Origin of the sequence: Arthrobacter sp. AG258, assembly GCF_004364695.1 — a bacterium.
GTDB lineage: Bacteria > Actinomycetota > Actinomycetes > Actinomycetales > Micrococcaceae > Arthrobacter.
The window spans coordinates 1-56,519 of sequence record NZ_SOBI01000004.1 but is presented as its reverse complement, the minus strand read 5'-3'; the positions used below and the strand labels follow the sequence as shown (position 1 = coordinate 56,519).

The window sequence follows — 56,519 nt, the reverse complement described above, 5'->3', positions numbered from 1 at the left end:
CCCCGCCGTCGGATCCGCCAACACCCACCTGCAACGTGCCGGGATGGCCAACCTCGACTGGCTCGTGGTCCGCGATTTCTCCCTGATCGAAAGCGCCACCTGGTGGAAGGACGGCCCGGAAATCGCCACCGGCCAGATGCGCACGGAGGACATCGGCACGGAAGTCTTCTTCTTTCCGGCCGCAGCCCACACGGAAAAGGCCGGCAGCTTCACCAACACCAACCGCCTTGTCCAGTGGCGCGAGCAGGCCGTGGAGCCTGGCGCCGAGCGCCGCAGCGACCTCTGGTTCATCTGGCACCTTGGCAACCGCATCCGGAAGCTGCTCGCGGACTCGCGCGACGACGTCGACCGTCCCATCCTGGACCTGACGTGGGACTACCCCACCGTCGGCACCCAGGATGAACCGGACGCGGACGCCGTTTTCGCCGAGATCAACGGCCGCGGCCCCGACGGCAACCCGCTCTCCGCCTACACCCAGCTCAAGGACGACGGCTCCACCTCATGCGGCTGCTGGATCTACTGCGGCTGCCGCGCCGACGGCGTCAACCAGGCGGCCCGGCGGAAACCCCACACCGAGCAGGATATTTCCAGCCGCGAGTGGGGCTGGGCATGGCCGGCCAACCGGAGGGAACTGTACAACCGGGCCTCCGCCGATCCGGAGGGACGGCCGTGGAGCGAGCGGAAAAAGCTCATCTGGTGGGACGCGGACGCCGGGACATGGACCGGCGACGACGTCCCCGACTGCGAGCCCGCCAAACCACCGTCCTACCGTCCCGCCGAGGACGCCACGGGCACCGACGCCCTCTCCGGCATCGACCCGTTCATCATGCAGTCCGACGGAAAAGGTTGGCTCTTCACCCCCGCCGGCCTGACCGACGGGCCGCTCCCCACACACTATGAGCCGCAGGAATCCCCCTTCGACAATGCCCTCTACGGGCAGAACCGGAACCCGGTCCGGAAGCTCCTCAAACGTGACGGCAACCGGTACCAACCCAGTGGCCGCGAACCGGGGGCGGAGGTGTACCCGTTCGTGCTGACCACCTACCGGCTCACGGAGCACTTCACCGCCGGGGCCATGACCCGTTGGCTGCCCTACCTTGCCGAGCTGCAGCCGGAGTCGTTCTGCGAAGTGTCACCGGAACTGGCGGCCGAGCGGGGGCTCACCAACAACGGCTGGGCCACCCTGGTCTCGGCCCGCGGAGCCATCGAGGCCAGGGTCCTGGTGACCGGCCGGATGAAACCGCTCACCGTGCAGGGCCGCACCGTGCACCAGATCGGGATGCCCTACCACTGGGGCCCCAACGGGCTCAGCCACGGTGATGCGATGAACGAGCTCTCCTCCATCGCCATGGACCCGAACGTCCACATCCAGGAGGTCAAGGCATTGACAGTGGACATCCGTCCCGGGCGGAGGCCGCAAGGGCCGGCCTTGCCATCCCTGGTGGCGGAATACCGTCAGCGGGCAGGCATTGATGAGCACACCGGCCAGGAAGGAATCAAGGCATGAGCGTCACCCAGTTGGGAATGCCCGCCATCGGAGCACCCGGTGAAGCACGCAAGGGCTTCTTCACGGACACCAGCCTCTGTATCGGCTGCAAGGCTTGTGAGGTGGCCTGCAAGGAGTGGAACTCGCTGCCTGCGGAGAGGCCGTTACAACTCACCGGTGAGTCCTTTGACAACACTTCCCGGCTCAGCGCGGACACCTGGCGGCACGTGGCCTTCATCGAGAAGAAGGTTCCGGCTCCGGCGGCTGGCGGAACCGAGGGCATCAAGTGGCTGATGTCCTCGGATGTCTGCAAGCATTGCACCAACGCCGCCTGCCTGGATGTGTGCCCCACCGGGGCGTTGTTCCGTACCGAGCATGGCACGGTGGTGGTCCAGCAGGACATCTGCAATGGCTGCGGGTACTGCGTTTCGGCGTGTCCGTACGGCGTGATCGACCAGCGGCCCGACGACGGCCGCGCCTTCAAGTGCACCATGTGCTACGACCGCCTGGGTGTCGGCGAAGAGCCGGCCTGCGCCAAGGCATGCCCCACCCAGTCCATCCAGTACGGTGAGCTTGATGAGCTCCGGGAACGGGCCGACGCCCGGGTCGCGGAGCTCCACGAGCGGGGCGTGGACGAGGCCAGGCTCTACGGCAGGGATCCCGACGGCGGGGTGGGCGGTGACGGGGCCTTCTTCCTGCTGCTGGATGAACCCGAAACCTACGGGCTGCCGCCGGACCCGGTAGTGACCACCAGGGACCTGCCTGCCATGTGGCGGCGGGCCGCGGGTGCTGCTGCCGGGCTCCTGGCGGGGGCCGCCGTCGTCTTCTGGGGAGCCAGGAAGTGAGCCGCCGCCGGGAGCGTGAGGAATTCACCTCATACTATGGCCGGCCCATTCTCAAGGAACCCACCTGGGAGGCGGCGGACATCGCGGGGTACATTTTTGCCGGCGGCGTGGCTGCGGCCTCCTCCATGCTGGCGGCCGGCGCGCAGTACACGGGGCGGCCCGCACTGGAACGCCGGGCCAAGCTCACGGCGCTGACCGCGATCTCGGTGTCCGCAGCGGCGCTGGTGCATGACCTGGGCCGGCCGGAACGGTTCCTCAACATGCTGCGGGTGGCCAAACCCACCTCGCCCATGAGCATGGGTTCGTGGATCCTTTCCGTGTACGGCCCGCTCGCCGGCGCGAGTGCGGCCGCCAACATCACGGGACTGTTCCCGGCGGCCGGGCGGGCCTGCGGCCTCGGCGCAGCTGTCAGCGGTTCCGCGGTGGCCACGTACACGGCGGTGCTGCTGGCCGACACCGCGGTTCCCACCTGGCATGACGCCCACGAAATCCTGCCGTTTGTGTTTGCCGGTTCGGCCGCCGCTGCCGGCGGCGGCATCGCAGCCGCCCTGGCGCCCGTCCCGGAGGCCGGTCCTGCGCGGCGCATGGCAGTGGCGGGTGCGCTGCTGGAAACGGTGGCGAGCCTGCGGATGGAACGCAGCGGCCACCTGAGCACGGAGACACTGCGGGAGGGCCGGGGCGGTACGTTGATGCGCCTGTCCAAGGCCTTCAGCATCGGCGGCGCCGTGGGGCTGGCCCTCGGCGGTCACCGGTCGCGCACCGTCAGCGTCGTGGGTGGCCTCGCCGTGGCTGCGGGGTCGGCCATGCTGCGGTTCGGTGTCTTCGAGGCCGGAAAAGCGTCGACGCGCGACCCCAAGTATGTGGTGGTCCCCCAGCGGGAGCGCCTCAACGCTGCCGAAGCCGTCAGGAGGGAAGCCGCCGGCATCGACGCGGCAGCCTGAGCGGGCCGCCTGAACGGAAGCCGCAGCCCGGGCCGGGACGCTGCGGAGCGCCCGGCCCGGTCAGAACCAGTCGCCGTCGGCGTAGGCGCTGCGGACGTGCGCCCGGAGGTATTCCCCCACCACGGCTGCGCCCAGGTCGCCGACGTCAGGGGCCACCACGCGGCCGTCCACCCGGCGTGCCAGGCGCTGGATGAAGCGCTCCAGCCCGGGATCGTTCCCAAGCCGGAAAAACGTGGTCTGTGTCCCCGCCCTTCCCAACCGGTCCAGCTCGGCAACGGTGGCCCGGATGGTTTCCGCGTCCGGCGGCCAGTTGAACCAGGAGTCTCCGTCCGGCAACAGGTGGGCGGTCGGTTCCCCGTCCGTCACCACCAGGAGCACCGGCTGCATGGAGGGGTGCCGGCGGAAGAAGCGGCCGGCCAGCAGCAGCCCGTGGTGGAGGTTGGTGCCCTGTTCCCGCAGGGCCGGCAGGGCCGTCAGTTCCGCGATGTCCATGGACTGGGCGTAACGGCCGAAGGTCACCAGCTGCAGCCGGTCACCGCGGAACCGGGTGGACACCAAGTGGTGCAGGGCCAGCGCCGTGCGCTTCATCGGGACCCACCGCCCCTCCGCGGCCATGGAAAAGGAGACGTCCACCAGCAACGCGACGGCGGCCTGGGTCCGGGCCTCGGTTTCGGTTACCTCGATGTCCCCGACGGCGAGGCGCAGTCCGCGCGCCGGATCGCCGCCGTCGGCCATGGTGCGGCGGATGGCGTTGGTCAAGGTGCGCGTCACGTCCCACGGTTCGGCGTCGCCGAACTCCCACTGGCGGCTGGAGCCGGACTGTTCACCGGCGGCCCCTGCCGTCCGGGTATCCCTGTTTCCCTGCCGCCCGGACAGCTGTTTGGCGGTGTCGCGCAGCAGCGACTTGCCGAGCCGGCGCATGGCCTGCGGCGAGAGCCGGAGGTCGCCGTCGGCGCCGCGGCGCAGGTAGCCGCCCTCCTGCATGGCCCGCTCGATTTCGGCAAGAGTGCGGGCGCTGACGGCCGCACCCTCACCAAGTTGACGGGCCAGCGCGTCGAGGTCAAGGTCATCGAGCCGGGATCCGTTGTAGGACTGGGACAGCTGTTCGGAGAGCTCATCAAGTTCCGCGATGTCCTGCAGGACGCCGGTTCCGTCGCCCAGGCCGAGTCCTTCCTGCCCCTCGAACCGTTCCGAGCCGCTCCAGTCCTCCCCTGGGCGCAGTGCCTGCAAGGAGGCGTCGAGCTCGCTGAGCTGGGCCATCAGTTCCGGCGAGCCGAATGCCTGGGCGGACAACTGCATCAATTCCGCGCGCTGTTCGGCGGACATGGACTGCAGGAGCCGCTGGGCGGCGGCGGCACGTTGCGCCAGGGCATCCACGAGCTCTTCCACTGATTGCGGGTCTTCCGGGAAGAACTGGCCGTGCTTGGCCATGAACTCCTGGAAATCGGCCTCGGTGTCTTCGCCGCGGCGGTGCTTCGCCAGCAGCCCGTTGAGGTCCCGGAGCATGGCATTGACGGCCTCGCGGTCCTCATCGGTGGCGCTCTCCAGCGCCTGTTTCATTCCGGCAAACCGCTGTTCCAGGACCTCCCGACCCAGCAGGTCCTTGATCCGGTCGTACGCTTCCTTGGCGGTTCCGGACTGCCAGTCGTAGGAGGCGAGCTCGTTGACCGCTGCGGCGGTGGAGGCCGGCAGGTTCTGGAGCTGCATCTCGCGGAAGTCGCGTTCGGTGTTGTCCATCATGGCGTCCCGGGCCAACTGCTTGCGTTCCTCCAGCACGGCGGTATCCAGGAGCTTCCTGACTTCCTCCAGCGTGCCGTCCAGCCGGTGCCTGCTGAGCAGGTCCCGCCGCCGCTCCTGCACGCGGCGGGCAAGGTCGTCCAGGCCTTCGCGGTTCCGTCCACCTCGCCGCAGGAACTCTTGCAGGGCATGCCGCGGCGAATAGCCTGCCATCACGTCGTCGGCGACGGCGTCGAGCACTTCCGCCAGGTCCACCGGCGGAGCCAGGGGGTCCGGGCCGCCGGTGTACCGGCCGTACCTGGCGGACCTTTTGTGGATGGCCATGCTGCCTCCTGCGCCTAGCCGTAGATGGTTTCCTCGTCGTCGGACTCCTTGGAGATCCGCCGGCCCAGGTAGAGCCCTTCCAAGGCCAGTTCGACGGCGGCAGCCCGCTGTCCGTCGTTCGTTGCACCCAGGCGGCGGCCGATTTCGTCGTAGAGGCCGGAGCCGTTGAGGGACGGGAGGTTAGCGAGGAACTCCTGTGCCGTGACTTGCTCCCCGGTGGTGACGGTTCGGTGGCCGTCCAGGGCCGATACGAGCGGTCCCATATCGAGGCCTTGGAAGTGGGCCCTGACGGCCTCTGCGGTGGCGGTGCGGAGGAGGTGGTCGAGGATGCCTTGTTCGCGGCCTTCCTCACCCGATTCGAACTCGATCTTGCCGGTCAGGACTTCCACGGCAGGTTCAAGGTCGATGATCCGGGCCACGGCGTGGTCCTCCCCGCGGAGCCGGGCCCGGCGGAGCGCCGCCGCGGCCACGGTTTCGGCACCGGCGATCGCGAACCTGGCCGAAACTCCGGAGGTCTGGTTGATGGCCGGGGACTCGCGCAGCGCCCGGGTGTAGCGGGCAAGGATCTCCAGGATGAAGGGCGGGACGTCAGCCACCAGCCGGCCCTCCTGCCGGATGACGGAGACCTCGTCCTCGAGTTCGATCGGGTAGTGGGTCCTGATCTCGGCACCGAAGCGGTCCTTCAGCGGGGTGATGATCCGGCCGCGGTTGGTGTAGTCCTCCGGGTTGGCGGAGGCCACAACAAGCACATCGAGGGGCAGCCGCAGTACGTACCCGCGGATCTGGATGTCACGTTCCTCCATCACGTTCAGCATGGACACCTGGATGCGTTCGGCCAGGTCCGGGAGCTCGTTGATGGCGATGATGCCGCGGTTGGAGCGCGGAATAAGCCCGTAGTGGATGGTCTCCGGATCCCCGAGCCTTCGGCCCTCGGCCACGCGCATGGGGTCGACGTCGCCGACGAGATCCGCCACGGACGTGTCCGGCGTTGCGAGCTTCTCGACGTACCGTTCGGAACGGTGCCGCCAGCCGATCCTCAACCGGTCCCCCTCGGCCCGGACGCGGGCCAGGGACTGTTCGGTGATCGGCTGATAGGGGTGTTCGTTCAGTTCCGAGTCCTCAATCACCGGGGACCATTCGTCCAGCAACCCGGCCAAGGTGCGGAGCAGGCGGGTTTTGCCCTGTCCGCGTTCTCCCAGCAGCACGAGGTCATGGCCGGCGATCAGGGCTCGCTCAAGCTGGGGCAGGACGGTCCGGCTGAACCCATAGAGGCCAGGCCACGGGTCACGACCTGCTGCCAGGGCGGCGAGGAGATTGTCGCGGATTTCGTGCCTCAGGTCCTTGAGGACATGGCCCGCTGCTCGGAGTTCACCAACGGTGTAGATTTCGGGGCGGTCAGTCACTCCTCTACCGTAATCCCCGCCCTGAAGGTAATCGATAGATTCCTCCAAATTCCTGGACCGACATGCCGGCCGCCGGCAGGAGCCGGCGTATCACTGGGGTTCGGGGCGTCCTTGCACGGCCGCCGCGGCAGCCGGCGCCGCCTGCTCAAGGTAGGCGCCGATGTGTTCCAGGAGGTAGTGCTGTCCGGCCACGGTGGGGTGGTCGCCGTCGGGGCCGATCAAGTCATCGAAGTCGCCGCTGATCCAGCCCTCGGCGATGGGGTCCACGAATTCGCCTCCGGCCCGGGCCGTGGCGGCCTTGAGCTGGCTGCTGATCTCCAGGAGCCCGGGGTCCGGGTCCGGGGAGTACGACGGCGGTCCCACCACAATGATTTTCGCTTCCGGGGCGAGCGTCTCGGCCCGGTCCATCGCCGCCAGCGCGGCGTCGCCAATTTCATCCGACGCGTAGCCGAGGTCGTTTTCCGAGCCGAAGAACACCACAATCCCCGTTTTGGCGTTGACGAGCTCCTCAACCTGGGTGCCAAACGTTCCGTCAAAATCGCCGGGGCTGACGTATCCACTGCCGTCTTCTGCTGCGTTGACCACTTCCAGGCCGGCGCCTACGGGGTCGTTGCGCATCAGGGCCGGCCAGGCTTCCTGCGGCGAGGTGCCGTGGCCGGTGCTGAGCGAGTCCCCCACCACTACCACCCGGACCGGGGCCTCCCCCGTGGCCGGCGGCTGGGTTTGCGCCGCGCTGCCTGACGTAACGGCCAGCAGGACGCCGAACGTGCCGGCAGCAACGAGCCTGGCCGGGTGCCCGCGCAGCGGCACGGTGTGTTGCATGGGTGCCGCCTCCTGCCTGGAATCCGGCGGCGGCTAAGTCGCCGGCCGCCACGTTATTGTCGTTTGTCCGTGTCCCATCGTAGGCATTCAGTGAGGATACTGTAGTGCCGGCGGGGCCAATGCGACAGATCGCACAGCAACTCCACAGCCAATTCACACCTTCTGCATCGGTTGCCTGCCGGGCGGCCGGACCCGTCCGGCAGGCCTGGAGTGGCCGCCCGGGACCGGCCCCGGGTGGTCAGCCCTGGTGCGGGACAACCACCGCCCGGGCGCTCAGCTTCCCCTCCGCCAGCCGGCGGTAGGCGTCCAGGCCGTCGGCAAGGGAGAAGGTCTCGATCTCCGGTACGATCTGGCCCGCCCGGTACATGTCCACCACCTCGTGGAGCTCCTCGATGGTGCCCCAGTACGTGTTGGTGATGGTGGATTCGTAGGGCGTGTTGAAGAACGTCCATTCGTGGACTCCGCCGGCGATGCCCACCACGGTCAGCCGTCCGCCCTGGGCCATGGACCCGGTGGCGGTGGCGATGGTGGGGGTGACGCCCACGAAGTCGAAGGCCGCGTCCACGCCCCGGCCGCCGGTAAGCTCACGGATTTTGGCCACCTGGTCCGGGCCGCCGGGCACGGTGACGGCCCCTGCCGCTTCAGCCTTGGCCATGGCCTCCGGCTTCATGTCGGTGGCAATGATGGTGGCGCCCGTGAGTGCCGTGAGGATCTGGACTGCGATCTGTCCCAGCCCGCCGAGTCCCACCACCAGCGCGAAGCGGCCTCCGCCGTTCAGGTGCGGAAGGGCAGTCTTGATGGCGTGGTAGGGCGTCAGGGCGGCGTCGGCCAGCGGTGCCGCGGCAATCGGATCCGCCGCACCGAGCGGAATGAGGTTGCGCACCGGGACGGTGACGTATTCGGCCATGCCGCCGTCCCGTCCAAGTCCGATACCCAGGTAGGGGTTGGTCGCCGCATTCTCGCAGTAGGTGTCCTGGCCGCGGGAGCATGCCTTGCAGTGCCCGCAGCCGATGGGCCCGTACACCAGGTAGGCGTCGCCGACGTTGATGCCGTCGACGCCGGGGCCGACCTCTTCAACCCACCCGGAGTTCTCGTGGCCCAGGATGAAACCTTTCGACATGTTTCCGGGCACCTCAGCCGTGAAATCCTCGAAGATGCTCACATCCGAGTGGCAGGCACCCGCGCCGGCCACCTTGAGCAGGACTTCGCCGGGCCCGGGAACGGGCCGGGCCACTTCCTGAAGCTCGGGAAACTGCTTCCATTCGTTGAACACTATGGCGCGCATGCTGCTGCCCTCTTCTTTCTGTTGCATTGTTGTGGGTTTCTGCTTCAGCGGGCGGTGTAGCCGCCGTCGAGCACGAGTTCGGACCCGGTCATGAACGCGGCGTCGTCGCTGGCGGCGGGCAGGATGCCGCCGCCACATCCTCAGGGCGGCCCAGCCGAGACATGGGAATGGTGGGGCTTCCTTTCAACCGTGAGCCGAAGGTACAGTGGCCCGATCGAACTATCCAACAAATGTTGGATAGTTAGAACGCTACGCCCGCGGGGGCGGTATATCCACCGCCGGCGGCCAAGATCACCAGGGAGTGTGACCGGCATGACAAAAGGACCGGATCAGGGCACGGAGGTACCGGCTGCCCGCGATCCCCGCGCGGCCAGGAGCCATGCCAGGCTCGCCGCCGCCATCCTGGAACTGGCAGCGGACCACGACGCCGGGACACTGGGGGCCGCGCAGGTCGCCGCTGCCGCGGGGGTCAACAGGTCGACGTTCTACCAGCACGCGGCATCCCCCGCCGCCTTGCTGCGGCAGGTCCTCTCCGCCGAACTGGATGCCCTGCGGGACGAGCACCTCTCCGTGTCCGGCGGCGACATTGGCCACGCCGTCGCAGCCGTAACCGCCGGGGTGGTCCGCCACGTGGATGCCCACCGCCGGATCTACCGCCACGGCCTGGCCGCCGAGCCGGGAACTGCGGGGTTGCACGGCATGCTCGGCGCCCATTTCGAGGGTTCGGTCCGCCTGCTGATCGAACGCAGGGCCATCGCCGTTCCGGCACCGGGTGGCCGCGACGTCCCGCCGCCCATGGTGGCGCGGTTCATTGCCTACGGCGTGGTGGGGGCACTGGAGTCACGCCTCCTGGAGGATCAGCCCCGGCCGGCGGAGGAATTCCTGGCGGACCTGTGGCAACTGCTTCCGGACTGGTGGCCCATCGGCTGACAAGACCGCTCCCTAGAACTTGCCGTACCGGGCCCGCGCCATGGAGTACACGCCGTAGCAGATGAGGCCGGCGGCGATGGCCGCGAGCAGGAACACGCCGTAGGGCTGTGAACCCAGTGCCTTCAGGCCGCCATCCAGTCCCGAAGACTTGGACGGATCGGCGGTCGCAGCCGCCACGATAATCAGGACACCAACGACGGCGAGGACCACTCCTTTGGCGATGTAGCCCGCGGTGCCGAGCCACTCGACAGCGGTGCGGGCGTTTCCGGGATCCTGCAGGTCTTCCATGAACTTTCGGGTGAAGCCCCGGTACGCGTAGTAAACGCCGGCGGCAACGATCGCCAAGCCGACAACGACCAGCAGCACCACTCCAGCGGGCGCAGCCATGAGCTTGGCCGTAAAGTCACTGGCCGACTGGCTGGAACTCTTGGAACCGCCCGTCGCGAACACGGCGAACGTGAAGGCCAGGAAACCGAACACCACGGCCTTTCCCGCAGCGGATCCTGCCTCTTTCAGCTTCTTCTTCGAATCACTTTCGGAACGCGCACCAAACACGGCTTCGCCGACCATCCACAGAGCGAGGGCCGCGCAGGCAACCGCCCCTGCCCACAGGAGGATTCCGCCGCCAGGTTTTGAGGCAAGGGATCCGATCGCCCCTGACTGGTCCGCTTCCCCGCCCTGGCCCCGGTCCAGCTGCAGGGCGATCACGCCGATCAACACGTGGACCAGGCCGATGAACACGAAGCCGGCACGGGCCAGAATGCGTAACGCCGGGCTGCGGCTGGCCGATGCCGCTTCCGAAACTGCCCGGTTAGCTCCCTGCGACGCGTTGCCCATGGTCCGCCCTTCCAGCTATGTAGTTGATCCTCTGTTCCCACGCCAGCTTTCCCCGGCCGCAACGTGTCGCGGGATGCTTCAGTGTAGATCCGCGGGGACCATCCGGACAGGCCCCGGGTGCGGCCTTAGGCGCGGCTGACCGGCGCGTTTGTGCTCAGCGGGCAGGCTGGCAGAGCCTGTCCAGCGCCTCGTTGAGGGTGGACTCGATCTGGCCGTTGAGGAGGTCCCGGCGGCCGGTGCTGGCGGGGTCTTCAACCTCGCCGGGCATGGGCGGCGCCGTGACCGTCATTGCGGCTTGGTAGCGCCCGTCGTCGCTGCTGACGGCAACGGACTGGAAGTCCCGGAACGAGCCCTTGCCTTCCTGCCGCATGGCCGGTGAACACTGATCCGCGAAGCGCCACAATCCCAGCCCGAAGCGGCCAAAGCCGGGGCTGGTCTTCATCTCCCGCAGCGAGGACGGGGAAACGGCCCGGCCCTGGAGGAGTGCGGCCATAAAAAGGTTCAGGTCCGCCACCGTTGACACCACACCGGATGCCGGGGAGCCGGCGACGGACGCGTCGTCGGTGGTGTCGATACGCTCGCCGTGAAGGGTGACGTAGCCATGGAGGATGTTTGGTGCCCGCGCGTCCGGCCGGTCCAGGGTGCTGTCCTTCAGCCCCAACGGGGAGAACACCTGTTCCAGCATGACCTGCGCGAATGGCTTATGGCGCAAGGCTTCCACCACGAGGCCCAGGACCACGTAGTCGGTGGTGGAGTATGTGAACAGTCCGACGTCGGAGGCCCGCCAAGGCAGCGTCCCGGCGGCCTGCACCTGCTGCTCGAGGTCCAGGGCCCGCGACAGTGCCGGGCGGAAGTCCACGTCATGGGGCAGTGCCGTGGCGGCGTCCGGCATCCCGGAAGTGTGACTCAGCAACTGGCGCACAGTGAGCGGTCCGGGCGGCCGCAGCAGGCCCGCGAGTTCAGGGACGGCGTCGATAACAGGGTCATCAAGGCCGATGAGATGGTCATCGACGAGCCGAAGCACCGCGACGGCGGTCATCGCTTGGGTGACGCCTGCTATCTCCACCCTGTCCGTGGGCTGCGCCGGGTCCAGGGAGTCGAGGTCGCGCACGCCAAAGGCCTGTGACCATTCGCCGCCCGGCCACCGGACCTGGACAACGGCCGAGACGGCGCCTTGGTTCAGGAACAGCTGGATCTGCTGCACCATAGGCTCCAAAGCAGGGGGAAAGGTACCGGGCGGAAGGGGGTCGTCCGTGTAGGTGCAGCCGGAGACGGAGAGTGCCACCGCGAGCGCCGCCCGCCTCACGATGCGGTTTTTCGAGCCCACACCTCATGGTAGGGCGGCCCGCGCCGTATTGACATGCCGGGGCCGCTGCCCATAATTGGTGGCAGCACCTCAGTGAGACCGGAGAATGGCATGACGCGTTTGGTGAGCTCACTGCTGAGGCCCCGCAACAATTCAGAGCAGCGCGGACACGACCTTCTGGTCCACACCGACGTCAACCAGCGGCAGGCCGTCCTGGTGGAACTGCAGGTGGGGCACGGGACGCTGGCCACATCCGCGGGGGCCCGGTTCGCCACGCTCTTCAACGACACCTTTTCATCGGTTGCGGATCCGCCTGCCCCGCCGCTGCAGGTCTCAACCCTGTACCTCCAGTGCCGGCTCCGGCCCGACGAGCTGACCGACCTCCTGGCCGCAGATGCGGCACACGGGGTTGCGGAGCGCACCATCTACCGTGTGTGGCCCGACTACATTGTGCGTCCGCACATCGACAGGTCGGCCGCCACCGTGCAGGCCGATGCCGCCCTGCGCACATTCGGGGCCTCGGGCCGCGGATGTGTATGGGCCGTCATCGACTCGGGCATCGACGGCACGCACCCGCATTTCCTTCCTGTCCACGCGGGAAAAGCGGACAACCTGCATGACCCGCGGGTGGCGGATCTCCACCGCGACTTCACGGCTCTGGTCTCCGGCCCGGATGCCGACGGCTCGGCTCCCCAGGACGCAGGAGCCGTCCGCTCAGCCAAGGACCTGGTCCCGCAGGACCCGGCACCTGCCCTGGTGGACGACGTCGGACACGGGACACACGTGGCAGGGATCATCGCCGGCTCCGCTCCCCCGGCGGCAGTCATCATGATGAGCCGCTCCACCCCGGACGGGCTGCCTGAATGGACACCGCGGGAACTGGACCCCGGCCGGTCTCTGGCCGGCCTGGCTTCCGAGGCCCTGCTGGTGAGCCTGAAGGTCCTCAACAACCAGGAGCACACGCTGTCCAGCGCCGTGATCGCCGCACTGAACTACGTCAGGGCGGTCAACTCCTACGGCCGCAACATGGTGATCCACGGCGTCAACCTCTCGCTCGGCTGCGATTGGTACCCCGGTGACTTCGCAGCCGGCCAAAGCCCCCTGTGCCGGGAGATCGACCTGCTGGTGGGCTCCGGCGTCGTGGTGGTGGTCAGCGCAGGCAACGGTGGCGACGCCCGGGACGATAACGGCGACTTCTACGGCCGGCTCTCCACCATCACCGACCCGGGAAACGCAGCCAAGGCCATCACGGTCGGCTCAACGCACCGGGACCAGCCGCACGTCTTCGGGGTGTCCTATACCTCCTCCAAGGGGCCCACCCTTGACGGGCGCCTGAAGCCGGATCTTGTAGCCCCCGGCGAGCGCATCACGTCAGCAGCAGCCGGAAAGACCCGCAGCCAGGTCCCGGGCTTCAAGGACGCGACCGCTCCCATGCCCTGCTACGTCGAGGACAGCGGAACCTCGATGGCTGCCCCGCACGTTTCAGGAGCCATCGCCGCGTTCCTCTCGGCACGGCCGGAATTCATCGGCAAGCCTGAGGTGGTCAAAGACCTGTTCATGCAAAATGCAAGCTCTCTGGGCCGGCACCCGTTCTTCCAAGGCAGCGGCCTGGTGGACCTGATGCGGGTCCTGAACTCGATCTAACCACCCACCAGCCAGGAGCAGCCATGACCGGTCGCATCGGTGACCTCGACTACTACGAGCTGGCCTTCGCCGCCGATGGCAGCCCAGACCCTGGAAACCCGGCAGACGGTGCTTCCCTGGCCGCCGCCGTTGCGGACGGCGGCATCCGTGACCTTTTCGTCTTCTCCCACGGCTGGAACAGCGATGTCCAGTCCGCGCGCAGCCTCTACCAGTGGATGTTCGGCAATCTGTCCGGCCAGCTGGGACAACAGGCGGAAGGCTGCGCCGCCGTCGGAATCATCTGGCCGTCCCTGCTCTTTCCCGAGGACCAGGCAACCGCCGCGCCGGCGGCCCCGTCCACGGGGGCGGCACTGGCGGCGCACCTGGCTCCGGCGTTCCCCCGGAACGAGCAGGACCTCGGCGCGATCGGAGACCTGCTGGACCGGCAACCGGAAGATCCGCAGGAACTCGAACGCTTCCACCACCTTGCGCTCCGGCTGGTCAGCTCCCCCGTGCCGCCGCCGGAATCCGAGGACTCGAACCTGCAGGCAGCGTTGGCAGCCACCACAGCGCCCCTCCTGACCCACGCCGCCGCGCTCGCCGCCCCGTCGCAGTCGAGTGCGCAGGACATCGGGAACCCCTTCGGCATGCTGTGGAAAGGCGCGCGTGAGGTGCTGCGCGCGTTCAGTTACTACGAAATGAAGAACCGTGCCGGCGTCATCGGCAGCCAAGGACTGGGCCCGTACCTCGGTTCCCTCGCAGGACCCGGCGGCCAACCGCGCATCCACCTGATGGGGCACAGCTTCGGGGCCCGGCTGGTGGCCAACGCGCTCGCCGGGCTGCCGGCCTCCGCTGTTGGCCCTGGCAGCCCCGTCAAGTCGCTCTACCTCATCCAAGGGGCCTTCTCACACTTCAGTTTCGCGTCCCCGCTGCCCACCGATCCCGCACGGTCGGGCCTCCTGGCATCCTGTGCCGGCCGGGTGGACGGGCCGTTCATCGCCACCTTCAGCAAAGCCGACCGCGCGGTGGGGACCTGGTATCCGACGGCAAGCTTCCTCCAGCGCCAGGACAACGAGGACGTCCACGACTTCATGTACCGCTGGGAGGGGATGGGCCATGACGGCTACCAGCAGGCCGGCGCAATGACGGTCCCCTTGCGCCGGCCGGGTGAGTCCTACGGATTCAGCGCGGGCGGGTTCTACTGCCTTGACGCCAATGCGGTGATATCCCAGGACCAGAACCCCTTCGCCGGCGCCCACAGCGATATCCGGCACCCCGAGGTACTGTGGCCGGTCGTGGACTCCTTCACTGCCGCCGCCGGACGGTGAGGCTCGCCGGCCAAGACTGGACAGCCGCCGACTCCCCCGCAGGCCGCCCCGTTTTCTGTTGCCGCAGGCAAATATCAGCCCAGCTCTGGACTCTTGGGCGGGGCCCAACCAGACTGTCTACAACAGCTGGCCGGGCGCGCCGACGGCGAGGTTTATTTCTACGGCGGAATTCCCGACGGCTGCATTTATTGGGGCTTTACCGTGATGCCTGTTCCGCGGCATCGAAAGGACCTGGTCATGCCGGATTTCACCGCATTCTTCCCGCTTATTGCCACCATTCTGGCGGTGCTCGTCGCCATCGGATTCATTTGGACGGCAACAAAACTGATGTGGAAGGTGGCCGAACCCAACGAAGCCCTGATCATTTCCGGGCTGACCCGCGGAACCCTCGAAACCCGGGCCGGAATGGACTTCAAGATCGTCACCGGCAAGGGCGCCCTGGTGCTGCCCGGACTCCAGACGGTGCGGACCCTCTCGCTCACGCTGAATGAGACTGAGCTCAAAGTGTCCTGCGTTACTTCCCAAGGCATCCAAGTGATCGTGGAAGGGGTTGTCATTTACAAAATCGGCGATGCCCCGCCTTTTATTGCCAATGCGGCCCGACGTTTCCTGGGCCAGCAACCAAAAATGGAAAGCCAGGTCTATAACGTTTTTGAAGGGCACCTGCGCTCCATTATTGGCAGCATGACCATGGAGGAAATCATCCGCGAACGCGACAAGCTGGGTTCGCAGGTCCGCAGCGCCAGCGGCGTGGAAATGGAGAAGCTGGGCCTCGTGGTGGATTCGCTGCAGATCAAGGACCTGCAGGACCCCACCGGGTACATCCAGAACATCGCCAAGCCGCACATCGCGCAGGTGAAGATGGAGGCCCGCATTGCCGAGGCCACCCGCAATCGCGAGGCGGCCGAAAAGGAGGCGGAGGCTGCCGCGCTGATTGCCGACGCGCAGAGCGTCTCGGCGATCAGGCAGTCAGTGGCCCAGGCGAACGCCGAACGCGCCAAAGCCAACGCTGCGCAGGCCGGCCCGCTGGCGGAGGCCACGGCCCGGCAGCAGGTGGTGGTTCAGGAGACCGAAGTTGCCAAGCTGGAGGCGGACCGGGAAGAGCAGAAGCTGCAGACCACCGTCCGGAAGCCTGCCGATGCGAAAGCGTACGCCAAGCGCACCGACGCGGAGGGCCAAAAGGCCGCCGACATCTCCGCCGCAGAGGCCCTGGCCCGGCGCACCGAGCTTGAGGCCACGGCCAATGCCCGCCGAACGGAACTTCAGGCGCAGGCCAACGCCAACGCCGCAGCTGCTGCCGCCGGCGCCACGAAGGTCACCGGTGAGGCCGAGGCCGCAGCCACCAAGGCCAAGGGCGACGCGGCAGCCTCGGCAATCAAGGCCAGGGCTCTGGCAGAGGCGGACGGCATCAAGGCCCGGGCCGAGGCTTTGGGAACCAACCAGGACGCCGTGATTTCGCAGCAGCTCGCCGAAAACATGCCCGCGATCATCGCCGCAGCGGCCGAGCCCTTCTCCCACGTGGGGCAGATGACGGTCCTGAACGGCGGCGAGGGGGTCAACAAGATGCTGGGCGGGATCCTGGCCCAGGTGGGTGACTATCTGCCGGCCCTCTCGTCAGCGCTCCGCAAGGGCGGCGAGGATAAGCGTGCGCCCAAGGCTCCGGGCGCGTAGGGACCGCCGATGCACAAAGAGGTGGACCGGAGCCTGACGGGAAAGATTGGGCGGGTGACCGGCCGCATCGGGCCGGGCACCATCGGGGAGGTCATGCTGCCGTACCTGGGCGGCATCATGGCGTTCCACGCCTACCCGTATGACAAATCAAGCGGCTTCGCGGTGGGCGAGGAAGTGCTGGTGATCTACTACGACCCGCCGCAGACGGTGTACGTGGACCAACTGCCCGATGTGCTGAAGCACCCTGCGTAAAGGCCCACGCACCGCCGCCGTTCCTAGCGGCCGCCCTCCATTTTGCGGCTGCGCTGCTCCTGCGCCATCGGCCCATACGGGTAGACCCCCGTCTGCGGCAGGCTGGCCTCGGTCAGCCTGCTGACTTCTTCACTGCTGAGCCGCAGGTCGGCAGCAGCCATGTTGTCGGCCAGCTGTTCGGTGGTTCGGGCTCCCAGGATCACCGAGGTCACGGCCGGCCGGTCCGCGAGCCAGGCCAAGGCCACCTGGGCGGGGCTTACCCCGTGGCCGGCGGCGATGTTTTCGACGGCGTCAATGACCGCCCAGGTCCGGGGGTTGTCATTGCGTGCCTTCCACGCCTCCATGCCGCGTTCGGGGTTTTCACCGAGGCGGGTTGCGCCGGCCGGGCGCTGGTCCCGCTTGTACTTGCCGGACAACCAGCCGCCGCCCAACGGGGACCACGGCAGCAGGCCAACCCCTGCGTCGAGGGCCGCGGGGACAATCTCGAATTCGATGTCCCGGACCAGCAGGCTGTACTGCGGCTGCAGGCTCACGGGCGCGCTCCAGCCCTGGTTGCGCGCCGTGTGGACGGCCTTGGTCAGCTGCCAGCCGAGGAAGTTGGAGAAACCGTAGTAGGCGATCTTGCCCCGGCTCACGGCGTCGTCGAGGAAGCGGAGGGTCTCTTCCAGCGGCGTGATGGGGTCCCACGCGTGCAGCTGGTAGAGGTCGATCTGGTCCACGCCCAGCCTGCGGAGGGAATCGTCCAGGGCGCGCGTCAGGCGCCGCCGCGAGGTTCCGACGTCGTTCGGTGCCGTTCCCATGGGGAAGCGTCCCTTGGTGGCGATGACCGCTGTTTCCCGCAGCGCGGGACGCTGGGCCAGCCAGCGGCCAATGATCTCCTCCGACGTGCCCGAACTGTAGACGTCGGCGGTGTCGATGAAGTTTCCGCCCGCGGCGAAGTAGCTGTCCAGGATGGCGTGCGAATCTTCCTCAGTGGCTTCCGCGCCGAACGTCATGGTTCCGAGCGCGTAGTTGGTCACGACAGTGCCGCTGTGGCCCAGGGTTCTGTACTGCATGGATGTCCTCACGTTCAGGGGTGGGTTGATGGAATGTTCCGGCCGGCCGCATCGCTGGTGCTGGTGCGGATCCGGTACAGGCTGGTGGTCGCGGTGAGATAGAGGTCCCGGCCGTCCGGGCCGCCGAAGCAGAGGTTGGAAACCGTCTCCGGGACGTCGATGGAAGCCAGCAGCTCGAAAGATGGTGAGTAGATCCTGACGGCGGGGCCTGCGGAGGTCCAGATCCTGCCCTCGACATCGACCCGGAGGCCGTCGGCTGGCCGCCCGTCGGGGAGTTCCACCACGACGCGGCCGGGCCCGCAGGCGGCATCGCGAACGTCGTAGGCCACGATCCTCAGCGGCACCCCGTGGCTGGGCCCGGCGGTGTCCGCTACGTACAGGACAGTCTCGTCCGGGGAGAACGCCAGCCCGTTGGGGTGCACGAGGTCGGTGATCACGGCGTCAAGGTTTCCGGACGCCGGATCGAGACGGAACACGTAGCAGCCTCCGTATTCCTGCTCGCCCTCGTGCCCTTCCGTGGTGCCGGGAAGGATGCCGTAGGGCGGGTCGGTGAACCAGATGGACGCGTCGCCGGCAATGACCACGTCGTTGGGCGAGTTCAGCCTGTGGCCCCGGAAGGAATCAACCAGGCCGGTCACGGTGCCGTTCCTGTCCCGTTCCACCCGGCGTCGGCCGTGGCTGCACTGCACCACGCTGCCGTCGTGGTCGAGCGTGCGCCCATTGGTGAATTCGACGTTCTGCGCGTAGTCGCGGACGGCGCCGGTGGCGGGGTCGAATTCCAGGATGCGGTTGTTGGGAATGTCGCTCCAGCGCACGGTCTGCGTCGAGGGTACCCACAGGGGCCCTTCAGCCCAGACGGTTCCCGTGTAGAGGCACTCCAAGGCGCCCGTCGTCAGTCCATCAGCCATCGGCGCACCTTCGCATAGGCACCACCATAGCCCCACGGCCGGGGCGGGGCGCCTGTCCCGCGCCGACGCCGTGGATCAGGCCGGGAGGCCGTGCAGCATGGGTGGCTTGGGGGTTACCAGACGGAGTCGCCGCGCAGGACGGCGTCGCTGCCGCCGTCGATGTAAACCACCTGGCCGCACAGGTGGGTGTTTTCCTCGCCGCCGAGCCAGGCCAGCAGGCGGGCCACGGCGATCGGTTCGGCGATGCCGTTCAACGGCATCGGGACCATCGCAAGCAGGGCTTCCCGGCCTTCGGCTGTGTCAATCAGGCCCGCCGTCATGGGGGTGGCAATGATGCCGGGGGCGACGGCGTTGAGCGGGATGCCTGCGCCGGCCCATTCCGGGGTGGCTGCCTGCCGCCGGACCCAGCGTGAGAGCGCCAGCTTGGTGGAGGCGTAGATGAGTCCCCCTGTGGTTTCCGGTTCCCGGGCCAGGACCTCGGCGCGGGCAAGCGACGCCGCTTCGTCCCCTGCCGTGAGCAGGGAAACGAGGTCGGGGTCGCTGGGCATCAGGGCGGCCATCGAGGAGACCAGCACGGCCCGCGGGGAAGGGGATCCGGCCAGGAGCGGGCGCAGGCCATCAAGGGTGGCGACGGTGCCGAAGAAATTCACCGCCACGGTAGCCGGCGTGGGGGTGGCCAGGCCGGCCACCGCGTACACGGCGTCCACCTGCTCCGCCAGGTCCCGGACTCCCTGCACCAGCGCTGTCCGCCCTGCGGGGGTTGAAAGGTCGGCGGTCACGTCAGTGCCGTGGATGTCCACGCCAATGACGCGGCCGCCCCGCTGCTCCAGCAGCTCTTTGGTTGCCTTGCCAATGCCGGAGGCGGCGCCGGTGACGACTGATATCCGGGTCATTCGATCCCCTTAAGCGTTGCTGCGGTGACGTGTTCGGTTACACAGTAGAGGGGGTGTTGGCGGGCAGGACAGGGTCCAACGGCCCCTGCGGCCCGGACCGGGCCGATGGCACCGGCGCTCCCTTGACCCCGCCAGAGGCCAGGCGTATACCGAAAGAATCATCATGCTGGCCCCCGCTGGGCCCTGTATGGAGCCGGCTGCCCCTGGTCTTCGACACAAATATCTGGAGTTGTGATGGGTAGCGAACGTTTCGACGTGCTCCGCGAACAGGTCCGCGGGCAGGTCATCGAAGAGGACGACGCCGAGTATGAGGCCGCGCGCCTCGTCTACAACGGCATGATCAGCCGCCGTCCGGCAGCAGTCCTGCGGGTCTCGCAGGTGGCGGACGTCCTGGCGGCCGTCCGGTTCGCCAGGGGCCTCGGGATCGAGGTCGCCGTGCGTGGCGGCGGACACAGTGCCCCGGGATTTGGGACGGTCGACGGCGGCCTGGTCCTTGATTTCTCGGCCCGCCGCGGCGTCCGCGTAGACCCCGCGGCACGGCTGGCCCGGGTGGAGCCCGGCGCCACGTGGGCGGACTACAACCACGCTGCGCATGCGTTCGGGCTGGCCAGTACCGGCGGGATTATCGGTTCAACCGGGGTCGCCGGCCTCACGCTCGGCGGGGGCATCGGCTACCTTTCCCGGAAGTATGGGCTGAGCTGCGACAACCTTGCATCAGCGGACGTGGTCCTTGCCGACGGGACCTTCGTCACGGCCAGCGAAGCGGAAAACGTGGACCTTTTTTGGGCGCTGCGGGGCGGAAGCGGCAACTTCGGCGTGGTGACGTCGATGGAATTCCGGCTGCACCCGGTGGACATGGTGCATGTGGGGATCATGTTCTTCGATGCATCGGCCGGTGCCGCGGTGGGCGCTGCCTACCGGGAGTGGATCGCCGCCGAGCCCGACGAGATGGGGGCCTTCCTTGGATTCCACCAGGGACCGCCGGTCCCGTTCCTTCCCGAAGAATGGCACGGGAAGCCGGTGGCCGTGATTGCCGGCATGTGGACGGGCGATCTTGACGCGGGACCGGCACACTGGCAGAAGATGCTTGACGCGGGGACGGTGCTGGGCAGCTTTTTCGCACCCATGCCGTACCCGGCGCTGAACGTCATGTTCGACGGACTCAGCGGCGTTCCGGGACTGCAGGGTTACTGGAAGGCTGATTTCCTCCGCACCCTCAGCGACGAGGCGTTGCGGACCGCCGTCGAGTACGCACCGGGTATTCCCAGCGTCCACTCGGCCAACCACTTCTATCCGATCGACGGGGCGGTCCAGAGGGTGGCGCCCGAGGCCACCGCGTTCGCGTACCGCGACGTTGACTTTGCGCCGGTCATCGCGGCGCAGTGGCCCGACCCGGCGGAAAACGAGCGAAACATTGCCTGGGTCCGGGAATATTGGTCCGCGCTGCACGAGTTCTCCGAGCCCGGCGGCTACCTTAATTTCCAGGACGCCGACGACCAGTCCCGGATCGAGGACACCCTCGGATCGAACTATGCGCGGCTTGCCCACCTGAAGGCGAAGTACGACCCCGACAACTTCTTCCATGTGAACCAGAACATCAAGCCCGCCGCGGCAGGGGCCACGGCGCCATCGGAGGCGGCGCCGCACGAGGCCGCTGCGCCGCCCGCGGCACATCCGGCCGAGGGCGCCGCAACGTCCTGAGGTGCAGTGGGCCCGTGCGGAAGGTGCCGGACCTACGGCCGGAGCTGAGCCCACACGGCGGCGGGGTCCACGGGAGTGCCGTCGGCAAACACGAACAGGCCGTCCCCGCGGAAGCCGGCGGCGTCCAGTTCGGTGGTGAGTCCGTTCCCGCCGAGTCCGACGACGGCCGCGTAATCTCCGTCAGCCGCCGGACCGGCGGTGCCGGCCCACGGAATGGCCACCTGCTCCCCCACTGGGTGCGGCGCCTCCGACTGCCACGTGCCGGCGTCGTCAAGGTCCTGCCCCCAGCCCACGGGACGGACCACACTGCTGAGCGTGGACCCGGCGGGGACCGGCCACCCGCCGATCCGCAGCCGCGCGGCCGCCCCGGACGCCCCGCGCACACGCACCAGGCGAAGCTCGACGGCGCCGCGCGTCACCGAAACAACCGTCACTTCCGGACCGGGCGTGGCAACCCCGGCAGCTCCGCTGCCGTGGTCCGGACCGCCGTCGGGATCGATCGCGATCCAGTGCGTGGCCGCACGGGAGGCGCCCACCTGCACCCCGCCGGCGCCGAATTGGCCCAGGAAATCAAACCCGGTGCGGTGCGTCAGCCGCCCGCCGGCATCGGCGAACACCACCGCGTTGTCCAGGGACTCGGACGCCAGGTCCGGGAAGGTGGCCGTGGAGTAACCCAGGCGTGCGTACAGCGGTGAATCAGCCACCCGGGTTCCGGGGTTGGCGTGGTCGGTTCCATGGTTACGGACCCGGACCACGCCGTCCGCTGCCGTGCCATCCACCTGCCAGCCCGGGGCCGGGATGAACAGCCGGGTGTCTGCGGTCTCCACCGGCAACGGCTCCTCGACGGCGGTCCACGCCGGGTGGTCCGCCGGAAGGGCCAGGCCCAGCATCCCCTTGGCCGCCCAGTAGGGCGAACCTGCGCCGGAGTAGGACTGCTTCATGCCCGGGAACTCGCCGTGGAACCCAATGGTGAGCAGGCCGTCGTCGTTCGTCGCCCCACGGCCCATGAAATAGGCCAGGACACCGGACGCTGCCCGCCGCGAGACACCGGGGCTCAACCGGGTATGGCCCAGCAGCTGGCCGCTCCAGAACGGGGCTGCCGCCGCAAAGCGGTAGATCAGGCTGCGGCCCTGGACCAGGGGCGCGCCGTCCGCCCCCACCAGGTGGATGGCGTCGTCGAGGAAGTCCGCCAGCCGGCCGCCGTCCAGCGCCGCCCGCGCCTGCACCCGGGGATCCCCGGGCGCCATGAGCTGCAGCAACTGCGGATACACCTGGAAGGCCCAGCCCACGTAGTGGTCGTACGCGCGCTCCGGCCCGTCGGCGAACCAGCCGTGGCCGCGGTGGAGGGAGTCATGGACGGCCAGGCCGGCGTCGATATCGGCATCCGAAGACCTGCCGCCAACGCCGGCGAGGAAGATCTCCACCACGATCTGGAACCACACCCAGTTGATTGGTGGGTAGGTTTCACCAATCACCGTCTCGAACCAGGCGATCAGTTGTTCCTGCACCCGGCGGGGCAACGTGTCCCAGAGGACGTCGCGGGTCAGGGCCAGTCCAACGGCCAGCGATGCGGCTTCCACCTTGGCCTGGTCCAGTTCGCCCGGCGTGGGCCAGCGGTCGGGGTTGGCGGGGTCGGTGCCGGCGTCGAGCCCTTCCGCGTACCAGTCCGCGAGCCAGCGGGTGCCCTCCGGGTCTCCGGCGATCCGGAAGGAGGCGAGCAGGAATGTGCGGGCGAAGGCTTCGAGCGAGTCGCTTCGGCGACCGTAGGCGCTGGTGGCGCCCGGCAGGAACAGGTTGGCGTGGTCGTCGGTGGCGAATCTGTGCGCCGAGCGCAGCAGGTGGTCCGCGTAGGCGCACCAGTGCTCACGGGTGAGGCCGGTGAAGGGCGACAAGTCCCGGTCCAGCGGCGGAAGGACAAGGGCGAGGGGACGTGCAGGGACAGGCATGGATTCCTAGGGGTGTGTGTTGCCCGCGGGCCGGGCAGTGGGCGGCCCGCGGAGCGGCATCGTGATTACGGCGAGTCCAGCAGCGCACCCGTGGCAGCGCGCGGCGCCCCCACCGATGAATCACGCAAGATCAGGTCGGGATTCAGTTCCACCCGGTGCACAGGCCGCATCCGGCCCTCGGCGAGCCGGGCGGCCACGAGCTGGACCGCCACCTTGCCCACGTACTGCTTGGGCGGGCGGACGGCTGAAATGGCGGGTTCGCCGAGGTAGGCCACCTCGTCGTCATATCCCACCACAGCGATGTCCCCCGGCACGGCAAGTCCACGGTCCACGCAGTGCTGGACGAATGCGACCGCCTGGGTGTCCGAATGCACCAAGATGGCGGTGGTACCGGTTGCGGAGCAGAGTGCCAGCACCTGGTCGAAGTGCTGTGCCCGGTCACCGTTGACCTGTTTCACGGAGTCTTCGAGGACGGCTCCCTGGACTGGAATCTTGAGCGCGGTGAGGGCCTGCTGCCAACCCCGGACGACGTGCGGGCTGGTGGGGCTGGAGGAGTCCGTCAGGCAGCCGATCCGCCGGTGCCCTTCCTGCCACAGGTGCCGTACGGCCATGCCGGCGCCAAAGGCATGGTCCGTGGCCACCCACTCGAGCCGGTGCGCCGGAACCTCGGGCGGCGAGCGGCGTTCGGCCAGCACCACCGGGATGGGCAGCGCGTTAAGCCACCGCAGCAGCTCCTGCCCGTGCTCCCCGCCCATGTCCGGTGCCACGATCAGTCCGTCGATGTTTTGGGTATCCAGGAGGGCCTGGACCTGCCGCCGGTTGTCTGCAGCGTCGTAGGCGGAGCCGCGGACCAGGATCCGGAGGTTCTGGACTTCCGCTTCGGCACGCGCCCCGCTGATCACCTGCGGCCAGTAGTAGTCCAGCGACGGGACCACCATGCCGATCGAGTAGCTGTGGTTGGCCGGCCGGCCCGCCGCGGTGCGGTCCAGCGGGCTGGGCAGCGTGGCGCCGCCGTGGACCCGGGACACCAGCCCTTCATCCGCCAGGGTGTTCACGTCGCGGCGGATGGTCAGCTCACTGACCCCGAACCGCGCCGCAATGTCCCTGACGGTGATGGCGCCATGGGCGCGCAGCTCCTCCATGAGCCGTTCCCGGCGCTGCAGGGAAAACAACGATTTTCCTTCCGCGCCAGCGGATGGATCCGGACTCATGGTGTTGCCTCCACAGTGAGGGTGAATGCGCCTGGGGCGCCGGGCGGGGTTGGCGCGCGGAAGCGCAGGCGGGTGAGTTTCGGTCCCCAGACGGCGGACAGCAGCGGGTCTTCCAGGTGCCATTCATCCACGAGGACGACGGCGGATCCAGGCTCCCAGCGCAAGGCGGCTCCCCGCCCGGTTGCCGCGGTGCCTCCGGGGTCCGTGCCGGGAATACCGGCCGGGTGGACTTCCGCGCTGCCCGCCGGACCGACGCGGACGGTGCCGGATGCCAGGAACGTGATGTCGACGTCGGACGCCGCTCCGTCCGGCACTGGAGCTTGCGGGCCTCCACTGTGCGGGCCGGCAGGGAGGTCCCAGCGATCGGCAATAGTGACCCGGCCTGTGGCACGGTCCAGGGTGGACGTGCGGATCCACTGGTGCGGCTGCAGACCGTAGGCTGCCCCCAGGGCGAGTCGGAGTCGTGGCTGCTCCGCCGTGGGCACGGCGAGGACTTCGGCGGCGAACCCGCTGCCTGTTCCCTGCTCCATGCCGAACGGGGCAGGGACGTTGTGCCAGCTGCTTTGCATGGCGCGGATATCGTAGCGGTCCGGACCAAACGTTTTGGCGGTGTACGTGGGCTGGCCGGCGTCCACCAGCAAGGGGGTGCCGTCGACGGCAACCACCACGGATCCGACGTCGCGGTGGTTGTGGTGCTCGCCGTTGTGGCCGCCCTTGGCGGCGAGGAGGAGGCCGCGGGTGGAACCTGCCGTTTCCCGGGCAACCATGATCTGGACCGACGGCAGGTAGGTGAACGGCACCAGCGGGAAGGCGCCATTGACGCCTTGGGGACGCCCGGGCGCCGACGCACTCCGGAACAGGGAATGCAGGACGCGGCCCAACCCGGCGGCCGCATCCGGCGCCCCGGAGAGCATCGAGGCCGCGTGCCGTGCCGCGTCATCGTCCCCCAGGCGCACTGCCCAGCGGTGGAGCATGTCCCACGGAAGGGCCGTGGCGGCGCGTGCGGGCCCGTCCGCTACGTTCAGGAACCAAGGGCCGCCGATGTGCATCCGGTGCGGGAAGGCAACGAGCTCCCGGATCACCGGCAAGCCGGCACTGAGGACGCCCGCGGTGGCCTCCTCCAGCAGCGCCAGGCCCTCCAAGGCGCGGCCCGCCCCATTCCACCAATAGGCAAAACCTTCGTCGATGGCGCCGTCCGCCGGAATGGCGGCCAGGAAACGGTCCATCCCCTCGATGCAGCGGGCCAGGACCCGGGCCTGCAGGCGGGAATCGTCCACCAGGAACAGCGCCGCGACGATGAGGTTCGAATGGATCCACGGATTCCAGTTGTGGACGTCACCGTCCACGCCCAGCCAGTGCCAGTCGAGCCGTTCCAGGAAGGGCTCGATCACGCGTTGGTGGGTCTCCTCGCGCAGGCGCTTCCGCAGGCCGGGCGCCCGGCTGTCCAGGCGGGCACCGAGGACGTGGTCAAGCCAGGCCAGCTGGGCGGCCACCTCGCCGGCGCCCAGGTCGAGGAACGGCCGCCCCCGGTCCGGAACCACGTCCCCGGAGCAGCGGAAAACGTCGTCGTGTGCCGCCCAGGACCAGGAGCTTTGCTCGCAGAGGAGGTAGGCGCCGTCCACAACATCGTCAAGCCACCCGTCGGCTTTATCACGGTCGGCAGCGGTCAGGGCCATCACCACGGCTCGGGTGAGTCTCTGCTGCCTGGCAGCCACCAGATCCTCGTAGGCGGTGCGGTTGCCGTCACGGAAGTAGCGCGCGTAGTGGGAAACCAGCGGTTGCGGCCAAGGCGTTCCGTGTTCCAGGACCGCCTGATGCTGCAGCGCCGCCAGGCTGGTTCCGGACACAGCGCGCCAGGCTCGATCGCCTGACGGGCGGACGGTGATGCGGGCCTCCGCGCCCTCGAGGGCGCGCAGCAGCTCATCCGGCCGGGAGTGCGTCCCCCACGCCGATGCAAGGGGGGCGCCGGGCGGCGTTGCCGCGCCGGGGATTAACGGAACAGGCATCAAAAATCGATTCTGTTGTTCGATCATGATCGTTTAAGGGTGATCTAGATCATCTTGGTTGTTCTGTCTTGTTCATGAGTATGTACTGATTGTTAGATGTGATGCAAGACATGAACAGCGGCCCGATCCGCTCTCCAACCAATGAAGAAAGGAGGCCCGAATGTCGCGTAAACCCAAGGCCCTGCTGGTCATGAACCAGGGAACATTTGCCGACCAGTTCGATTCCCTCCGGCTCGACCGGCTGGCGGGCCTGGTGGACCTGGGCGAAGCGCCGTGGACCGATTCCCTGAACAACCCGGCGATCACCGGCCACCTGGCCGACGTCGAAATCCTGCTGACCAGCTGGGGGGTGCCCCGCCTCGACGCGCCTGCCCTGGCACGGATGCCCAACCTGCGTGCGGTGTTCCATTGTGCCGGTACAGTTCGCAGCTTCGTCACTCCGGAACTGTGGAATCGCGGCATCGTGGTGACGAACGGCGCCGACGCAAACGCCATCCCGGTAGCCGAGTTCACTTTCGCTTCGATCGTGCTGGCCGGCAAGAAGGCCCACGTGCTCGCGAACGACGCACGCATCCACCGCGAGGACTGGGGCTATGCCACGTCACGCGGGGAGCTGGGCAACATCGGCCGGGTGATCGGCGTGATCGGGTTCTCCCGCATCGGCCGCCGGGTGGTCCGGCTGGTCCAGCAGCTGCAGGACGTGACCTGCCTGGTCAGCGATCCCCATGCGGACTCCGCGGCCGTGGCGGACGCCGGCGGGAAACTGGTGTCCCTGCAGGAGCTGCTGGAGTCCTCGGACATCGTCACGGTCCACGCCCCGGCCCTGCCGGAAACCCGGCACATGATCGGGTCCGCCGAGCTGCAGGCCATGAAGGACCACGCAACACTGATCAACACCGCGCGGGGTTCACTGGTGGACACCAAGGCCCTCGAAGCCGAGTGCGCCACGGGCCGGATCCAGGCCTTGTTGGATGTCACCGAACCCGAACCGCTCCCGGCGGACTCGATTCTCTACGACCTTCCCAACGTGGAGATCACTCCGCACATCGCAGGCTCCCTGGGAACGGAAACCCGGCGGATGTCCGATGCAGCACTGAACGACCTTGAACGCTACCTGACCGGGCAGCAACTCGCGGCGCAAGTGGTCTCAGCAGACCTCTCCCTCAGCGCCTGAACAACCTCACGCCGCACACAACCAAAACCTCAAAGGAGAACGCAATGAAGCGCAGGACTTTCACCGCCATGGCGCTGGCCGTCACCGCAGGTCTCGGCCTGTCCGGATGCGCCGGGGCCGCAGGCACGGCACCGCAGGCCCAGGACGGCAAGACCACGTTGACGGTATCCGTGTGGAACTACGCAGGGACACCGGAATTCAAGGCCCTCTTCGACGGCTACGAAGCCAGCCACCCCAACGTCCACATCGAACCCGTTGACATCCTGGCCGACGACTATCCGCAGAAAGTCACCACCATGCTGGCCGGCGGCGACACCACCGACGTCCTGACCATGAAGAACGTCATCGACTATGCCCGCTACGCCAACAACGGCCAGCTCCAGGAAATCAACAACGTGGTGGACGCCGTGGGCAAGGACAAGCTGGCAACCCTTGACGCATTCAACATCAACGGCAAGTACTACGCGGCCCCGTACCGCCAGGACTTCTGGCTGCTCTACTACAACAAGGACCTCTTCAAGGCGGCCGGCATCGACGACCCCAAGGACCTGACCTGGGACAAGTACGCCGAGATCGCCAAGAAACTCAGCGGCACCGCCCCCGACGGCAAGAAGGTCTACGGTACCTACCAGCACATCTGGCGCTCGGTGGTGGAAGCCATCTCCGCGGCCCAGAACGGCAAGGACCAGAACAGCGGCGACTACAGCTACTTCAAGGACCAATACACCATGGCCCTTGACCTGCAGAAGAGCGGCGCCTCCCTGGACTACGCAACGGCCAAGAGCCAGAAGACCAGTTACCGGACCATGTTCGAAAGCGGCCAGGCTGCCATGATGCCCATGGGCACCTGGTACATCGCCGGCCTGCTGCAGGCCAAGAAGGACGGCAAGACCAACGTCAACTGGGGCCTTGCACCCATGCCGCAGAAGGACTCGAACGGCAAAACCACCACTTTCGGCTCCCCCACCGCCTTCGCCGTGAACAAGAACGCCACCCACTCCGACGAGGCCAGGAAGTTCATCGAGTGGGCCGCCGGCGAAGAAGGAGCCAAGGCCATCTCCAAGGTGGGCGTGGTCCCGGCCCTCCAGGACGACGCCGTGACGGACGCCTACTTCAAGCTCGACGGCATGCCCACCGATGCCCTGTCCAAGAAGGCATTCGCGCCGGACAGCACCGCCCTGGAGATGCCGGTCAGCGACAAGTCCGCGGCCACGGACAAGATCCTGAACCAGGAGCACGACCTCATCATGGTCGGTGAGAAGTCGGTTGCCGACGGAATCGCCGAGATGGGCAAGCGTGTCAAGAGCGAAGTCCTGGGCCAGTAACAGGCAGCCATGACAACCAAAACCATCACCCCGGCCGCCGCGCCCGCTGCAGCCCCGGCTCCCGGCCGGGGCAACCGGAAACAGGCGCGGCGCAACACCCTGATCGGCTGGACGTTCATCCTGCCGAACTTCCTGGGATTCCTGGCCTTCACGCTCATCCCGGTGCTGGCCGCCTTCGCCCTTTCCTTCATGGAATGGACCTCCTTCAGTGCCCCCAAATGGGTGGGACTGGCGAACTTCCAGCGGATGCTGGCCAGCGACTCCTTCTGGGTGGCCCTGCGGAACACCGTGGTCTACGCGATCGGGCACGTGCCGCTGACCATGGCCCTGGCCCTGCTGCTGGCCATGCTGCTGAACCGCAAGCTCAAAGGCATCGGCTTCTTCCGGGTGGCCATCTTCTTCCCGTACATCACCTCCCTGGTGGCCGTCGCCGTCGTCTGGAACATGCTTTTCAGCCCGGACAACGGACCCATCAACCAGTTCCTGCACGCGATCGGCATCGCCAACGCGCCGGGCTGGACCTCCAGCTCGGACTGGGCACTTCCCGCCGTCATCATCACCAGCGTCTGGCGGGACATGGGCTATTACATGGTGCTGTACCTGGCGGGCCTGCAGGCCATCCCCTCGGAACTTTACGAGGCCGCGGAGGTTGACGGCGCCAGCGCCTGGCAGCGGTTCTGGAACGTCACCATTCCGTCGCTGCGGCCCACCACGTTCTTCGTGGTGGTCATGCTGACGGTTTCCAGTTTCAAGGTCTTCGACCTCATCGTGGTGATGACCAACGGCGGTCCCGGCCGCTCCACCACGGTCCTGTCCCAGCTCATCTACCAGGAGGGCATCGGCGAGGGGAAGTTCGGCTACTCGTCCGCGATCTCGCTCGTGCTGTTCCTGATCGTGCTGACGGTCACCGTCCTGCAGTTCAAGATCCAACAGCGGAGGGAACGCTGATGACCAACATGGCCGAAGACCTCAAGGCCGAGTCCCGGCTCCTGGGAATCGGGCTTCCCCCGAACACCGCCGAAGAGGACCGCCGCACCGAACGCCGCCGTTCACCGCGGGAGCAGAAAAAACGCACCACAGACCTTGTCATCTACGCCGTGCTGGCCGTGCTGGTGGTGGCGCTCATGGTGCCGTTCATCTGGATGGTCTCCTCCTCGCTGAAGGAAAACAACCAGGTCCTCACGGTGCCCATCCAGTGGATTCCCAGCGAGTTCGTGTGGAGCAACTACACGGACATCTGGACCCGGATCCCCATGATGGGGTACCTGCAGAACTCGCTGTACCTGGCCGTGATCATCACCTTCCTGCAGGTGCTCACCGGATCGCTGGCAGCCTACGGCTTCTCCAAGGTCCGTTTCCCGGGCCGGGACGTCCTGTTCCTCTGCTACATCGGCACCATCGCCGTGCCCTGGCAGGCCTACATGGTGCCGCAGTACATCATGATGCAGAACCTGGGCCTGACCAACAGCTTCAACGCCCTGATCCTGCTCCAGGCGTTCGGCGCATTCGGTGTTTTCCTGATGCGGCAGTACTACATGACCATCCCTGATGAACTGTGCGAAGCCGCCCGGATCGATGGCTTGAGCGAATACGGGATCTGGGCCCGGGTGATCCTGCCGCTGTCCAAGCCGGCGCTGGCCAGCCTGGCACTGCTGACGTTCGTGAACACGTGGAACGACTACATGGGCCCGTTCATCTACCTCACCTCCAACCGGCTCTGGACCGTTCAGCTGGGGCTGCGTTCCTTCGTGGGCCAGTTCGACGCCGAGTACGCCATGATCATGACCGGGTCCGTCATCTCGGTGATCCCCATCCTGGCCATCTTCCTCATCGGGCAGCGGTACTTCATCCAGGGCATCGCCACGAGCGGGATGAAGGGGTGACCTCCGTGGCGCAGGACCACACGTCCCGGCCGGGTGGGCCCCCGCGGCGCGGCCTGGCCGGGCGCATCCCCAGCCCCGGGTTCGACGCGTTCGGCAGCATTTTCGGCTTCATCTACACCTTCCTGGCCGGTAATGTGCTCGTGGCGCTCGCCAACGCCCCGCTGGTGCTGTGCCTTGCCCTGGTGGCGGATCCGGCCGCGGCATGGCCTTTCTTCCTGGCGCTGTGCGTCACCGTTGCGCCGTCGCTCGCCGGACTCTTCGCCTCCTTCCAGGCATTGCGCGACGACGGCGCCGCGGCCAAGCCGGTGGCCTCCTTCCTGCGGGGCTACCGGCGCGGTTTCCGTCGGGCGGCCCTGCTCGGAGTCGCGGCCGTGGCGGTACTGCTCTTCCTTGGCGTGGACCTGGCGATCGTGCAGTCCATGCCGGCCGCCGCACTCCTGGTGCCCGTGATCGTGGTGGCCGCCGCGATGACCGTGAGCGTGGCCGTGATGGCGATTGCCGGCGTCGTACTCCTTCCCGGCAGCGGGCTGAAAAGCCTGCTCAAGGCGTCCCTCTACCTGTCCGTCCAGCGCTGGTACCTGAGCCTGGCCATGCTGGTGCTGCTGGGGATCATTGCCTCCGCGGCCGTGCTGCAACCGGTCCTGGGCGTGGCCCTGGCACCGGCACCGCTGCTGTTTGTGGCTTGGAGCAACGCCGCCTATGCCTACTCTTCCGTCCTGCGTACTTCCTAGGATTCCCTCCGTGCACACCTTTGCCATCGGCAGCCGCGACTTCCTGCTGGACGGGGAGCCGTTCCGCATCCTCTCCGGGGCCATCCACTACTTCCGCGTCCACCCGGACCTTTGGGCAGACCGGATCCGCAAGGCGCGGCTGATGGGCCTGAACACCATCGAAACGTACGTGCCGTGGAACGAGCACTCCCCCGCTCCCGGAGTGTTCCGGACCGGCGGCGGCCTGGACCTTGCCCGGTTCCTGGACCTGGCAGACGCGGAAGGAATGCGGGCCATCGTGCGGCCGGGGCCGTATATCTGCGCGGAATGGGACAACGGCGGACTGCCGGCGTGGCTTTTCACCGATCCCTCCATCGGTATCCGCAGCAGCGAACCCCGTTACCTGGCGGCGGTGGATGGTTTCATGGAGAACCTGCTGCCCATCGTCGCGGAGCGGCAGGCCACCCGCGGCGGGCCGGTCATCCTGTTCCAGATCGAGAACGAGTACGGCGCATACGGCTCGGACAAGGCGTACCTGCAACACCTGGTGGACGTCGCAAGGCGGGCAGGCGTGGACGTTCCCCTTTTTACCTGCGACCAGCCGTTCGGGACCATGATCGAGGACGGCTCACTGCCAGGGCTGCACAAGACCGGCACTTTTGGTTCCCGCGCCGCCGAGCGGCTTGCGTTCCTGCGGGAACGGCAGGCGGACGGCCCGCTCATGTGTGCAGAGTTCTGGAACGGCTGGTTCGACACCTGGGGAACGCACCACCACACCACGGACGCCGCCGCGTCCGCCGCCGAGCTGGACACCTTGCTGTCCGCCGGGGCGTCGGTGAATATCTACATGTTCCACGGCGGCACGAACTTCGGATTCACCAACGGCGCGAACGACAAAGGCATCTACGAACCCACCATCACCTCCTACGACTATGACGCCCCGCTGTCCGAGGACGGATACCCCACCGACAAGTACTTTGCGTTCCGCGAGGTCATAGCCAAACATTTCCCCGTTCCTCCGGAGGTCCCTTCGCGGCGCCCGGCCGCTGCCGAGGCGGCGGTGGTTGTGGGGTCGAGCGCCGCGCTGCTGGACGTTGCCGGCGCCCTGCCCGCCGCAGCGGTCCCCGGCCCCGTGCCACCGGGCGAGGCCACCGGCCAGTACCGGGGGTTCGTCCTCTACGAACGGCACATGCCCGACGCCGGAGTCCTCACCTTCAGCGACGTGCGAGACCGCGCCCAGTTCTTCCTGGACGGCATCCCGGCGGGTGTCCTGGCCCGCGAACTCGGCGAGCGCACCATCGTCCTGCCGTCAGGTGGGAAACTGCAGATCCTGGTCGAAGACCAGGGCCGGGTCAACTACGGGCCAAGGATCGGCGAAGCCAAGGGCCTGATCGGGCCGGCGCTGCTGAATGGCGTTGAGCTTGCGGACTGGACCATCCGGCGTGTGGACCTTTCGTCCCTTGCGGCTTTCCGGGCCGCTGCAGTGCCGCTGCCCGGTTCCGGGGGCGGTGCGCCGCACGGCTCCGGCGGCGTGGCCGGACCTTCCGTCTCCTTCGCCACCTTCACGGCCGACGCTCCCGGCGACCGGTATTTGCGGCTGGACGGATGGACCAAGGGCAACGCCTTCATCAACGGCTTCAACCTGGGCCGTTACTGGAGCCGCGGGCCGCAGCGCACTCTCTACGTGCCAGGGCCCCTGATCCGGGCCGGCAGCAACGAACTCGCCATTCTCGAACTGCAAGGCAGCGCCACCCGCGCAGCGCAGTTCGTGTCCGGCCCGGACCTTGGGCCGGACGAAAAGTAGGCTCCCCGCGTCTCAAAGCGGCAGCGGCTGCCGCGGTACGGCGCTCTTAAAGGATGCGCTGGTACATGCGGTGGTCCTGCCACTGGCCGGCGATCCGCAGGTAGGCCCGGGCGGTGCCGTACGCCTCGAAGCCGTTCTTCTCCAGCACCCGTTGCGATGCCGTGTTGTGCAGGAGCGTGGCCGCCTCGAGGCGGTGCAGGCCGAGTTGGGCCTTGGCAATGATCATCGCCGCGGCCAGCGCCGACGTCATGAGCCCTCCCCCTTGGGCGTCCTGTGCGGTCCAGTAACCCACGTGGGCGTTTTGGAAGGCGCCGCGGACGATCGAGCTCAGGGTCAGCAGGCCGACCACTGCCTTGTCCGCCACGAGGACCATCGGGAGTGCGGTGCCGTCGTCGAGGTCCTTCACCCGCCGGGTGAGGACGTCATGCTGGCCCTGGACCGTGTAGAACTCCTCGGGCCTGACCGGTTCCCACGGTGCGAGGTAAGCGCGGTTGGCCTGGAACGCGGCGGCCAGCGGCGCGGCGTCAGACAGGTGGACGGGACGGAGCACGATGCCGTTGGCGAGTTCGCAGGAGAAGTCCACGCGCCCAGACTACCTGCCGTGCGGGTGTGGCGGATTGCCCTGGCAGGTGTCTAACCACGCCCTTAATTCTGTGCTACTCGGCCGTGCCCGTCTTCGCGGCATAGGCAGTGGCCTGGGCGCGCACCTGCCGGATGTAGGCATCTGACTGGTTGTACGAGTAGATGGCATTAGTCCACCCCTGCGCTGTGGTCAGGTCGCGGCCGTGGCCGCACAGGTACGTCGCGGCGGTGAGGGCGGCGTCGTCCAGGTTGAACGGATCCGCCAGGCCGTCGCCGTTTCCGTCCAGGCCCGCCATCTTCCAGGTGGAAGGGATGAACTGCATCGGTCCAACGGCATGGTCCCAGCGGGCGTCACCATCCAGGGCACCGCCGTCCGTGTCAGGGATGGCGGCGAAGCCGGCGCCGTTGAGGCTTGGGCCCACAATGGGGCCCGTTGCGTGACCGTCCTTGTCCAGGCTCCCGCCGCCGTAAGTTCCGTGCGCCGATTCGACGAAGCCCACGGCCGCCACCGTGTTCCAGCCGATCCCGCAGCCAGGATTGGAATCGTTGGCAGCAGCAGCTGCGGCAACATACACGCGCAGCACGGTAGCGGGGATCCCGGTCTGCGCGGCCGCCTGCGCGAGCCACCCACCGTCCGGGGTCCTGGTCACCTTCACCGCCGTCGTCATGCCGGCGGACAACGCATCCATCTTTACGGCCGCCCGGGGCGGCGGCGAAAAGGCCCCGTGTGCGTCAGCGCCCGGCTGCCCGATGGCCCAGAACGAGAACGCGGTCATAACGCCCACCAGGAAGAGGCAGAGAACCAGGTAGCGTTTGAAACGGAGCACTGACCAATCAAACCATTTCCGGCCGCAGCCGGTTGACGGCTGGGTACCATCAGGCATGGGCAGAAGGAATTACCTGGTGGAAGGTGGTTCAGGGACCGGAAAGACCGCCGTATGCAACGAGTTGCGGCGGCGCGGCTTCCAAGCCATCAATGGCGACCGGGAGCTGGCCTACCAGGGTGATCCGGAAACCGGCGAACCACAGGCGGGCATCACCGGCGCCGCTGCGCATCATCACCACCTCTGGCGGGTGGGCGACGTGGAAGCCCTCGCCTCGGACCGGAGTGAGGCAGTGACCTTTTTCTGCGGCGGTTCAAGAAACCTCGGAAAGTTCATCCACCTGTTTGACGGCGTCTTCGTCTTGGAGGTGGACCTGGAGACGCTGAAACGGCGGCTTGACGGGCGCCCCGATGAGGAATGGGGTGGGCGGCCGGCGGAGCGGGCACTGATTGAGCAGCTGCACAGGACACGGGAGGACATCCCGCCTGGCGGCATCGCCATCGACGCCACCGCGCCGCTCCATGACGTGGTGGACGAGATCCTGCGGCAGGTCCAGGCGACGGGCGGAGCCTGAACCTCCCCGCGGTGCCAGTCCAGGGCGGCCCCTTGAGGCGGCCGGTCCCGGCATGCGGTGCCCGCCGGGAAGTCACCCTGGTCCGGCGCCGGGGACTTTAAGTGCGGTCTTCCATCGAGCGCGCGGCGGGAGCAAACTGCGAGAACGCGGGTGCCCGCGTACACACCATCCAGCAGAAAGGCGTTCCAATGACCACTTTCGAACCTCTCCTTGGGATCGGCGTCAGCGAGATGCAAAGCGCCGCGGGGAGGGAAGTCAAGAGGATCATGGCCGAGGCAGGCGGCGACCGTCTCAAGGCCGACAAGATCGTCCTCAACAAACTCCTTGAGCTTCAGTTCGTCACCGAATCGGAGCTGCCCGTGCTGACGCGCATCTGTGAACTGGGATACGCCGTCACGGGCGGCAAACACGACGCTGCCGCGGCCCACACCGAGGTCAAGAAGGCGTACGAAGAGCTCTTGGTCCGCGGCAACGCCACCCCCGTGGCGCTGTCCTATGCATCCGGCGCCATGGGCTCCTACGTGCCAACCAGTTCCGGTGGACAGACCACAGTCGTCTACAAAAAATCAGGCGGCAACTGGCAAGGGACCCTGGCCGGGGCGGGAGCCATCATCGGAGGGTACTTCGGGGGGCCGGGCGGCGCGGCCGTCGGCGGCGCCATCGGCGGTGTCCTCGGCAAGATTGTCGACGACTGCTGACCGGGAGCACTGAAACACCCGGGCCTTCAACAGGTGGACCATCACGAGATGCGGCGTGAAGATGTACCCCGAGAACGCGATAGGAAACTACCCGAAATGCGGCGGATAGATTCCGGGCAAAGAAAAATGCAGCGCGCCATTGGCGCGCTGCATTTTGTGGCCACTCCTGAGGTGGCCCTAGCCGTCGCTTCCGGCAGCGGACGTGCCGGCGGATGACGTGCCCGGCCTGGGGTGGCCGAGGGCCGAGGAGCCTGCGGCAGGGGAAAGGCCCAAACGGCGGACGATTTCGGCTGCTTCCTCTGCGGGAGTGCGGCCCACGTCGATGACGACGGTATTTTCCTCCGGTCCCGGAGGTTCCAGGGTGGCGATCTGTGAATCCAGCAGGGTGGCCGGCATGTAGTGGTCCATGCGGCTCGTCAGGCGCCGTGCGATCTGTTCCTTGGAGCCAGACAGATGCACAAAGACGACGTTCTTCTCACGGAGCCGGTCACGGTAGATCTTCTTCAACGCTGAGCAGGTAATGATGCCTGGTATCCCGGCCATGGTGTGTTCGATGATCCAGGAGGCGATCGTGTCGAGCCAGGGCCAACGGTCGTCATCGGTCAGCGGGATGCCGGACGCCATCTTTTCGATGTTCTCAGGTGAATGGAGATCGTCGCCCTCCTCAAGGTCCCAACCAAGCTGGCCGGCGAGGATGCCTGCCACCGTGGACTTGCCGGAACCTGAGACACCCATGATGACGAGGACGGGCTGTTGGTCCTGCCCTGGTGCGGGCACTGGATCCTGCGTCATGGAATCACCACGGAAAGAAGCATCACCAGGCCGAAGCCGACGAGCGAGATCAGCGTCTCCATCACTGACCAGGTCTTGAAGGTCTGGCCCACGGTCAGGCCGAAGAGTTCCTTGACCAGCCAGAATCCGGCGTCGTTGACGTGGGAGAGGAACAGCGATCCTGCACCCACCGCGAGTGCCAACAGGCCTGCGTGCGCCGGGGAAAGGGACGTGGCCAAGGGGGCGACGATGCCGGCCGCCGTGACGGTTGCCACCGTGGCCGAACCCGTGGCCAGCCGCATGGCCACGGCGATGAGGAACCCGAGGACCAGCACCGAGATGTTCGCACCGGTGGCCCATTTCGCGACGGCGTCTCCGACGCCGGCGCCGATCAGTGTCTGCTTGAACCCGCCGCCGGCGCCGACGATGAGGATCACCGCGGCGATCGGTCCCACGGAGGCACCGATCTTGCCGCCGATCTTGTTGCCGGAGAAGCCGACGGCGTAGCCGAAGGTCACCAGGGCCAGGAGCACGGCGAGGGTCATGGCGACGAGCGGTTCACCGATGAAGTCGAAGAACACGCGTGCCGCGCTGGGGTTCTTGGCGTCCGGGGAAATGATGTCAACGATGGCCTTGAGGAGCATGAGCACAACAGGGAAGACGATGGTCAGCAGGGTCACGAGGAAGGACGGCTGGCGTTTGGCGTCCGGGTCCGCCTGCGTGTGTTCGGTGTCGACACCGCCGGCCAGCTTCGGTGCGTCGACGGGGACCCAGCGGGCGGCGTAGATCGCGAAAAGGGGTCCGCAGATAATGACGGTGGGGATGGCGATCAGGAGGCCGAGGGCAAGTGTGATGCCGAGCGGGGCGTTCAGGCTGGAAATGGCAACCAGGGGGCCGGGGTGCGGCGGGACCAGTCCGTGGAGCACGGAAAGGCCGGCAAGGGCTGGAATGGCGACGCGCATCAGCTTTCCGCCGGACCGCTGGGCGACCAGCACGATGACCGGCAACAGGAGGACCAGGCCGATCTCGAAGAACATCGGCAGACCGATGATCACCGCCACCAGGGCCATGGCCCACGGCAGGAGCTTCGGGGAGACCTTGCCAAGCAAGGTGTCCACCACGCGGTTTGCCCCGCCGGAATCGGCAAGCAGTTTGCCCAGCATCGCGCCCAGGGCAATCAGCAGGCCCACTTCCTTCAGGGTGTTGCCCACGCCGTCTTCGAAGTTGCTGATGACCTTGTCCAAGCCGACGCCTGACGCCAGCCCGACAAAGGCCGAGCCGAGCACCAGTGACAGGAAGGGATGAAGCTTGAATTTGACGATCAGCAGCACGATGAGGGCGATGCCGATCGCGGCGACCACCACGAGTTGGGTGTCGTGGCCGTTCCAGGGCTGCGCTGCCGCAGGAAGGAGGAGGGGTGTCATGGGTTTCCTTGGGTTGGGGCGGAACCGGGATCTGTTTGTTTTTGACCGGACCGCCAAATATGCTGTGGATCACCGTACACACTAAATACGATTTATGGAACCCGGCGGCGCTGCCAGCAAATTGACGTGCCTCCGGCCCAAAGGGGGACGCTGCGATGACTGATCAACCAGGGACCGCCCGGCACGTCAGCAGGCATTCTGCGATCGTCGAGCGGCTCGGGAGTGACATTACGTCCGGCAAGCTGGCCACCGGATTGGTGCTCCGCTCCGAAGACATGGAGCAGCAGTACGACGTCACGCGATCCGTGCTCCGCGAAGGCCTGCGCGTCCTGGAAACGCTGGGAATGGTGACCTCCCGCCGCAGCGTGGGCGTATCCATCCGCCCCCAATCCGAATGGAACGTTTTCGATCCGCTCGTGGTCAGGTGGCGGCTGAATGGTTCAGGCAGGGCAGCCCAGCTTCGGTCACTGACTGAGCTCCGCTCCGCCGTCGAACCGCTGGCCGCAAAACTCGCTGCCACGCGGATAGCGGCGGAGGACGGCCGCCTGCTGCTTGAACTCGCGGCAGGACTTGAAGTCACGGCCGAAGCCGGCGACCTCGAAGCCTTTCTTCCCCTGGACATCCAATTCCACGCGTTGATCCTCAAAGCGTCCGGCAACGAGATGCTGCTCAACCTGGAATCGGCGATCGGAGAGGTCCTGACCGGCCGGACCCACCACGGGCTGATGCCCGACCGGCCCGAACCAGAGCCGCTGCGCCTGCACCTCGAAGTCGCACGGGCCGTTGTCGCCAGCGAACCCGCGGCGGCACATGCGGCCATGCAACGCATCGTGGACATCGCGGGCCGGGAAATGGACGCAATTTTGGGATAGGGATCCGGAGTGCAGGCGTGAACCCAGGATTCCCTCCCCGGAGGCAGGGGCGTTAGGCCCTGTCGGCGCCCACAGGTCAGGTATCTACTGAAAGGACGGCGGGCCCTGCGTGGCCCTTTACGGCCAACGAGTCGAGCGCATGGTTGAGTCACCCAGCCAGGCGGATCAGGAGCACGTATGAGCGGGCAACATCCACCAGCGCTGCAGTTCCTGGGCGCTACGGACACGGTGACAGGTTCCCGATACTTGGTCCGTTCGCAAAATCACCGGATCCTTGTTGAGTGCGGACTTTTCCAAGGCTATAAGGTCCTCCGTGATCGAAACCGCACTCCGTTGCAGGTCAGCCCGGCGAGTGTCGATGCGGTGGTCCTCACCCACGCCCATTTGGATCACAGCGGCTACATCCCCGCCTTGGTACGTGATGGCTTTCGCGGTCCTGTTTACTCGACACCCGGTACCGCGGAGCTGTGTTCCCTCCTGCTCCCGGACAGCGGTTATCTCCAGGAGGAGGAAGCCCGGTATTCGGACCGCACCGAATCGTCAACGCACCATCCGCCCATGCCCCTCTATACCGCTGAAGACGCCGTCCGGTCGCTGGACAGTTTTCAAACCCGGACCTTCGACTCCCCTTTCCTGCTGCCAGGGGGCATCGAGGCAACATTCCTTCCGGCCGGGCATATCCTTGGGGCAGCACAGGTACACCTCGCACTCGCAGGCCACACCGTGCATTTCACCGGCGATCTGGGACGCAGGAACGACCCCCTGATGTACCCGCCTCGAGACCTTGGGACCACTAACGTCCTTGTCACGGAATCCACGTACGGCAACCGGACACACCCAGGAGGAAACCCGGAAGCTGAACTCGGCGAAATCATCAGCCGCGTGGCCAAGCGCCATGGAGTCATCATGATCGCCGCGTTCGCCGTCGGCCGGGCCGAGACCGTCCTGCTGTACCTCTCCCGCCTCCTGGCCCGGCATGCGATTCCCGCCATCCCCATATACCTCAACAGCCCGATGGCCATCGACGCCTCCGGTATGTATCAGCGCCACCGCGAGGAACACAGGCTGGCACAGCACGACTTTGAAGCCATGTACAGGGTCGCGAAGCCCATCCGCAGCGCGGACGAATCGAAACTGCTCAACCTCCGCGGCGGACCCATGATCATCATCTCCGCCAGCGGCATGCTCACGGGCGGCCGGATCCTGCACCACCTCGCTGCCTACGGCCCAGACAAGCGCAATGCCATCATCCTTAGCGGATACCAGGCCGGAGGCACGCGCGGCGCAGCACTCGCCGAAGGTGGAAAACACCTCCGCATCTACGGGCAGGATGTCCACATCGAAGCAGAAGTCATCCAGATGGAAGGCCTCTCCGCGCACGCGGACTCCAATGAATTGCTCCAATGGATGCAGGCAGCCCCACAGGCACCAGACATGACCTACATCACGCACGGGGAGCCGGACGCCGCTGACGCTCTCCGTGTCCGAATCAAGCGTCAACTTGGCTGGAAAGTCCGCGTTCCTGAACACCAGGAGTCAGTTTCGATCGAAAACCCCCGCTGACACCCGGCCTGCCACGTCCGCCGTGCTGGTTAGCTCAGTGACAGACGCGCAGCCGGCCACTCCACAACACTCCTCATCCTCTGTGGCGCACATCATGGAAAACTCTTGACAACCTTGTACAAGTCTTTCCATACTGGTGAGGAAGGGTTTCAATGGAGCAACTGGAGGACCGATGGCGGCCAAACTCACGGACGTCGCAAAGCTCGCGGGCGTATCGCTGGCAACAGCATCGAGGGCATTCAGCGATCCTGGTCGGTTGGCATCCGAAACCCGCCGGAAAGTTATAGACGCCGCGGTCCAGCTCGGGTACGACGTGCCCGGCCTGTCCGGCAGCCGAACTTTCGGTGTCGTGGTTCCTGACATCTCCAACGCTGTCTTTGCGGCCCTAATCAAATCAATCCAGGACCAGGCATGGCACGGACGGCACAGGATGGTGCTGGCAGACACGTCTGAGTCCTCCACCCGCGAACGGGAACACCTGGAGTCCTTCGCTACCGGCGTCGACGGCATCATCCTCTGCTCCCCCCGTCTCCCTTCGGACCAAATCCAACAGTTCGCCGGCAACACGCCCCTGGTGGTCATCAACGGTGAAGCCGACCATGCGGCCCGTGTGCTGATGGAAGCGGGCGAAGGCCTCCGCCAGGCCGTGGAACACCTTCACGCACTCGGCCACCGTAAAATCGCCTACATACCCGGCCCTGCCTCGTCCTGGGCGAACGGGCAACGCCACACAGCCATCAGCCGTTTCTGCAACGACTGGGGAATTGAACTGGTGACCGTCGGCAACCAGAATGCCACGGTCGACGGCGGCCTCGCCGCCGCAGCGTCGGTCGTCGCCAGCGGTGCCACCGCGGTAATCGCCTATAACGACCTGGTGGCGATCGGCATGCTTGCCGGAGCCCGTACCCTCGGGTACCACTGCCCCGAAGACATCAGTGTCGTGGGCATCGATGACCTCGACATCGCCGCAGCCGCGGAGCCCGGCCTTACGTCCGTGCGCGTTCCGATTGGCCGAAGCGGCTCATTGGCCCTCGAACTCCTCCTCGAACAGATCGCCGGCAAGCCCTCCACTACTGAGGCTGTGCACCTCAGCTCACAACTCATCGTCCGCGGCTCCACCTTCGCCGCACGCAACGCGGACCACGCCTTTCAAGGAAAGTAACCATGAGAATTGTCATCGCAGACCCGAATCTGATGCCCCAAAGGGCGACTTTGGAGGCGGCACTCCCGGCCGGTGCCCTCACGTCCTGGCACGACAGCTGGAATGAGCACTCGGTCCTGACAGACCTTAAAGACGCTGACGTCTATGTGGGACCCAAGTTCACCGCTGCCATGGGCGCCCAATCCCCCGACCTCCGCCTGGTCCATGTCGCCGGGGCGGGCTACGACGGTATCGAGGCCGACGCCCTGCCGGACGGCGCGGTGTGCGCCAACACCTTCCACCATGAAGGCTCCATCGCCGAGTACATCGCCGCCGCATTGGTCGCACTCCGTCGGAACCTGCTGGGCCAGGACGCGGCCCTCCGCAGCGGTATCTGGGCCTCCTCTGTATATTCGCAGGACATCCCGCAACCGGAGACACTCCGCGGAGCGGTTGTTACGTTCCTTGGCTTTGGCCATATCGGGAGCGCCGCGTGGAAACTGCTCCAGGCCTTCGGGGCTGAAGGCATCGCGATTACCCGCAGCGGCAGCGTTGATCCGGAGAAAAACAACCTCCGCTGGGCCGGGACCACCGACCGCCTCAACGAAGCCCTTAGCGAATCCGACATTCTCCTCATCAGCATCCCGCTCAGCGCAGAAACAACAGCCCTGGTCGGCGCGGAGGAACTGAACAACCTTGGCCCCAGGGGACAGGTGGTCAACGTTGCCCGCGGTCCTGTTATTGACGAAGCCGCGCTCTACGAAGCCCTCAAGGACCGCAGGATATCCGGAGCTGCCGTCGACGTTTGGTACCAGTACCCCGGTCGCGACGGGCGCGCCATGCCATCGGCCCTGCCGTTCGACCGGCTCGACAACGTCATCATGACCCCGCACTCCTCCGGCGTCACGGCCGAAACCTTCCGCGGCCGTGCCCTTGAAATCGCCGAAAACATCACCCGCCTCTCCGCGAACCTGCCACTGAAGAATGCCGTGATCACCAAATGACCCGAAAAATCGTCGACGTCGACGTCCTCGTCACCAGCCCAAGCCGCAACTTCGTCACCCTTAAAATCACCACCGACGACGGGCTGACCGGCTGGGGAGACGCCACACTTAACGGCCGCGAACTCTCCGTCGCCAGCTACCTCCGGGACCACCTCGCCCCCGCGCTGCTCGGACGCGACGCCGACCGCATCGAAGACACCTGGCAGTACTTCTATCGTGGCGCCTATTGGCGCCGGGGACCGGTCACCATGGCTGCCATCGGTGCGATCGACCTCGCCCTCTGGGACATCAAAGGCAAAGCCCTCGGCGTCCCCGTCTACCAACTCCTCGGCGGCGCCGCCCGCGACAAGATCCTCGCCTACACCCACGCCACGGGCTGGGACCTCCCGGAACTCCTCGATTCGATCGACCAGCGCCGCGACCAGGGCTTCCGGGCTGTGCGCGCCCAGTCCGGCGTCCCCGGCCTGGACAAGGTCTACGGCGTTACCAAAGGTGCCGCCAGCTATGAACCGGCCGGACGCGGAGCCGGACCGGCCGAAGAGGACTGGGACACTTCGGCCTACCTCCGTCACGCCCCGAAAGTGCTGTCGGCTGTCCGCGAGCACGTCGGCCCCGAGCTCAAACTGCTCCACGACGTCCACCACCGGCTCAACCCCACCGAAGCCGCCCGGCTGGCCCGTTCCCTGGAAGACGTGGACCTATTCTGGCTCGAAGACGTCACCCCGGCCGAAAACCAGCGTCTCCTGCGCACCCTGCGCCAGCAGACCACCGTCCCCTTGGCCATCGGCGAAGTCTTCAACACCATCTGGGACTGTGAGCACCTCATCACGGAGCGGCTCATCGACTTCATCCGCACTGCCGTCGTCCATGCCGGAGGCATCTCCCACGTCCGCAAGATCCTGGCGCTGGCCGAGGTGTACCAGATCAAGGGGGCCCCGCACGGCCCCTCCGATGTCTCGCCCATCAACCTGTCTGCCTCGCTGCACCTGGGCCTTGCCACCAGCAACTTCGCGATCCAGGAATACATGGGCTACGACCCGCTGGTGTCGGAAGTTTTCCAGTCCAGCTTCCGGTTCGAGGACGGCTACCTTCACCCCGGGGAAGAACCCGGCCTCGGCGTGCAGGTGGACGAGGCCGCGGCAGCCCGGTTCCCCTATAAACAGGCCTACCTGCCCATCGCCCGTGAGCTCGACGGCTCCATGAAGGACTGGTAGCCATGACCTCCATTCCCCCGCTGTCCGCGGCCACCCCCGGAATCCTGCGGCGGCCGGCAGCACCGGCTCCCGGGATTGTCCACCTGGGCCTCGGCAACTTCCACCGCGCACACCAGGCCGTTTACACCGACGCCGCCGTCGCCGCCCACGGCGGTGACTGGGGCATCATCGGGGTTGCCAGCCGCTCCACCACCATCCCCGATGCCATGCACGCCCAGGACATGCTCTACACCGTGGTGGAAACCTCCCCGGCGGGCGCCACCTACTCGGTGCCCCGGGTCCACACGGATGCCTTCACGGCAGCCGCCAACCCGGACCGGGTAGTAAAGGCCATCGGCGGCTCCGGTACCCGGATCGTGTCCCTTACCGTCACGGAGAACGGCTACAACTACACCCCCGCCACCGGCGCGCTCAACCACAAGGATCCGGCGATCCAGCACGATCTGGTCCATCCCGAGTCACCCCGGACTCCTGTCGGGCAGATCGTCCGCGGCCTGCAGCACCGGTCCAGGACCCATGGCGAGACAGTGACCATCCTCAGCTGTGACAACCTGGCCGACAACGGCCATCACACCCAGCGACTGGTCCGCGAATTCGCCTCCCTGCTCCCGCCCGCGGAAGCCTCCGAGGCCCTGGCCTACATTGACAGCCGCACCAGCTTCCCTTCCTCCATGGTTGACCGCATCGTGCCTGCCACCACGGACCACTACCGGAGGCTGGTGGCATCCCAGCGCGGCTACACCGACAGGATCCCGGTCCCGGCTGAGCCGTTCAGCATGTGGATCGTCGAGGACAACTTCATCGCCGGGCGGCCCACCTGGGAGGCCGGCGGGGCGGTGTTCTCCAACGAGGTAGGCGCCTACGAGCAGCTGAAAGTCCGCCTGCTCAACGGCACGCACTCACTGATCGCCTACCTCGGAGCCCTGTCCGGCGCCCCCACCATCCCCGAATCCGTCGCGCACCCGTCCATCGAAATGGCTGCCCGCTCGGTGCTGCGCAACGAGTACCTGCCCAGCGTCGCGGTGCCACGCGACGTCGACGTGGACGCCTACGAGGAAGAGCTCTTCACCCGCTGGCGCAACACGGCCCTTGGCCACCGCACCAGCCAGGTGGGATCCGACGGATCCGTCAAACTCCGCCAGCGAATCCCGCTGCCGGCGCTGCAGATGCTCGACGAGGGCGCGATGCCCCACCTCCTGGCCCTCACCACCGCCGCGTATCTCGCATGCATCGCCCCGATGCCCGGCTTCGATCCCGGACCACAGGCCCACGCCATGGAGGACCCGGCCCGCGGGATGCTGGCCGGACTCGCAGCAGGATCCCGCTCTGGCCGCGACCTCGCCTGCAAGGTCATCGGGGACCACCACCTCCTCGGCGAGGAACTGGCCGGACGCGAGGGGTTCATCCTGCGCACCGGTGAGTTCATCGACATCATTCACTCATCGGGACCGCTGGCCGCCATCGCAGACGCCGGACCACCCGTTTCCCTCACTCCAGCCCCGACCCTCCAAATCATGCGGAGCACGCCATGACCACCCAAGCCATCCCCGAAACGAATACGCCCGCCCTTCCCACCGGCACCCAGGCCGCCGTACTGCACGGCGCCCGCGACCTGCGCATCGAGCACAAACCGCTGGCGCCCCTGGGCCCGAAAGACCTCCTGGTCGAAATGCGCTCCGGCGGGATCTGCGGATCCGACATGCACTACTTCGCGGAGGGGCGCAACGGCACCAACGTACTGCGGCAGCCCACGGTCCTGGGACACGAAGGCGCCGGCGTCGTCATCGCCGCGGGTTCGCAGGCCACCATCTCCACCGGCACCCCGGTAGTCATCGAACCCGCCCTGCCGTGCCGTGAATGTCCCACCTGCCTGTCCGGACGCTACAACGTCTGCCCCACCGGCACCTGCCTCGGTTCCCCACCCGCCCACGGGCTCTTCGCCCGCCACGTCGTGGTCCCCGAAGCCGCCGTGCACCCCCTTCCGGACACCATCCCGGCAGAAATCGGCGCGGCAATCGAACCACTCGCCGTCGCCGTCTGGGCCGTCGAGCGGGCACAGGTCCACAAAGGCCACCGTGTCCTGATTACGGGCGCCGGACCCATCGGCCTCCTCGTCGCGCAGGTCGCGGCAGCCCAAGGCGCCGCCGATATCGTCGTGACGGATGTGAACGACGACCGTCTCGCCGTCGCCACCAAATTCGGCGCCACCCGCACCATCAACACCGCCACCACACCACTGGACCTTTCAGGGATGGACCGGCTGATCGAATGCTCCGGGAACACCAGGGCCCTCGCCGACGGCATCCAGACCCTGGCACCGGCAAGCCGCGCCACCGTCGTCGGCCAGGCCAAACCCACGGTGGACGGAATCCCGCTCGGCTTCCTCCAGCGCTACGAAATCGACCTCGTCACCGCCTTCCGCTACGCCAACGCATTCCCCACCGCGATCGACCTCGCGGCATCCGGCGCCGTGGACCTGCAGTCCATCGTCACCAGCACCTACACGCTCGAAAATGCCGCGGCCGCCCTCATGGCACCGGTGGTTGACCCGACCAACCTCAAAGTCCTCATCACCTACTGATCCAGCACCACCAAAAGCACAGCAGGACGTCCATTCAAAGGAGTATGGAAATGACCACAGCAGCGCACATCCCTCCGGGAAACGTTGACCAAAGCAAAGTCCGGAAGGCCGCCGTCGCCGGCCTCATCGGCACAACGCTCGAACTGTATGACTTCGTCATCTACGGCACCGCCTCCGCCCTCGTCTTCAGCAAACTGTTCTTCCCCAACGTCTCCCCTGCGGCGGCCCTGATCGCAAGCTTCACCACCTTCGCCGTCGGCTTCCTGTTCCGCCCCCTCGGCGGCATCTTCTTCTCGCACTTCGGCGACCGGCTCGGCCGCAAATGGGTCCTGGTGGTTACCCTGCTCCTGATGGGCGGCGCCACCCTGGCCATAGGATTGCTGCCGACATTCGACCAGATCGGCATTCTGGCTCCCGTCCTGCTCTGCGTCTGCCGCGCAGCCCAAGGCTTCGGCGCCGGTGCCGAACAGTCCGGTGGCGCAACCCTGCTCACCGAGTCTGCTGCCCCCGGCACCCGCGGGAAGCTCGCCTCCCTCATCATGGTTGGCGCTGCCGCCGGCACTGCCCTCGGGGCACTCGTGTGGATTGCGGCCCAGTCCCTCGCTCCGAACGACATGCTGACCTGGGGCTGGCGGCTTGTCTTCCTCTCCAGCATTTTCGTCACCATCGCCGCCCTGGTCATCCGGCGCAAGCTCGACGAGTCCCCCGTCTTCGAAGAAATCAAGCAGGCCCGCACCGTACCGCCGGCCCCGTTGAAGGAAGTCGCCAAGAACGGCAAGGCCAACGTCCTGCGCGTCATCCTCATGAACCTCGGCGTCAGCACGCAGTCGTACACCATTCAGGTGTTCATGGCCTCCTACCTGATCACCGTCGTCGGGACCGACCCCAAGTTCATTCCCCCGGTCCTCCTCATCGGCGCACTGTGCGGCGGCGTCGCAGCCGTGTCCTTCGGGATACTGTCCGACAAAATCGGCCGCCGGCGCGTCGTCTCGCTCATTACCGGGGCACTGATCCTCTTCCCGGCACCGGCCTTCATGCTCCTCACCACCGGGTCCCCCGTGGCCATCGTCCTGGTAATCATCGTGGGCTTCATGCTTGCCTGCCAGGGTGTCGTCGGCGTCCACATGAGCTACTTCCCCGAAATCTTCGGCAGCCGCTACCGCTACGCCGGTGTCACCCTGGGACGCGAGTTCTCGTCCATCATCGGCGGCGGTGTCGCGCCGATGATCTGCGCCGGACTGCTGGGACTCTTCAGCAATTCCTGGATCCCGGTCGCCATCTACATGTCGCTGACCATGGTGGTCAGCTTCATCGCCACCCGGCTCACGCCCGAAACACTCAACCGCGACCTCACCGACCCCGAAGACGCCCGGCACCACAGCGAAATCCTTACGGCCGCAACCGCTGAAGCTGCCAACACAACCACCGCCCAGCACGCCAAATGAGCCCCGTGACGTGCGCGACGGCGGCACGCGCCGCCGTCGGGCACGTCACCCCCGCACACCCCACCAGAAGGACCTTCAATGCAGCGCCTCGATGACCAACCCACGCTTCAGCGCCCGCATCCATCCGCTATCCTCGGCGCAACCCGGGTTGTGGCCGTCCTCCGTGCAGGCCACGCCTCCGACTATGCTCCCGTCATCGAAGCACTCCAGAACGGCGGAGTGCTGAGCATCGAGCTGACCCTGAGCACCCCGGGAGTCTGGGACGAGCTGCCCCGCCTGCAGCAGAGGTTCGGCAGCGCCCTCGAACTCGGCGTCGGAACCGTCACCGCAGCCGACGAAGCAGAAACGGCCATGGACCTTGGCGCGGCGTACATCGTCACCCCCGTCACCGATCCGGCCATCATCACAGCCTGCGTCCGCCGAGGTGTCCCCGTCTACCCGGGAGGCCTGACTCCCACCGAGCTCCATGCCGGATGGAAGCTGGGCGCCACCGCCGTCAAGGTCTTCCCGGCTTCCACCGTGGGTGCAGGATACGTCCCCCAGCTGCGCGGCCCGTTCCCTGACCTCCAGGTCATACCTTCCGGCGGTGTGGACATCGACGACGTCCCCGCCTGGATCCGGGCAGGAGCACTGGCTGTCAGCCTTGGAGGTCCACTGCTGGGTGATGCCTTCAAGGGCGGCGACCTCCAGGAACTGACGTCCCGGGCCCGGCGCGTCCGCGCCCTGGTGGACCAGACTGCGGCCCAGCTTGGAGCAGCCCAATGAACGGCGCGCCTTACGTGGTCACCTTCGGCGAAACCATGGCGCTGATGCGCACCGACCAGGTGGGGCCACTCGCCCACGCAGCCACCCTGAGCCTGGGCATCGGCGGCTCGGAATCCAATGTCGCCATCGGGCTCCAACGACTCGGCGTGCACGCTGTCTGGTGCGGACGCGTGGGCGCTGACTCACTCGGCGTCATGGTGGAGCGGGAAATCCGCGCCGAAGGCGTTGACGTCAGGGCCGCCGTCGACCCTTCCGCCCCTACCGGGCTGATGATCAAGGAACGCCGGACTCCCGCCACCCAACGCGTCAGCTACTACCGGTCCGGCAGCGCCGGATCCAGAATCGAGCCGGAGGACATCGACGAACAACTCGTGTCAGGAGCTGCCCTGCTGCACGTCACCGGCATCACGCCCGCGCTATCCCCCCGTGCGGAAGCGACGCTCAAATACGCCGTGGACGTAGCCCGTGCCCACCACGTAAAGGTCTCCTTTGACCTGAACTATCGCAGAACCCTCTGGTCACCCGAAGCTGCACAGCGTGTCTACCAGGACATCATCCCGCTCGCCGACGTCGTGTTCGCGGGCGACGATGAAGCCGCCATCGCGGTCGGCGCCGGCGACCCGGACGAGCTGGCCCGGCGAATCACTGCACTGGGTCCAAGCCAGGCCGTCATCAAGCTGGGCGCGGACGGCGCGCTGGCCGTTATCGACGGCACGATATTCCGCCAGGAGGCAGTGTCCGTCGACGCCGTGGACACTGTAGGTGCCGGCGACGCATTCGTCGCCGGATACCTTGCCGAACTCATCATGGGCAGCGGACCCCGGACCAGACTCGCGACTGCCACCGCAACAGGCGCCTTCGCGTGCCTCGTCTCCGGCGACTGGGAAGGGCTCCCCCGCCGCCACGAACTGGCGATGCTGCAAACACGTGAGCCCGTCAGCCGTTGACGGCCACAAACCAATGGAGACCTTGATGCCTTTGACAAGCCCGAAGGGAGACCCCTACTTCATTGGGGCCTACGCGGCCGCGCCCAGCCTCTTGGGATGGGATCCCGTGGCTGAAGGAAAGTTCCTGGCCTCCGTCCTGGCCCTGGATGGCGTGGCCGGACTGGAAATACCCTTCACCGGAAAGCTGCACAAAGAGGACGAGTCATGGTTCCTGAAGCAGCTACCCGAGGCCGCACGCTTCGTGGTCACGACGATCCCCGGCACCATGGTCAGGCTCCAGGCTGACCCTGGCTTCGGCCTTGCCTCGACGTCTGCGTCCGGCCGTCGGTCGGCACTGGATTTTGTCCAGGATGCGTTGGAGTCCGTGAAGCGGCTCAACCGGCAAGTGGGGAGGCCCGCCGTTGCCGCCCTCGAGTTGCACGCCGCCCCGACAGCCATTGAAGATGCCGCGTCGGCCGCCGCACTTGAAGCGTCGCTGACCGAGCTGGCCGGCCAGGACACGGGCGGCGCCCGCCTGGTACTGGAACACTGCGACGCCCTGATGCCTGGCCAAGCACCGGCAAAAGGCTTCCTCAGCCTGGAAGCGGAGGCAGAAGCGGTCCAGTGGGCGCGCGAGGCCACAGGTCATTCTTTCGGCATGGTCGTCAACTGGGGGCGGTCGGTGATCGAACAGCGACGCCCAGAAGCCGGGCGCGAACACATAACCTACCTTCGAGACCGCGGAATTCTGGGCGGGGTTGTGCTTTCCGGATGCTCCAGCATCGACACGAAGTACGGTCCGGCCTGGGCCGATGTCCACGTACCGCCTGCCGCACCATCTGGCGATCCCAGCCTCAGCGTCCATCCAGATGGACTGCTTGAACCAGGCTCACTCCTGACCGCTGGTCGGATTCAGGAGTGCCTGCGGGCTGCCGGCTCCCCGCGCGAGACAGGCTTCCGGGCCATCAAGGTGGCGGCCCCGCCACAATCAAACGTGGAGCAGCGCGTGGCTGCCGTCGCGCAAACCCTGGCGATCGTGCGGCAGGCTGCTCCGGTGCCTGCTTGACCGTCCCGCACTGTCGCGTACCAGGCAGGGGCCCCTACAGTCCTGCGGCGATGGACCGGAGCGCTTCGAGGTGGTGCTGGTAGGCAGTCCGCCCGGCAGGCGTGAGGGAGAGCCAGGTCCGCGGGCGTTTTCCGACGTAGCCTTTTCGGATTTTGATGTAGCCGACAGCTTCGAGTTGGGCAGCCTGCTTGGAGAGCACCGGGGCCGTCACCTCTATCGTGTCGCGGACGTGGGCGAACTCGGCTTCGTCGACCTGCGCCAAGGCGGCAACGATACTGAACCGGACGGGTGCGTGAATGTGCTCATCCAGCCTGTGCCGGGCATGCTGGCCGGCACTGCTCACCTGGAGATCCAACGGATAGCTGCAGCGGCCACCAAGGCTGGGGCGGCGGCGAGGACGGCGCCCAGAGCGACCATGGGCCACGTGTTGTCGGCGGATTGGGACGCATGGTTGAGCCAGGGCAGAACGGCGATCAAGGACAGGACGAAGGATCCTGCAATGCCTGTCCTTGACCACAACCTCGCCCTTCGAGGGACCGTTTTCGCTGCCCGTTCGATCCACCAGGCAACGAGCAGCCACAAGGCAATGAAGGCAACGGTCTTCACGGCATGGGCCATGCCGCCAGCGAGGATATTCTGACTCGCCATGTAAAAGGCCGTGGTAGCACCGAACACAGCCGTTGCCAGGGCGTGGACCGAACGGTCCCGCTCTGAGGTGATGCTGCGGGCCTGGACGGCAGAGAGCTGCTCACGGGCTTGCTCCGGGGTTGGATGGTTTGTCACGGAAACTCCTGGCTCAGTTGAATGTCTGTCCATCTAAACAAGTAGTTTCCAAATCGGCAACTACTTTCCATTGGGCGTTCGCAGCCTCATATGCGGGCTCTAACCAGGAATCAGAGGACGGGCGACGCAGGCACCTCCTCTAATTGCAGTCCTTAAGGGTGCGGGCGATGGAATCATGCTCGGCCGGAGTGACCCAGAGGCTGTACTTGGCCTTGACGGTAGTCTGGCGGGCGACGTAGTCGCAACGGAAGGCTTTGTTCGGCGGCAGCCACGTTGCCGCGTCGCTGCCACCCTTGGCGGCGTTGGTCGGTCCGTCCGCAGCCATGAGGTTAAGCGGGTCGTTGGCGAATTCCTTGCGCCGCTCTTCACTGAGCTGCTGTGCACCTTTCTGCCATGCATCACTGAGTGGAACGATATGGTCGATCTGGACCCTGGAACTCGTGTCCTGGCCGCGGACGAAGCCGATCCTCGTGCCGGTGTACTTGTCGGCCAAGGTGCCGCTGGCAACGACACAGCCATTGGTGCCGGGCTTGAAAGTCTTGTCCAGGAGATCACGCCCAAGAATGTCATTGCGGGTATCACAACCGTTGTGGTCGACGTCCGCCCACGCCGGCCCGAACTCATCGCGGGTATAGCCGGTCTTGGGCGCCCGACCTTTTACTTGGATGGTTTCCAGTTGGGCGAGAGCTCTCGCGGCGTCAACGGAAGCTTCGGCATGCACAGTTGCTCCTGGAGCGATGCCTGGGCCAGGCTGGCCGTCGTCGAAGGCGTGGGCTGTGGCGTCACATCCTGCTAATGACCCACCCAGCAGCAAGACAACGGCGGCCGTTAGGGCTTTGGAAGGCAGAAGGGCGGTTTTCATGGTCCTCTGGATCGCTGGGGGTCATTCCACGCTAGCTTCGAACCACCGCTGCCGCGCGCAACGGCGCCCGTGGTGCCTGCCACACTCGTCGGACCCGCGGTCCCCCGGCAACATCCGCCCAGACACCGTGTTCTCGCTCCCCTGGGCAAGAAACGCCGTGTACGCTGTGGGCCATGACGGCGCCGCAAATCTATGTCATGTTCCCCGGCACGGCGCGTGAAGCACTTGGTTTCTACGCGGACGTTTTCGGCGGCGAACTCTCCTTGTTCACGTACCGGGAGTTCAGCCGGAATGACGGACCACCGGATGCCATAGCCCACGGCGTCCTCTCAGGCCCGGTCGCCGTGGCCGGGGCGGACGCGGCCACCGGCGAGAATGCTGTCCAATCTGAGGGGCTGATGCTCTCGCTGCTGGGAACCGCCGTACCTGCCGTTCTTCACCAGTGGTTCGACAAGCTCGCCTTGGGCGGCAGGGTGGTCGACCCCCTTGGCCCGAAGCCATGGGGCGCGGCGGACGGCCAGGTCATCGACCGCCACGGGCTCCACTGGCTCATCGGCTATGAGACGGCACCCTGAAGCACGCACACCTGTGACCTCGCCTCGTCGTCAGCAGATCGACGCCGCGGATGTCGGTCCGGGAGTTCCATCCGCAGGCCGGTGGGTCGAGACGCTCTGGACACCCGCGCGCCCTGCGGCCAGGCCCCAGTACACTGATCCACACACGATTAATCGGGACAGTACCTGAAGGATGGCCAAGAGATGACGGACAAGCTGCGCCTCACCCCGGACGACGACTTCCCGGAGGATCTGGAAGTGATGACCGATAACGATGTTCAGGTACTGGACAGCAGGATCCAGCGACAGCTCGATCATGAAATCGTCACTACGGGCGAATCGGATCCCGAAACGGAATTCCGCCACTACGAACTCGATGATGAGTTCACAGAACGCGGCAAATAAACCCGGTAGGTCGACATGCGGGGTTTGCGCTTTAACCAGGCGGTCTCGAAGGCGGCGGTTCTGGTGCCCAGGCATGTCGTCGTCACCGACGACGACCCGTGTCACGGGTGCGGCAAGCCCGTCATTCGTAGTCGATGGCGCGGCCTTTGGCGAGGGTTTCGGCCCACCACTTGAGCCCTTCGGCGAGAGCTTTGAGCCGGGGCTCGATAGGCTCGAAGACGCTGAAGTCAGCAGGGTCTTTGGATTTCAGTGCCGGGCGTATGACGTCAGGCAGGATGTGCACGGCCTGGCGGATGGCTGCCATGTCAAGTTCCACGGCCACCAGTCGGAGTTGTTCGATCACCCGGGCTCCCCCTACGCCGCCCCAGCCGACGAAGCCAACAGGTTTGCGCTGCCACTCGATGAAGGTGTGATCGATGGCGTTCTTCAACACTGCGGGGTAGCCGTGGTTGTATTCACCACTCATGATGACGAACCCGTCCGCTTCATCAAGTTTGCGGCCCAGCGCCGCGATTGCCTCGGTTGGGTAGTCACGCCCGGTGACGGACGGCGGTTTTTGGTCGAAGAACGGCAGCGGATAGTCGCGGAGATCCAGCAGTTCCACGTCCAACCCGTGCTCCCGCAGCCGCTGCTGCACCCAAGGGGCGACACGTTCGCTGAAGCGGCCCGTCCTGGTTGTTCCCATGATGACCTGGATCCTGGTCATTGGCGCCTCCTGGCCGTACTCCCACTCATTGAAGAAACGCCGGCGCGGATGCCGTTATTTCATCACGGTTACCACCCCGCCGACGGCGCCCTGGAGAGACGGCCGTCTTCGGCGTGCCCGAGAAGCGCCAGGCGGTGTTCATTCCCGATGGGCTGATGCTTCGAGACAGGGCTGTTGTAGGTATCGGCGCCTGTCAGGACTCCGCCCGCGTGTCAAACCCGGAATTGTACGGAGATCTCCAGTTAACTCCCCCAAAACAGATTAGGGAGGCGGGACAATAGCTATACGCGCTAAATGATCCTTAGAATTGGCGGACCCAAACGCGGCCTTTCATGGCCCCAATATCCAGGTTTTCCCATCCGCCGCAGGGAGTGCAGGGGCTCCCCACCGAATTCAGCTCGTCATTAATTGCCAGGAGGCAACAATGAATTCGCTCCCCCGCAAAATCGCAAAGTTTCTCTCGATGACCGCATTTTTTGCCCTGGTCATATCCGGCTGCAGTTCGCAGCCCGCCACACCTGCCAACCAAGGGCCACCCGCCGGCCCAGCAACCTCTGCCGCTCCCACAACGGATTCTGCAACGATCCCAGCGACCATCACGGCCCAACCGCAATTTGAAACTCCCACGCCGGCCGCCACCCCTACAGCGCAAAGGCAAACCGTCACCCCCACGGCTCAAACGCCAACCGCCACAGCAACTGTCAGTTGCTCAAGCACCGACAGGCTTAACCCGGGCCATTGCATCGAGAGCGACCCATTGGGTGATGCACCGCTCGGTGCTGCGCCTCCGCAAAGCCAGGTCATCCCGGGTAGCGACTACTCGTACACCGTGGAGCAGTACCTGAATTTCGTTATGGACGATGTAGGAAACCAATGGGCGAAGTGGTTCCCTTCAGTTGGCCTGCCTCAACCGTCCGTATACTTCATCCTCATCGAGCCAAATACGACAACCACGAGCAAATGCTTCACCGTGCCCCTCACCAGTGATCATCCGAACTCTTATTACTGCCCCAAGGACAGCGACAGCCAACATGACGGGACAATTATTCTCCCCGTCACGACCTTCCAGAAGATGTGGACAGGGGACGTCTTCGAACGCAACAGCAAGACCAAGGGTGACTTTGCTGCCGCCATCCTTGTGGCCCACGAGTTCGGCCACCACGTTCAGAATGCGATCCAGCTGGGTTACAACAAATTGCATCCGGAATCGCCAATATCGGCCGCACCGCAAGGAAAAAATGTTGAACTCATAGCCGACTGCTTCGCAGGCAATTGGATGGCCACCGCCTATTACGAAGGGCTGCTGGAGCCAGGTGACTACGAAGAAGCCATTGCCGGCCTGGAGTCCATTGGCGACACACTCCCCGGCGGAACGGCCCCGCACGGCTCGGCAGACGAACGGAAGGCGGCGCTCTTGACCGGCTACAACGGCACGGCGGAGACGAAATCGGGCGATCCCCTCGCCTGCATCTCCACCTACTGGAAATAGGGGGCTCCCTCGGCTGCTCGCCACCGTGTCGTCGAGGGTGCCTGGCCTGGGAGGACCCGGCCCCCATTGGAACCCAGTAGATCGTCAAAGCCTGGGACTGGAGTGACAGCGCATCTTGTAATACAAGTTATATGCTTGTATTACATGTGAGCGGGGTAACGTTGCCCCCTTTCCCAGGAGTATCAATGAGTACTGTCGATCTGATCCGGCACGTCAAGCTGTCCACCGCACGCCTGCCGCTTACTGTTCCCATCAGCGACGCCAAAGTCTTTACCGGCCGGCAGAAGCCCATGACCGAGGTGGTCTTCCTGTTCGCCGAGATCACCACCGAACTCGGGCATTCGGGCATCGGCTTCAGCTACTCCAAACGGGCCGGCGGACCGGCACAGTACGCCCACGCCAAAGAGGTCGCCGAGGGCCTGATCGGCGAGGACCCCAACGACATCGCCAGGATCTATACCAAACTCCTGTGGGCCGGGGCCTCCGTGGGCCGCTCCGGCGTCGCCACCCAGGCCCTGGCCGCCGTCGACATCGCCCTGTACGACCTGAAGGCAAAACGCGCGGGCCTGCCACTGGCCAAGCTCCTGGGCTCGTACCGCGACTCGGTGCGGACCTACAACACCTCCGGCGGCTTCCTCAACGCCACCCTCGAAGAAGTCAAGGACCGGGCCAGCCGGTCCATCGAGGAAGGCATCGGCGGCATCAAAATCAAAGTAGGCCTGCCGGACAGCACGGAAGACCTCCGCCGGGTCGCCGGCATCCGGGACCGCATCGGCCCCGACGTCCCACTGATGGTCGACGCCAACCAACAGTGGGACCGCGCCACAGCCCTGCGCATGGGCCGCCGCCTCGAAGACTTCAACC

52 protein-coding genes (1 of these 52 running past the window's edge) are annotated in these 56,519 nt (G+C 66.5%); 32 read left to right on the top strand and 20 right to left on the bottom strand.

What is annotated here, in order from left to right; all coding sequences use genetic code 11:
• The 3 genes in view from fdh to nrfD are tightly spaced (each overlapping or abutting the next) and all read left to right on the top strand, a layout consistent with a single transcriptional unit that may run on beyond the window.
• Positions 1-1,507 carry the 3' portion of a formate dehydrogenase gene (fdh, locus tag DFO47_RS09475; RefSeq protein WP_133831499.1) on the top strand. It extends 1,736 nt beyond the left edge of the window, so only the last 1,507 of its 3,243 coding nucleotides appear in the window; its start codon lies beyond the left edge, outside the window; it ends in the stop codon at positions 1,505-1,507.
• Positions 1,504-2,331, top strand: coding sequence for a 4Fe-4S dicluster domain-containing protein (locus tag DFO47_RS09470; protein WP_018761212.1), 828 nt, complete (start codon positions 1,504-1,506; stop codon positions 2,329-2,331). The genes fdh and DFO47_RS09470 overlap by 4 nt, the downstream gene beginning before the upstream one ends.
• On the top strand, positions 2,328-3,272 hold the full coding sequence (gene nrfD / locus DFO47_RS09465; RefSeq protein WP_133831498.1) for an NrfD/PsrC family molybdoenzyme membrane anchor subunit: 945 nt from the start codon (positions 2,328-2,330) through the stop codon (positions 3,270-3,272). The genes DFO47_RS09470 and nrfD overlap by 4 nt, the downstream gene beginning before the upstream one ends.
• 60 nt (positions 3,273-3,332) lie before the next feature.
• Here the strand turns inward: nrfD and DFO47_RS09460 are convergent, their stop codons facing one another.
• The 4 genes from DFO47_RS09460 to DFO47_RS09445 all read right to left on the bottom strand — a co-directional run bounded on the left by DFO47_RS09460 (position 3,333) and on the right by DFO47_RS09445 (position 8,843).
• A complete protein-coding gene (locus tag DFO47_RS09460; protein ID WP_109044655.1) occupies positions 3,333-5,333 on the bottom strand; it encodes a VWA domain-containing protein in 2,001 nt (666 codons plus the stop codon).
• A 14-nt stretch (positions 5,334-5,347) separates the two neighbouring features.
• Positions 5,348-6,736: a sigma 54-interacting transcriptional regulator gene (locus DFO47_RS09455; protein ID WP_109044656.1), complete on the bottom strand. Its 1,389-nt coding sequence runs from the start codon at positions 6,734-6,736 to the stop codon at positions 5,348-5,350.
• 90 nt (positions 6,737-6,826) lie between these two features.
• Positions 6,827-7,558, bottom strand: a complete 732-nt coding sequence (locus DFO47_RS09450) for an SGNH/GDSL hydrolase family protein (protein ID WP_109044657.1) — start codon at positions 7,556-7,558, stop codon at positions 6,827-6,829.
• A 238-nt stretch (positions 7,559-7,796) separates the two neighbouring features.
• Positions 7,797-8,843: an NAD(P)-dependent alcohol dehydrogenase gene (locus tag DFO47_RS09445; protein WP_133831686.1), complete on the bottom strand. Its 1,047-nt coding sequence runs from the start codon at positions 8,841-8,843 to the stop codon at positions 7,797-7,799.
• Between the two features lie 312 nt (positions 8,844-9,155).
• Between DFO47_RS09445 and DFO47_RS09435 the strand changes: the two genes are divergently transcribed.
• Complete coding sequence (locus DFO47_RS09435) at positions 9,156-9,773, top strand: TetR family transcriptional regulator (protein WP_109044658.1); 618 nt, start codon at positions 9,156-9,158, stop codon at positions 9,771-9,773.
• Between the two features lie 12 nt (positions 9,774-9,785).
• Here the strand turns inward: DFO47_RS09435 and DFO47_RS09430 are convergent, their stop codons facing one another.
• Positions 9,786-10,610, bottom strand: a complete 825-nt coding sequence (locus tag DFO47_RS09430) for a DUF1206 domain-containing protein (RefSeq protein WP_133831497.1) — start codon at positions 10,608-10,610, stop codon at positions 9,786-9,788.
• A gap of 154 nt (positions 10,611-10,764) precedes the next feature.
• On the bottom strand, positions 10,765-11,937 hold the full coding sequence (locus DFO47_RS09425) for a serine hydrolase domain-containing protein (protein ID WP_133831496.1): 1,173 nt from the start codon (positions 11,935-11,937) through the stop codon (positions 10,765-10,767).
• A 90-nt stretch (positions 11,938-12,027) separates the two neighbouring features.
• Here DFO47_RS09425 and DFO47_RS09420 point away from each other — a divergent pair, with 90 nt between their 5' ends.
• The 4 genes from DFO47_RS09420 (at position 12,028) to DFO47_RS09405 (ending at position 16,790) form a co-directional block, all read left to right on the top strand.
• Positions 12,028-13,560: a S8 family serine peptidase gene (locus tag DFO47_RS09420; RefSeq protein ID WP_133831495.1), complete on the top strand. Its 1,533-nt coding sequence runs from the start codon at positions 12,028-12,030 to the stop codon at positions 13,558-13,560.
• A gap of 23 nt (positions 13,561-13,583) precedes the next feature.
• Positions 13,584-14,867: a serine/threonine protein kinase gene (locus DFO47_RS09415; protein WP_133831494.1), complete on the top strand. Its 1,284-nt coding sequence runs from the start codon at positions 13,584-13,586 to the stop codon at positions 14,865-14,867.
• Positions 14,868-15,104: 237 nt separating this feature from the next.
• On the top strand, positions 15,105-16,538 hold the full coding sequence (locus DFO47_RS09410) for a flotillin family protein (protein ID WP_133831493.1): 1,434 nt from the start codon (positions 15,105-15,107) through the stop codon (positions 16,536-16,538).
• Between the two features lie 9 nt (positions 16,539-16,547).
• Positions 16,548-16,790 (top strand): hypothetical protein, encoded by a 243-nt coding sequence (locus DFO47_RS09405; protein ID WP_109044663.1) that lies wholly within the window; start codon positions 16,548-16,550, stop codon positions 16,788-16,790.
• Between the two features lie 23 nt (positions 16,791-16,813).
• Here the strand turns inward: DFO47_RS09405 and DFO47_RS09400 are convergent, their stop codons facing one another.
• From DFO47_RS09400 to DFO47_RS09390, 3 genes are all read right to left on the bottom strand, one after another.
• Positions 16,814-17,845 carry an aldo/keto reductase gene (locus DFO47_RS09400; protein WP_133831492.1) on the bottom strand — a complete coding sequence of 344 codons (1,032 nt, stop codon included), beginning with the start codon at positions 17,843-17,845 and terminating at the stop codon, positions 16,814-16,816.
• Between the two features lie 14 nt (positions 17,846-17,859).
• Positions 17,860-18,753, bottom strand: coding sequence for an SMP-30/gluconolactonase/LRE family protein (locus tag DFO47_RS09395; RefSeq protein WP_133831491.1), 894 nt, complete (start codon positions 18,751-18,753; stop codon positions 17,860-17,862).
• A 113-nt stretch (positions 18,754-18,866) separates the two neighbouring features.
• Complete coding sequence (locus tag DFO47_RS09390; protein ID WP_109044665.1) at positions 18,867-19,646, bottom strand: SDR family oxidoreductase; 780 nt, start codon at positions 19,644-19,646, stop codon at positions 18,867-18,869.
• Between the two features lie 234 nt (positions 19,647-19,880).
• Here DFO47_RS09390 and DFO47_RS09385 point away from each other — a divergent pair, with 234 nt between their 5' ends.
• A complete protein-coding gene (locus DFO47_RS09385; RefSeq protein WP_133831490.1) occupies positions 19,881-21,347 on the top strand; it encodes an FAD-dependent oxidoreductase in 1,467 nt (488 codons plus the stop codon).
• A 32-nt stretch (positions 21,348-21,379) separates the two neighbouring features.
• On the opposite strand, the gene DFO47_RS09380 is transcribed toward DFO47_RS09385, so the two are convergent.
• The 3 genes from DFO47_RS09380 to DFO47_RS09370 all read right to left on the bottom strand — a co-directional run bounded on the left by DFO47_RS09380 (position 21,380) and on the right by DFO47_RS09370 (position 26,510).
• A complete protein-coding gene (locus DFO47_RS09380) occupies positions 21,380-23,293 on the bottom strand; it encodes a DUF2264 domain-containing protein (RefSeq protein WP_133831489.1) in 1,914 nt (637 codons plus the stop codon).
• A 65-nt stretch (positions 23,294-23,358) separates the two neighbouring features.
• Entirely contained in the window at positions 23,359-24,504 is a 1,146-nt protein-coding gene (locus DFO47_RS09375) for a substrate-binding domain-containing protein (protein ID WP_133831488.1), read from the bottom strand.
• Positions 24,501-26,510, bottom strand: coding sequence for a heparinase II/III family protein (locus tag DFO47_RS09370; RefSeq protein WP_243835427.1), 2,010 nt, complete (start codon positions 26,508-26,510; stop codon positions 24,501-24,503). The genes DFO47_RS09375 and DFO47_RS09370 overlap by 4 nt, the downstream gene beginning before the upstream one ends.
• A 160-nt stretch (positions 26,511-26,670) precedes the next feature.
• On the opposite strand from DFO47_RS09370, the gene DFO47_RS09365 reads away from it, so the two are divergent.
• The 6 genes from DFO47_RS09365 to DFO47_RS09340 are packed head-to-tail and all read left to right on the top strand — an operon-like array spanning position 26,671 to position 33,406.
• Positions 26,671-27,684 (top strand): hydroxyacid dehydrogenase, encoded by a 1,014-nt coding sequence (locus DFO47_RS09365; protein ID WP_133831487.1) that lies wholly within the window; start codon positions 26,671-26,673, stop codon positions 27,682-27,684.
• Between the two features lie 44 nt (positions 27,685-27,728).
• The gene (locus tag DFO47_RS09360) at positions 27,729-29,009 is read left to right on the top strand and encodes a sugar ABC transporter substrate-binding protein (protein WP_133831486.1); all 1,281 of its coding nucleotides are present in this window, start codon (positions 27,729-27,731) and stop codon (positions 29,007-29,009) included.
• A gap of 9 nt (positions 29,010-29,018) precedes the next feature.
• The gene (locus tag DFO47_RS09355; protein WP_018761190.1) at positions 29,019-29,957 is read left to right on the top strand and encodes a sugar ABC transporter permease; all 939 of its coding nucleotides are present in this window, start codon (positions 29,019-29,021) and stop codon (positions 29,955-29,957) included.
• On the top strand, positions 29,957-30,892 hold the full coding sequence (locus DFO47_RS09350; RefSeq protein ID WP_133831485.1) for a carbohydrate ABC transporter permease: 936 nt from the start codon (positions 29,957-29,959) through the stop codon (positions 30,890-30,892). Before DFO47_RS09355 ends, DFO47_RS09350 begins: the two co-directional genes overlap by 1 nt.
• Before the next feature lie 5 nt (positions 30,893-30,897).
• The gene (locus DFO47_RS09345; protein ID WP_243835426.1) at positions 30,898-31,623 is read left to right on the top strand and encodes a DUF624 domain-containing protein; all 726 of its coding nucleotides are present in this window, start codon (positions 30,898-30,900) and stop codon (positions 31,621-31,623) included.
• Between the two features lie 10 nt (positions 31,624-31,633).
• Entirely contained in the window at positions 31,634-33,406 is a 1,773-nt protein-coding gene (locus DFO47_RS09340; protein WP_133831483.1) for a beta-galactosidase family protein, read from the top strand.
• 46 nt (positions 33,407-33,452) lie between these two features.
• Here DFO47_RS09340 and DFO47_RS09335 read toward each other — a convergent pair whose 3' ends face one another.
• Complete coding sequence (locus DFO47_RS09335; protein WP_109044672.1) at positions 33,453-33,989, bottom strand: GNAT family N-acetyltransferase; 537 nt, start codon at positions 33,987-33,989, stop codon at positions 33,453-33,455.
• A gap of 73 nt (positions 33,990-34,062) precedes the next feature.
• A complete protein-coding gene (locus DFO47_RS09330) occupies positions 34,063-34,815 on the bottom strand; it encodes a lytic transglycosylase domain-containing protein (protein ID WP_133831482.1) in 753 nt (250 codons plus the stop codon).
• A 55-nt stretch (positions 34,816-34,870) separates the two neighbouring features.
• Between DFO47_RS09330 and DFO47_RS09325 the strand changes: the two genes are divergently transcribed.
• Entirely contained in the window at positions 34,871-35,386 is a 516-nt protein-coding gene (locus DFO47_RS09325) for a nucleoside kinase (RefSeq protein WP_109044674.1), read from the top strand.
• Positions 35,387-35,574: 188 nt separating this feature from the next.
• Entirely contained in the window at positions 35,575-36,084 is a 510-nt protein-coding gene (locus DFO47_RS09320) for a hypothetical protein (RefSeq protein WP_109044675.1), read from the top strand.
• Between the two features lie 177 nt (positions 36,085-36,261).
• On the opposite strand, the gene DFO47_RS09315 is transcribed toward DFO47_RS09320, so the two are convergent.
• Together DFO47_RS09315 and DFO47_RS09310 are read right to left on the bottom strand one after the other, a co-directional pair.
• A complete protein-coding gene (locus DFO47_RS09315; protein ID WP_043423874.1) occupies positions 36,262-36,876 on the bottom strand; it encodes a gluconokinase in 615 nt (204 codons plus the stop codon).
• Positions 36,873-38,279, bottom strand: a complete 1,407-nt coding sequence (locus DFO47_RS09310; protein ID WP_133831481.1) for a gluconate:H+ symporter — start codon at positions 38,277-38,279, stop codon at positions 36,873-36,875. Before DFO47_RS09310 ends, DFO47_RS09315 begins: the two co-directional genes overlap by 4 nt.
• Positions 38,280-38,434: 155 nt before the next feature.
• Between DFO47_RS09310 and DFO47_RS09305 the strand changes: the two genes are divergently transcribed.
• From DFO47_RS09305 to DFO47_RS09255, 11 genes are all read left to right on the top strand, one after another.
• On the top strand, positions 38,435-39,151 hold the full coding sequence (locus tag DFO47_RS09305) for an FCD domain-containing protein (RefSeq protein ID WP_109044676.1): 717 nt from the start codon (positions 38,435-38,437) through the stop codon (positions 39,149-39,151).
• Positions 39,152-39,328: 177 nt separating this feature from the next.
• Positions 39,329-40,714, top strand: coding sequence for an MBL fold metallo-hydrolase (locus tag DFO47_RS09300; protein WP_133831480.1), 1,386 nt, complete (start codon positions 39,329-39,331; stop codon positions 40,712-40,714).
• Positions 40,715-40,886: 172 nt separating this feature from the next.
• Complete coding sequence (locus tag DFO47_RS09295; RefSeq protein ID WP_133831479.1) at positions 40,887-41,876, top strand: LacI family DNA-binding transcriptional regulator; 990 nt, start codon at positions 40,887-40,889, stop codon at positions 41,874-41,876.
• Between the two features lie 2 nt (positions 41,877-41,878).
• Positions 41,879-42,859 (top strand): 2-hydroxyacid dehydrogenase, encoded by a 981-nt coding sequence (locus tag DFO47_RS09290; RefSeq protein ID WP_133831478.1) that lies wholly within the window; start codon positions 41,879-41,881, stop codon positions 42,857-42,859.
• A complete protein-coding gene (gene manD, locus DFO47_RS09285; RefSeq protein ID WP_133831477.1) occupies positions 42,856-44,073 on the top strand; it encodes a D-mannonate dehydratase ManD in 1,218 nt (405 codons plus the stop codon). Before DFO47_RS09290 ends, manD begins: the two co-directional genes overlap by 4 nt.
• A gap of 2 nt (positions 44,074-44,075) precedes the next feature.
• Positions 44,076-45,605 (top strand): mannitol dehydrogenase family protein, encoded by a 1,530-nt coding sequence (locus DFO47_RS09280; RefSeq protein ID WP_133831476.1) that lies wholly within the window; start codon positions 44,076-44,078, stop codon positions 45,603-45,605.
• Positions 45,602-46,654 carry an alcohol dehydrogenase catalytic domain-containing protein gene (locus tag DFO47_RS09275; RefSeq protein ID WP_133831475.1) on the top strand — a complete coding sequence of 351 codons (1,053 nt, stop codon included), beginning with the start codon at positions 45,602-45,604 and terminating at the stop codon, positions 46,652-46,654. Before DFO47_RS09280 ends, DFO47_RS09275 begins: the two co-directional genes overlap by 4 nt.
• A 50-nt stretch (positions 46,655-46,704) precedes the next feature.
• Positions 46,705-48,099 (top strand): MFS transporter, encoded by a 1,395-nt coding sequence (locus DFO47_RS09270; RefSeq protein ID WP_133831474.1) that lies wholly within the window; start codon positions 46,705-46,707, stop codon positions 48,097-48,099.
• A 78-nt stretch (positions 48,100-48,177) separates the two neighbouring features.
• Positions 48,178-48,864 (top strand): bifunctional 4-hydroxy-2-oxoglutarate aldolase/2-dehydro-3-deoxy-phosphogluconate aldolase, encoded by a 687-nt coding sequence (locus tag DFO47_RS09265; RefSeq protein WP_133831473.1) that lies wholly within the window; start codon positions 48,178-48,180, stop codon positions 48,862-48,864.
• Positions 48,861-49,811: a sugar kinase gene (locus DFO47_RS09260; RefSeq protein WP_133831472.1), complete on the top strand. Its 951-nt coding sequence runs from the start codon at positions 48,861-48,863 to the stop codon at positions 49,809-49,811. The genes DFO47_RS09265 and DFO47_RS09260 overlap by 4 nt, the downstream gene beginning before the upstream one ends.
• A gap of 25 nt (positions 49,812-49,836) precedes the next feature.
• Positions 49,837-50,856 (top strand): DUF4862 family protein, encoded by a 1,020-nt coding sequence (locus DFO47_RS09255; protein ID WP_166651702.1) that lies wholly within the window; start codon positions 49,837-49,839, stop codon positions 50,854-50,856.
• A 34-nt stretch (positions 50,857-50,890) separates the two neighbouring features.
• Here the strand turns inward: DFO47_RS09255 and DFO47_RS09250 are convergent, their stop codons facing one another.
• The 3 genes from DFO47_RS09250 to DFO47_RS09240 form a co-directional block, all read right to left on the bottom strand.
• Positions 50,891-51,199 (bottom strand): transcriptional regulator, encoded by a 309-nt coding sequence (locus DFO47_RS09250; protein ID WP_018761178.1) that lies wholly within the window; start codon positions 51,197-51,199, stop codon positions 50,891-50,893.
• Positions 51,196-51,639: a hypothetical protein gene (locus DFO47_RS09245; RefSeq protein WP_133831470.1), complete on the bottom strand. Its 444-nt coding sequence runs from the start codon at positions 51,637-51,639 to the stop codon at positions 51,196-51,198. The genes DFO47_RS09250 and DFO47_RS09245 overlap by 4 nt, the downstream gene beginning before the upstream one ends.
• Before the next feature lie 139 nt (positions 51,640-51,778).
• Positions 51,779-52,501 carry an HNH endonuclease family protein gene (locus tag DFO47_RS09240; protein WP_133831469.1) on the bottom strand — a complete coding sequence of 241 codons (723 nt, stop codon included), beginning with the start codon at positions 52,499-52,501 and terminating at the stop codon, positions 51,779-51,781.
• Positions 52,502-52,674: 173 nt separating this feature from the next.
• On the opposite strand from DFO47_RS09240, the gene DFO47_RS09235 reads away from it, so the two are divergent.
• Positions 52,675-53,076 carry a VOC family protein gene (locus DFO47_RS09235; protein WP_018761175.1) on the top strand — a complete coding sequence of 134 codons (402 nt, stop codon included), beginning with the start codon at positions 52,675-52,677 and terminating at the stop codon, positions 53,074-53,076.
• A 183-nt stretch (positions 53,077-53,259) separates the two neighbouring features.
• Entirely contained in the window at positions 53,260-53,460 is a 201-nt protein-coding gene (locus DFO47_RS09230; RefSeq protein WP_018761174.1) for a hypothetical protein, read from the top strand.
• Between the two features lie 121 nt (positions 53,461-53,581).
• Here the strand turns inward: DFO47_RS09230 and DFO47_RS09225 are convergent, their stop codons facing one another.
• Positions 53,582-54,166, bottom strand: a complete 585-nt coding sequence (locus tag DFO47_RS09225) for an NAD(P)H-dependent oxidoreductase (protein WP_018761173.1) — start codon at positions 54,164-54,166, stop codon at positions 53,582-53,584.
• Positions 54,167-54,590: 424 nt separating this feature from the next.
• On the opposite strand from DFO47_RS09225, the gene DFO47_RS09220 reads away from it, so the two are divergent.
• The gene (locus tag DFO47_RS09220) at positions 54,591-55,655 is read left to right on the top strand and encodes a neutral zinc metallopeptidase (protein ID WP_133831468.1); all 1,065 of its coding nucleotides are present in this window, start codon (positions 54,591-54,593) and stop codon (positions 55,653-55,655) included.
• Positions 55,656-55,840: 185 nt separating this feature from the next.
• On the top strand, positions 55,841-56,519 hold a 679-nt coding region (locus DFO47_RS09215), incomplete at its 3' end, for a mandelate racemase/muconate lactonizing enzyme family protein (RefSeq protein WP_133831467.1).

What these genes read in the sequence shown, in the direction of transcription:
- DFO47_RS09470 (WP_018761212.1), top strand. Translation starts at nt 1,504, where the DNA reads ATGAGCGTCACCCAGTTGGGAATGCCCGCCATCGGAGCACCCGGTGAA.
- DFO47_RS09460 (WP_109044655.1), bottom strand. Translation starts at nt 5,333, where the DNA reads ATGGCCATCCACAAAAGGTCCGCCAGGTACGGCCGGTACACCGGCGGC.
- DFO47_RS09450 (WP_109044657.1), bottom strand. Translation starts at nt 7,558, where the DNA reads ATGCAACACACCGTGCCGCTGCGCGGGCACCCGGCCAGGCTCGTTGCT.
- DFO47_RS09445 (WP_133831686.1), bottom strand. Translation starts at nt 8,843, where the DNA reads ATGCGCGCCATAGTGTTCAACGAATGGAAGCAGTTTCCCGAGCTTCAG.
- DFO47_RS09435 (WP_109044658.1), top strand. Translation starts at nt 9,156, where the DNA reads ATGACAAAAGGACCGGATCAGGGCACGGAGGTACCGGCTGCCCGCGAT.
- DFO47_RS09430 (WP_133831497.1), bottom strand. Translation starts at nt 10,610, where the DNA reads ATGGGCAACGCGTCGCAGGGAGCTAACCGGGCAGTTTCGGAAGCGGCA.
- DFO47_RS09420 (WP_133831495.1), top strand. Translation starts at nt 12,028, where the DNA reads ATGACGCGTTTGGTGAGCTCACTGCTGAGGCCCCGCAACAATTCAGAG.
- DFO47_RS09415 (WP_133831494.1), top strand. Translation starts at nt 13,584, where the DNA reads ATGACCGGTCGCATCGGTGACCTCGACTACTACGAGCTGGCCTTCGCC.
- DFO47_RS09410 (WP_133831493.1), top strand. Translation starts at nt 15,105, where the DNA reads ATGCCGGATTTCACCGCATTCTTCCCGCTTATTGCCACCATTCTGGCG.
- DFO47_RS09405 (WP_109044663.1), top strand. Translation starts at nt 16,548, where the DNA reads ATGCACAAAGAGGTGGACCGGAGCCTGACGGGAAAGATTGGGCGGGTG.
- DFO47_RS09400 (WP_133831492.1), bottom strand. Translation starts at nt 17,845, where the DNA reads ATGCAGTACAGAACCCTGGGCCACAGCGGCACTGTCGTGACCAACTAC.
- DFO47_RS09395 (WP_133831491.1), bottom strand. Translation starts at nt 18,753, where the DNA reads ATGGCTGATGGACTGACGACGGGCGCCTTGGAGTGCCTCTACACGGGA.
- DFO47_RS09390 (WP_109044665.1), bottom strand. Translation starts at nt 19,646, where the DNA reads ATGACCCGGATATCAGTCGTCACCGGCGCCGCCTCCGGCATTGGCAAG.
- DFO47_RS09385 (WP_133831490.1), top strand. Translation starts at nt 19,881, where the DNA reads ATGGGTAGCGAACGTTTCGACGTGCTCCGCGAACAGGTCCGCGGGCAG.
- DFO47_RS09380 (WP_133831489.1), bottom strand. Translation starts at nt 23,293, where the DNA reads ATGCCTGTCCCTGCACGTCCCCTCGCCCTTGTCCTTCCGCCGCTGGAC.
- DFO47_RS09375 (WP_133831488.1), bottom strand. Translation starts at nt 24,504, where the DNA reads ATGAGTCCGGATCCATCCGCTGGCGCGGAAGGAAAATCGTTGTTTTCC.
- DFO47_RS09370 (WP_243835427.1), bottom strand. Translation starts at nt 26,510, where the DNA reads ATGCCTGTTCCGTTAATCCCCGGCGCGGCAACGCCGCCCGGCGCCCCC.
- DFO47_RS09365 (WP_133831487.1), top strand. Translation starts at nt 26,671, where the DNA reads ATGTCGCGTAAACCCAAGGCCCTGCTGGTCATGAACCAGGGAACATTT.
- DFO47_RS09360 (WP_133831486.1), top strand. Translation starts at nt 27,729, where the DNA reads ATGAAGCGCAGGACTTTCACCGCCATGGCGCTGGCCGTCACCGCAGGT.
- DFO47_RS09355 (WP_018761190.1), top strand. Translation starts at nt 29,019, where the DNA reads ATGACAACCAAAACCATCACCCCGGCCGCCGCGCCCGCTGCAGCCCCG.
- DFO47_RS09350 (WP_133831485.1), top strand. Translation starts at nt 29,957, where the DNA reads ATGACCAACATGGCCGAAGACCTCAAGGCCGAGTCCCGGCTCCTGGGA.
- DFO47_RS09325 (WP_109044674.1), top strand. Translation starts at nt 34,871, where the DNA reads ATGGGCAGAAGGAATTACCTGGTGGAAGGTGGTTCAGGGACCGGAAAG.
- DFO47_RS09320 (WP_109044675.1), top strand. Translation starts at nt 35,575, where the DNA reads ATGACCACTTTCGAACCTCTCCTTGGGATCGGCGTCAGCGAGATGCAA.
- DFO47_RS09315 (WP_043423874.1), bottom strand. Translation starts at nt 36,876, where the DNA reads ATGACGCAGGATCCAGTGCCCGCACCAGGGCAGGACCAACAGCCCGTC.
- DFO47_RS09310 (WP_133831481.1), bottom strand. Translation starts at nt 38,279, where the DNA reads ATGACACCCCTCCTCCTTCCTGCGGCAGCGCAGCCCTGGAACGGCCAC.
- DFO47_RS09305 (WP_109044676.1), top strand. Translation starts at nt 38,435, where the DNA reads ATGACTGATCAACCAGGGACCGCCCGGCACGTCAGCAGGCATTCTGCG.
- DFO47_RS09300 (WP_133831480.1), top strand. Translation starts at nt 39,329, where the DNA reads ATGAGCGGGCAACATCCACCAGCGCTGCAGTTCCTGGGCGCTACGGAC.
- DFO47_RS09295 (WP_133831479.1), top strand. Translation starts at nt 40,887, where the DNA reads ATGGCGGCCAAACTCACGGACGTCGCAAAGCTCGCGGGCGTATCGCTG.
- DFO47_RS09290 (WP_133831478.1), top strand. Translation starts at nt 41,879, where the DNA reads ATGAGAATTGTCATCGCAGACCCGAATCTGATGCCCCAAAGGGCGACT.
- manD (WP_133831477.1), top strand. Translation starts at nt 42,856, where the DNA reads ATGACCCGAAAAATCGTCGACGTCGACGTCCTCGTCACCAGCCCAAGC.
- DFO47_RS09280 (WP_133831476.1), top strand. Translation starts at nt 44,076, where the DNA reads ATGACCTCCATTCCCCCGCTGTCCGCGGCCACCCCCGGAATCCTGCGG.
- DFO47_RS09275 (WP_133831475.1), top strand. Translation starts at nt 45,602, where the DNA reads ATGACCACCCAAGCCATCCCCGAAACGAATACGCCCGCCCTTCCCACC.
- DFO47_RS09270 (WP_133831474.1), top strand. Translation starts at nt 46,705, where the DNA reads ATGACCACAGCAGCGCACATCCCTCCGGGAAACGTTGACCAAAGCAAA.
- DFO47_RS09265 (WP_133831473.1), top strand. Translation starts at nt 48,178, where the DNA reads ATGCAGCGCCTCGATGACCAACCCACGCTTCAGCGCCCGCATCCATCC.
- DFO47_RS09260 (WP_133831472.1), top strand. Translation starts at nt 48,861, where the DNA reads ATGAACGGCGCGCCTTACGTGGTCACCTTCGGCGAAACCATGGCGCTG.
- DFO47_RS09255 (WP_166651702.1), top strand. Translation starts at nt 49,837, where the DNA reads ATGCCTTTGACAAGCCCGAAGGGAGACCCCTACTTCATTGGGGCCTAC.
- DFO47_RS09240 (WP_133831469.1), bottom strand. Translation starts at nt 52,501, where the DNA reads ATGAAAACCGCCCTTCTGCCTTCCAAAGCCCTAACGGCCGCCGTTGTC.
- DFO47_RS09235 (WP_018761175.1), top strand. Translation starts at nt 52,675, where the DNA reads ATGACGGCGCCGCAAATCTATGTCATGTTCCCCGGCACGGCGCGTGAA.
- DFO47_RS09230 (WP_018761174.1), top strand. Translation starts at nt 53,260, where the DNA reads ATGACGGACAAGCTGCGCCTCACCCCGGACGACGACTTCCCGGAGGAT.
- DFO47_RS09225 (WP_018761173.1), bottom strand. Translation starts at nt 54,166, where the DNA reads ATGACCAGGATCCAGGTCATCATGGGAACAACCAGGACGGGCCGCTTC.
- DFO47_RS09220 (WP_133831468.1), top strand. Translation starts at nt 54,591, where the DNA reads ATGAATTCGCTCCCCCGCAAAATCGCAAAGTTTCTCTCGATGACCGCA.